Source organism: Sphingobium sp. MP9-4, assembly GCF_005281675.1.
Classification (GTDB): domain Bacteria; phylum Pseudomonadota; class Alphaproteobacteria; order Sphingomonadales; family Sphingomonadaceae; genus Sphingobium; species Sphingobium yanoikuyae.
Window position 1 is genome coordinate 1 of the sequence record NZ_LUFI01000039.1, and the last position, 57,279, is coordinate 57,279.

The 57,279-nt window shown below is 65.8% G+C and carries 46 protein-coding genes, 1 tRNA gene, 1 other RNA gene, 1 pseudogene and 1 other annotated feature (1 of these 50 only partly in view); of the genes and pseudogenes, 26 read left to right on the top strand and 23 right to left on the bottom strand.

What is annotated here, in order from left to right; genetic code table 11:
* The coding region (locus A0U87_RS13545; RefSeq protein ID WP_137405626.1) for an SPOR domain-containing protein at nt 1-640 on the top strand (640 nt) is incomplete at its 5' end.
* Nucleotides 641-797: 157 nt separating this feature from the next.
* On the opposite strand, the gene A0U87_RS13550 is transcribed toward A0U87_RS13545, so the two are convergent.
* From A0U87_RS13550 to moaA, 3 genes are all read right to left on the bottom strand, one after another.
* Nucleotides 798-872, bottom strand: a tRNA-Asn gene (locus A0U87_RS13550).
* Between the two features lie 76 nt (nt 873-948).
* Nucleotides 949-1,725, bottom strand: coding sequence for an NAD kinase (locus tag A0U87_RS13555; protein WP_004207502.1), 777 nt, complete (start codon nt 1,723-1,725; stop codon nt 949-951).
* Nucleotides 1,722-2,735 carry a GTP 3',8-cyclase MoaA gene (gene moaA, locus A0U87_RS13560; protein ID WP_048936912.1) on the bottom strand — a complete coding sequence of 338 codons (1,014 nt, stop codon included), beginning with the start codon at nt 2,733-2,735 and terminating at the stop codon, nt 1,722-1,724. The genes A0U87_RS13555 and moaA overlap by 4 nt, the downstream gene beginning before the upstream one ends.
* Before the next feature lie 121 nt (nt 2,736-2,856).
* Between moaA and A0U87_RS13565 the strand changes: the two genes are divergently transcribed.
* A complete protein-coding gene (locus tag A0U87_RS13565) occupies nt 2,857-4,869 on the top strand; it encodes a bifunctional diguanylate cyclase/phosphodiesterase (protein ID WP_048936911.1) in 2,013 nt (670 codons plus the stop codon).
* Here A0U87_RS13565 and A0U87_RS13570 read toward each other — a convergent pair.
* Together A0U87_RS13570 and A0U87_RS13575 are read right to left on the bottom strand one after the other, a co-directional pair.
* Nucleotides 4,858-5,595: a TorF family putative porin gene (locus A0U87_RS13570; RefSeq protein ID WP_048936910.1), complete on the bottom strand. Its 738-nt coding sequence runs from the start codon at nt 5,593-5,595 to the stop codon at nt 4,858-4,860. The two genes, A0U87_RS13565 and A0U87_RS13570, sit on opposite strands and share 12 nt — an antisense overlap.
* Nucleotides 5,582-5,989 (bottom strand): hypothetical protein, encoded by a 408-nt coding sequence (locus tag A0U87_RS13575; RefSeq protein ID WP_048936909.1) that lies wholly within the window; start codon nt 5,987-5,989, stop codon nt 5,582-5,584. Before A0U87_RS13575 ends, A0U87_RS13570 begins: the two co-directional genes overlap by 14 nt.
* 503 nt (nt 5,990-6,492) lie before the next feature.
* Between A0U87_RS13575 and A0U87_RS13580 the strand changes: the two genes are divergently transcribed.
* The 3 genes from A0U87_RS13580 to A0U87_RS13590 all read left to right on the top strand — a co-directional run bounded on the left by A0U87_RS13580 (nt 6,493) and on the right by A0U87_RS13590 (nt 9,247).
* Nucleotides 6,493-7,629 carry a hypothetical protein gene (locus A0U87_RS13580; protein WP_048936908.1) on the top strand — a complete coding sequence of 379 codons (1,137 nt, stop codon included), beginning with the start codon at nt 6,493-6,495 and terminating at the stop codon, nt 7,627-7,629.
* 62 nt (nt 7,630-7,691) lie between these two features.
* The gene (locus A0U87_RS13585; protein ID WP_048936907.1) at nt 7,692-8,828 is read left to right on the top strand and encodes a hypothetical protein; all 1,137 of its coding nucleotides are present in this window, start codon (nt 7,692-7,694) and stop codon (nt 8,826-8,828) included.
* An 89-nt stretch (nt 8,829-8,917) separates the two neighbouring features.
* Nucleotides 8,918-9,247, top strand: a complete 330-nt coding sequence (locus A0U87_RS13590; RefSeq protein WP_048936906.1) for a DUF2322 family protein — start codon at nt 8,918-8,920, stop codon at nt 9,245-9,247.
* A 400-nt stretch (nt 9,248-9,647) separates the two neighbouring features.
* Here the strand turns inward: A0U87_RS13590 and mfd are convergent, their stop codons facing one another.
* The gene (gene mfd, locus A0U87_RS13595) at nt 9,648-13,124 is read right to left on the bottom strand and encodes a transcription-repair coupling factor (RefSeq protein WP_048936905.1); all 3,477 of its coding nucleotides are present in this window, start codon (nt 13,122-13,124) and stop codon (nt 9,648-9,650) included.
* 134 nt (nt 13,125-13,258) lie between these two features.
* Entirely contained in the window at nt 13,259-13,525 is a 267-nt protein-coding gene (locus A0U87_RS13600; RefSeq protein WP_048936904.1) for a succinate dehydrogenase assembly factor 2, read from the bottom strand.
* Nucleotides 13,526-13,612: 87 nt separating this feature from the next.
* Between A0U87_RS13600 and recG the strand changes: the two genes are divergently transcribed.
* The 3 genes from recG to A0U87_RS13615 all read left to right on the top strand — a co-directional run bounded on the left by recG (nt 13,613) and on the right by A0U87_RS13615 (nt 17,594).
* Entirely contained in the window at nt 13,613-15,676 is a 2,064-nt protein-coding gene (recG, locus tag A0U87_RS13605; RefSeq protein ID WP_048936903.1) for an ATP-dependent DNA helicase RecG, read from the top strand.
* Nucleotides 15,677-15,728: 52 nt separating this feature from the next.
* Nucleotides 15,729-16,427, top strand: a complete 699-nt coding sequence (locus A0U87_RS13610; RefSeq protein ID WP_048936902.1) for a type II CAAX endopeptidase family protein — start codon at nt 15,729-15,731, stop codon at nt 16,425-16,427.
* A 63-nt stretch (nt 16,428-16,490) separates the two neighbouring features.
* Nucleotides 16,491-17,594 (top strand): mechanosensitive ion channel family protein, encoded by a 1,104-nt coding sequence (locus A0U87_RS13615; RefSeq protein ID WP_048936901.1) that lies wholly within the window; start codon nt 16,491-16,493, stop codon nt 17,592-17,594.
* Here A0U87_RS13615 and A0U87_RS13620 read toward each other — a convergent pair.
* On the bottom strand, nt 17,566-17,922 hold the full coding sequence (locus A0U87_RS13620; RefSeq protein WP_037520412.1) for a PilZ domain-containing protein: 357 nt from the start codon (nt 17,920-17,922) through the stop codon (nt 17,566-17,568). The two genes, A0U87_RS13615 and A0U87_RS13620, sit on opposite strands and share 29 nt — an antisense overlap.
* Before the next feature lie 76 nt (nt 17,923-17,998).
* Nucleotides 17,999-19,216, bottom strand: a complete 1,218-nt coding sequence (gene tyrS, locus A0U87_RS13625; RefSeq protein ID WP_048937046.1) for a tyrosine--tRNA ligase — start codon at nt 19,214-19,216, stop codon at nt 17,999-18,001.
* A gap of 55 nt (nt 19,217-19,271) precedes the next feature.
* On the opposite strand from tyrS, the gene A0U87_RS13630 reads away from it, so the two are divergent.
* Nucleotides 19,272-20,357 (top strand): anhydro-N-acetylmuramic acid kinase, encoded by a 1,086-nt coding sequence (locus A0U87_RS13630; protein ID WP_122928088.1) that lies wholly within the window; start codon nt 19,272-19,274, stop codon nt 20,355-20,357.
* Nucleotides 20,358-20,395: 38 nt separating this feature from the next.
* Here A0U87_RS13630 and A0U87_RS13635 read toward each other — a convergent pair whose 3' ends face one another.
* Entirely contained in the window at nt 20,396-23,071 is a 2,676-nt protein-coding gene (locus A0U87_RS13635) for a hypothetical protein (RefSeq protein ID WP_048936899.1), read from the bottom strand.
* Between the two features lie 81 nt (nt 23,072-23,152).
* Between A0U87_RS13635 and A0U87_RS13640 the strand changes: the two genes are divergently transcribed.
* From A0U87_RS13640 to A0U87_RS13660, 5 genes are all read left to right on the top strand, one after another.
* Nucleotides 23,153-23,455 (top strand): Hpt domain-containing protein, encoded by a 303-nt coding sequence (locus A0U87_RS13640; protein WP_048936898.1) that lies wholly within the window; start codon nt 23,153-23,155, stop codon nt 23,453-23,455.
* A gap of 89 nt (nt 23,456-23,544) precedes the next feature.
* On the top strand, nt 23,545-24,717 hold the full coding sequence (locus A0U87_RS13645) for a hypothetical protein (protein WP_048936897.1): 1,173 nt from the start codon (nt 23,545-23,547) through the stop codon (nt 24,715-24,717).
* 77 nt (nt 24,718-24,794) lie between these two features.
* Nucleotides 24,795-25,880: a DUF2336 domain-containing protein gene (locus A0U87_RS13650; protein ID WP_048936896.1), complete on the top strand. Its 1,086-nt coding sequence runs from the start codon at nt 24,795-24,797 to the stop codon at nt 25,878-25,880.
* Nucleotides 25,877-27,268, top strand: coding sequence for a HAMP domain-containing sensor histidine kinase (locus tag A0U87_RS13655; RefSeq protein ID WP_048936895.1), 1,392 nt, complete (start codon nt 25,877-25,879; stop codon nt 27,266-27,268). The genes A0U87_RS13650 and A0U87_RS13655 overlap by 4 nt, the downstream gene beginning before the upstream one ends.
* A gap of 76 nt (nt 27,269-27,344) precedes the next feature.
* Entirely contained in the window at nt 27,345-27,686 is a 342-nt protein-coding gene (locus tag A0U87_RS13660; protein ID WP_048936894.1) for a gamma-glutamylcyclotransferase, read from the top strand.
* Between the two features lie 61 nt (nt 27,687-27,747).
* Here A0U87_RS13660 and A0U87_RS13665 read toward each other — a convergent pair whose 3' ends face one another.
* Nucleotides 27,748-29,034, bottom strand: a complete 1,287-nt coding sequence (locus tag A0U87_RS13665; protein ID WP_010336542.1) for a citrate synthase — start codon at nt 29,032-29,034, stop codon at nt 27,748-27,750.
* Between the two features lie 20 nt (nt 29,035-29,054).
* Complete coding sequence (gene gltX, locus A0U87_RS13670; RefSeq protein WP_029547537.1) at nt 29,055-30,509, bottom strand: glutamate--tRNA ligase; 1,455 nt, start codon at nt 30,507-30,509, stop codon at nt 29,055-29,057.
* A 196-nt stretch (nt 30,510-30,705) separates the two neighbouring features.
* Here gltX and A0U87_RS13675 point away from each other — a divergent pair.
* Nucleotides 30,706-32,667: pseudogene (locus tag A0U87_RS13675) on the top strand (ComEC/Rec2 family competence protein); the annotation flags it as partial.
* A 2-nt stretch (nt 32,668-32,669) separates the two neighbouring features.
* Here A0U87_RS13675 and lexA read toward each other — a convergent pair.
* The 5 genes from lexA to trpD form a co-directional block, all read right to left on the bottom strand.
* A complete protein-coding gene (lexA, locus tag A0U87_RS13680) occupies nt 32,670-33,347 on the bottom strand; it encodes a transcriptional repressor LexA (protein ID WP_048936892.1) in 678 nt (225 codons plus the stop codon).
* A gap of 104 nt (nt 33,348-33,451) precedes the next feature.
* A complete protein-coding gene (gene glp, locus A0U87_RS13685; RefSeq protein WP_048936891.1) occupies nt 33,452-34,636 on the bottom strand; it encodes a gephyrin-like molybdotransferase Glp in 1,185 nt (394 codons plus the stop codon).
* The gene (gene moaC / locus A0U87_RS13690) at nt 34,633-35,118 is read right to left on the bottom strand and encodes a cyclic pyranopterin monophosphate synthase MoaC (RefSeq protein ID WP_137405627.1); all 486 of its coding nucleotides are present in this window, start codon (nt 35,116-35,118) and stop codon (nt 34,633-34,635) included. The genes glp and moaC overlap by 4 nt, the downstream gene beginning before the upstream one ends.
* Nucleotides 35,115-35,906: an indole-3-glycerol phosphate synthase TrpC gene (trpC, locus tag A0U87_RS13695; protein WP_048936889.1), complete on the bottom strand. Its 792-nt coding sequence runs from the start codon at nt 35,904-35,906 to the stop codon at nt 35,115-35,117. Before trpC ends, moaC begins: the two co-directional genes overlap by 4 nt.
* Nucleotides 35,903-36,895, bottom strand: a complete 993-nt coding sequence (gene trpD / locus A0U87_RS13700) for an anthranilate phosphoribosyltransferase (protein WP_048936888.1) — start codon at nt 36,893-36,895, stop codon at nt 35,903-35,905. Before trpD ends, trpC begins: the two co-directional genes overlap by 4 nt.
* Nucleotides 36,896-37,027: 132 nt before the next feature.
* Between trpD and A0U87_RS13705 the strand changes: the two genes are divergently transcribed.
* Nucleotides 37,028-38,791, top strand: coding sequence for a chloride channel protein (locus A0U87_RS13705; RefSeq protein ID WP_048936887.1), 1,764 nt, complete (start codon nt 37,028-37,030; stop codon nt 38,789-38,791).
* A 156-nt stretch (nt 38,792-38,947) separates the two neighbouring features.
* Nucleotides 38,948-39,003, top strand: a sequence feature (sul1 is cis-regulatory element that is thought to sense ions involved in sulfur or methionine metabolism; They are found in Alphaproteobacteria).
* A 63-nt stretch (nt 39,004-39,066) separates the two neighbouring features.
* On the top strand, nt 39,067-40,557 hold the full coding sequence (locus A0U87_RS13710; RefSeq protein WP_080993534.1) for a SulP family inorganic anion transporter: 1,491 nt from the start codon (nt 39,067-39,069) through the stop codon (nt 40,555-40,557).
* Between the two features lie 72 nt (nt 40,558-40,629).
* Here the strand turns inward: A0U87_RS13710 and A0U87_RS13715 are convergent, their stop codons facing one another.
* Nucleotides 40,630-41,220 carry an aminodeoxychorismate/anthranilate synthase component II gene (locus A0U87_RS13715; protein WP_007708936.1) on the bottom strand — a complete coding sequence of 197 codons (591 nt, stop codon included), beginning with the start codon at nt 41,218-41,220 and terminating at the stop codon, nt 40,630-40,632.
* 117 nt (nt 41,221-41,337) lie between these two features.
* Here A0U87_RS13715 and A0U87_RS13720 point away from each other — a divergent pair, with 117 nt between their 5' ends.
* A complete protein-coding gene (locus A0U87_RS13720; protein ID WP_137405628.1) occupies nt 41,338-41,952 on the top strand; it encodes a hypothetical protein in 615 nt (204 codons plus the stop codon).
* A gap of 130 nt (nt 41,953-42,082) precedes the next feature.
* Here A0U87_RS13720 and A0U87_RS13725 read toward each other — a convergent pair whose 3' ends face one another.
* Nucleotides 42,083-44,497 carry an RNB domain-containing ribonuclease gene (locus tag A0U87_RS13725; RefSeq protein WP_048936884.1) on the bottom strand — a complete coding sequence of 805 codons (2,415 nt, stop codon included), beginning with the start codon at nt 44,495-44,497 and terminating at the stop codon, nt 42,083-42,085.
* A gap of 76 nt (nt 44,498-44,573) precedes the next feature.
* Between A0U87_RS13725 and A0U87_RS13730 the strand changes: the two genes are divergently transcribed.
* From A0U87_RS13730 to A0U87_RS13740, 3 genes are all read left to right on the top strand, one after another.
* The gene (locus A0U87_RS13730) at nt 44,574-44,978 is read left to right on the top strand and encodes a cupin domain-containing protein (RefSeq protein ID WP_048936883.1); all 405 of its coding nucleotides are present in this window, start codon (nt 44,574-44,576) and stop codon (nt 44,976-44,978) included.
* A gap of 174 nt (nt 44,979-45,152) precedes the next feature.
* On the top strand, nt 45,153-46,550 hold the full coding sequence (locus tag A0U87_RS13735; RefSeq protein ID WP_048936882.1) for an aldehyde dehydrogenase family protein: 1,398 nt from the start codon (nt 45,153-45,155) through the stop codon (nt 46,548-46,550).
* A gap of 17 nt (nt 46,551-46,567) precedes the next feature.
* Nucleotides 46,568-46,909, top strand: a complete 342-nt coding sequence (locus tag A0U87_RS13740; protein ID WP_048936881.1) for a gamma-glutamylcyclotransferase family protein — start codon at nt 46,568-46,570, stop codon at nt 46,907-46,909.
* A gap of 515 nt (nt 46,910-47,424) precedes the next feature.
* On the opposite strand, the gene A0U87_RS13745 is transcribed toward A0U87_RS13740, so the two are convergent.
* Nucleotides 47,425-48,189 (bottom strand): NRDE family protein, encoded by a 765-nt coding sequence (locus A0U87_RS13745; protein WP_048937045.1) that lies wholly within the window; start codon nt 48,187-48,189, stop codon nt 47,425-47,427.
* A gap of 24 nt (nt 48,190-48,213) precedes the next feature.
* Between A0U87_RS13745 and ssrA the strand changes: the two genes are divergently transcribed.
* Nucleotides 48,214-48,568, top strand: a transfer-messenger RNA (tmRNA) gene (ssrA, locus tag A0U87_RS13750).
* Here ssrA and A0U87_RS26215 read toward each other — a convergent pair.
* Entirely contained in the window at nt 48,519-48,704 is a 186-nt protein-coding gene (locus A0U87_RS26215; RefSeq protein ID WP_159078612.1) for a hypothetical protein, read from the bottom strand. The two genes, ssrA and A0U87_RS26215, sit on opposite strands and share 50 nt — an antisense overlap.
* Nucleotides 48,705-48,867: 163 nt before the next feature.
* Between A0U87_RS26215 and A0U87_RS13755 the strand changes: the two genes are divergently transcribed.
* The 3 genes from A0U87_RS13755 to A0U87_RS13765 all read left to right on the top strand — a co-directional run bounded on the left by A0U87_RS13755 (nt 48,868) and on the right by A0U87_RS13765 (nt 53,948).
* Nucleotides 48,868-49,248 (top strand): hypothetical protein, encoded by a 381-nt coding sequence (locus A0U87_RS13755; RefSeq protein WP_004207460.1) that lies wholly within the window; start codon nt 48,868-48,870, stop codon nt 49,246-49,248.
* 253 nt (nt 49,249-49,501) lie between these two features.
* On the top strand, nt 49,502-51,157 hold the full coding sequence (locus A0U87_RS13760; RefSeq protein ID WP_048936879.1) for a hypothetical protein: 1,656 nt from the start codon (nt 49,502-49,504) through the stop codon (nt 51,155-51,157).
* Between the two features lie 91 nt (nt 51,158-51,248).
* A complete protein-coding gene (locus A0U87_RS13765; protein WP_048936878.1) occupies nt 51,249-53,948 on the top strand; it encodes a TonB-dependent receptor in 2,700 nt (899 codons plus the stop codon).
* A 73-nt stretch (nt 53,949-54,021) separates the two neighbouring features.
* On the opposite strand, the gene A0U87_RS13770 is transcribed toward A0U87_RS13765, so the two are convergent.
* A complete protein-coding gene (locus A0U87_RS13770) occupies nt 54,022-54,531 on the bottom strand; it encodes a hypothetical protein (RefSeq protein ID WP_234415587.1) in 510 nt (169 codons plus the stop codon).
* A 236-nt stretch (nt 54,532-54,767) separates the two neighbouring features.
* On the opposite strand from A0U87_RS13770, the gene A0U87_RS13775 reads away from it, so the two are divergent.
* Entirely contained in the window at nt 54,768-56,312 is a 1,545-nt protein-coding gene (locus tag A0U87_RS13775) for an arylsulfatase (protein WP_038292613.1), read from the top strand.
* A 99-nt stretch (nt 56,313-56,411) separates the two neighbouring features.
* On the opposite strand, the gene A0U87_RS13780 is transcribed toward A0U87_RS13775, so the two are convergent.
* Nucleotides 56,412-57,279, bottom strand: partial view of a bifunctional aconitate hydratase 2/2-methylisocitrate dehydratase gene (locus tag A0U87_RS13780; RefSeq protein WP_048936876.1) — the final stretch only. Its footprint extends 1,898 nt past the window's final position; only the last 868 of its 2,766 coding nucleotides appear in the window; the start codon falls outside the window, past its right edge; its stop codon occupies nt 56,412-56,414.

Consider the following 57,279-nt stretch of genomic DNA (forward strand, 5'->3'; position numbering starts at 1 on the left):
GGTGGCGCTGGCCGCTGCGTCGACTGAGCCGGCCCCGGTGCTGGACCTGCCGAGCGGTTCGCCGATCGAGATGGCGGCGGCCGAGCCCGCCCCTGCCGCGCCCGCGCTCAACACCCGGATCATCGAAACTGCCGTGCCGGCGTCCACGCCCGCACCTGCGGCCAAGGCTGCGCCCAAGCCGGCGCCGGTGCGCGTCGCCGCCAAGCGCGACTTCGTCGTCGAAGGCCCGGCGGCCAAGGCCAAGCCGGCCAAGGGCAAGGCTGCCCCGCTCGCCAGCCCGGCAGCGCGGATGCAGCAGGTCGCCTATATCAAGCCGGTGACCACGGGGGCGAGCGCCTGGGTCGTTCAGCTTGGTGCTTTCGATTCGCCGGCCGTGGCCAAGGAAAAATGGACCAGCATGGCGCGCGTCAATGGACGCATCGCCGCCTTCCCGGTGCTGACCAGCCAGGCGACCGTCAACGGTCGGACCTTCCACCGGATCGCGATCAGCGGCTTTGGCAGTCGTGCCGACGCGCAGACGCTGTGTCAGTCGATCAAGGCACAGCGCGGCCAGTGCTTCGTGCGGGAAGGCGCACCGAACGCGACGCCGCAGCGCTGGGCCGTGGCATCGACGCGCGGTCGCCAATTCGCATCGCGCTGATCGCACGGCGCCTTCGGGCGTGACCATGACTTCATGCGGGCCGGGCCGAAAGGTTCCGGCCCGCAATGCATTTGCGCGCCGCGAGTGCTGCAATCGTGCGATGCGCTGAATTTCGGATTGTCTGGAGCCAGTCCGGCCTTGCCAAGGGCTGAAATAGTGGCTCCCCGAGTAGGATTCGAACCTACGGCCATTCGATTAACAGTCGAATGCTCTACCGCTGAGCTATCGGGGAGCAGCCCTGCTTGCGCCGGGCAGGCCGCGCATATGCAGCGGCTTGTCCCAAATGGCAAGCGTGAAATTGCAGAAAATTACGCGATGAATTGTTCGGCCGCGATCCGGTCGTCCAGCGTATGTTCGGGGTCGAACAACAAAGTCAGCGGCGTGGCGCGGTCGATCTTGACCTCCACCTGGGCGACGTCACGGACTTCGCGCTGGTCGGCGACGGCACTGACCGGACGCTTGACCGGATCGAGCACGGTAAAGCGAATCGCGGTATTTTCCGGCAGGATGGCGCCACGCCAGCGGCGCGGCCGGAACGGGCTGATCGGGGTCAGGGCGACGAGCGCCGACCCCAGTGGCAGGATCGGGCCATGGGCGGACAGATTATAGGCGGTGGACCCGGCGGGCGTTGCGACCAGCACGCCGTCGCACACCAGTTCGGGCAGCACGGGGCGATCGTTGACCTGCACTTCCAGCTTGGCGGTCTGGCGGGTTTCGCGCAGCAGCGAGACTTCGTTGATCGCCGGGATGGAGAAACGCTCGCCATCGACGGTGTCGACTACCATGCGCAGCGGATTGACCTTGAAGCTCTTGGCTTTTTCCAGCCGCTGTTCCAGCCGTTCAAGCCGCCATTCGTTCATCAGGAAGCCGACCGTGCCGAGGTTCATGCCGAAGACCGGCAATATGCGGCGGGATTCCAGCATGGCGTGCAGCGTCTGCAGCATGAAGCCGTCGCCGCCCAGCGCGATGACCGTGTCCGCCTGTTCCAGCGGCACGAAATCATAGGCGGCGCGCAACCGCTCTTCCGCTGCCCGTGCAGCCTGGGTCGGGGACGCGACGAGGGCGCGCCGGGGTTCGCTGTTCATCCGCCGGTGACGCTCATATGTCGCTGGACCGCCGCAGTCGGAGCGCCGGCACCGATCCGGAAATCATGGGCGGCAGGCTTGCGCCGCAGTGCGCGATCGACCAGCGGCTCGACCGCGGCGAGGCCGCCGCTGCGCAGCGCGGCCTTGAAATCGACATGGTCGTCATGGCCCAGGCACATGTAGATCTTGCCCTCGCAGGTCATGCGCATCCGGTTGCAGTCGGCGCAGAAATTGCGGGTGAGCGGGGTGATGAGCCCAAGCCGTATGCCCAGCCCCTCAACATCATGATAGCGCGCCGGGCCACCCGTGCGCGCCGCGATCGGGGTGAGGGCATGATGGGCGTCAATCTCCTGCGCGACATGCGACAGCGGTAGATAATGGTCGGTGCGATCCTCGCCGGTTTCCCCCAGCGGCATGGTCTCGATCAGGGTCAGGTCGAAGCCCTGGCTGTCGCACCAGCGGAGCATCGGCAGGATCTCGTCGGCATTGATATCCTTGAGCGCGACCATGTTGATCTTGACCGCGAGCCCAGCCGCGCGCGCGGCATCCAGTCCGCGCCGCACGGCCGACAGGTCGCCGCCACGGGTGATATGGGCGAAGCGATCGGCCTGCAGGCTGTCGAGGCTGACATTGATACGGCGGACGCCGGCGTCGTGCAGCGCCTCTGCATGATCGGCCAGACGCGTGCCGTTGGTGGTCAGCGTCAGTTCCTGAAGGCCGGCATCCAGATGGCGACCGATTCGACGGATCAGGTCGATGATGTCGCGGCGCACCAGCGGTTCGCCGCCAGTCAGACGGATGCGGCGCACGCCGCGCGCAATGAAGAGATCGGCGAGCAGCGCGATTTCCTCCAGCGTCAGAACCTGATTTTTCGGCAGGAACTGCATTCGCTCCGCCATGCAGTAGCGGCAGCGCAGGTCGCATCGATCCGTAACGGAAATCCGCAGATAATCGATCCGGCGGCCAAGGCCGTCGGTCATGGAAGTTGCGGCAGGATCGACCATGGCCATGTCCCTAGCTAGGCCATGGGCATGGCGGGCGCAAGCTGGCCGGTTGCGGGGCGGTGAAGAGGTCGGTAACCGGTTGCTGTTACAAGAGCGGCATGCGCCTTGTCAGGGAGTCGATAAAAGAGTGAGCGGGCAGGCCGCCCCGGACGGGCAGCGCAGCATCTTCATCCTGTCGCCCGGCGACCGCGACCCCCTGTGCCGTGCCGCGCAGGAGGCGGGCTGGCGCGCGATCGGTGCGCGGCGTGCCACCGATGCGCCGCAACGTTTCCTGCGCAGCGACGCCCAGATCGCGCTGGTCGACATGCGCGGTGGGACGGCGGCCAAGCTGATCGCGCCCTTGGTGCCGGCGGTGGATGCGGGCGGCTGCGCGCTGGTGGTGCTGGTCGATGCGGCGGCGGTCGCGACCCTGCCGCAATTGTTCGATGCCGGCGCGACCCATTTTCTGGTGGCGCCGGTAACGCAACCCCTGTTGCAGGCGACGCTGGCATCGGCGCAGCGACTGGTCGAGCGGCTGGGCGGTGGCGCGATGCAGAGCCAGCGGGCGCAGCGCATCCGCCGGGGCGACGCGCTCTATTGGGAGATGGATCGTGACGGCGCCGGGCTGCGGCTGAGCGAGAGCCTGGCCCGCAATCTGGGGATAGAGGCGTGGCAGCCGACGCCGTCGACCTTGATCCACCGGCTGGCGCGCAATGAACGCAAGGCGGTGCTGAACGCGCTGGAGGGGATGATGCAGTCGGGGCGTCCGGCGGCATTCGCCCATGCCGTGCCGGATCGGCCGGGCAATCGGCTGGTGCATCATCTGCGCTTCGTCGATGGCACGGTGGCGGCGGATGTGGAGTGGCTGTCCGACGCGCAGGACCAGGATGTGGCGAGCCGCGACAATCTGACCGGGCTGCGTTCGCGCCAGGCGGCGCTGGACTGGCTGGATCGCCGGTCGGGGCTGCCGACGACGGTGGTGCTGCTGTCGATCAGCCAGTTTGATCGCATGAATGCGGCCTATGGCCAGGTGGTGGGCGATGCGCTGCTGGGGCGGATTGCGCGGCGGATCGAACAGATTGTCGATAGCGTGGCGGGCCATGCGATGGTCGCGCGTATCGCCGGCACGGAATTTCTGGTCGGCCTGACCGGCGAGCCGGCGGCGGCGGAGCGGGCGACCTATCTGGCGCGGCAGTTGATCGAGGCGATCAGCCGGCCGTTCAGTGCGGGCGACCATCTGATCCGCTTGATTGCGCGATGCGGTATCGCGCAGGCGCGGGCGGAGGATGATGCGACCCAGTTGCTGCGGCGGGCAGGGGCTGCACTGGCCGATGCGCGACAGGGCGGGGGCGAAGGCATTCGCATCTTTTCCGCCGAGAAGCGCAGCCGCCAGCTCGACGCCGACCAACTGGAAACCGACCTGCGGCTGGCGCTGCACCGGGGCGAGATCGGCATCGTGTTCCAGCCGCAATATCCGGTCTATGACCATCGCATCAGCGGGGTCGAGGCTTTGGCGCGGTGGAACCACCCGATCTATGGCCCGCTGGGGGCCGGCATATTGTTCGGCACGGCTGAACGGTCCGACTATATGCTGCCGCTGTCGGCGCATATCCAGGCCGAGGCATTGCGGCAGGCGGCGGCCTGGCCGAGCGCGCTGTCGAATCTGCGCCTGTCGATCAACGTCACGGCGGCGGATATTTCGCAGCCGGGGTTCATGGCCGATTTCCTGGGCCAGGTAGACCGCAGCGGCTTTCCCCGGTCGCGGCTGACGGTGGAGATTACCGAAAGCGGGCTGATCCATGATGTCGACGCGGCGGCGGCGCTGCTGACGGCATTGCGGTCCGAAGGACTGGCGGTGGCGATCGACGATTTCGGCACCGGCTATTCGAGCCTGGCTTATCTCAAGGGCCTGCCGCTCGATTATCTGAAGATCGACTCCAGCCTGGCCCAGGATATCGCCGGGTCGGCGCGCGACCGGATCATCGTGCGCGGGGTGATCCATATGGCGAAGTCGCTGGGCCTCAACGTCATCGCCGAAGGGGTGGAGACGGAGCAGCAGCTCGACCTGCTGGCACGGGAAGGCTGCGATTATTATCAGGGCTTCCTGCGCTCGGCGGGCGTCTCAACGCCCGAACTCATATCGCTGGTGCTACAGGGTTAGGCCGACCTTTCCGATGAGGGCCGAGCCGGCGTGGCGCGCGTCGCGGCTATCGATGTCGGTGTCGCTGTAGCGCAACTCCGCCGACCAGCGGCCGCGATACCAGGCGATCGCCGCGCCATAATCCCAATAATCGCCGCCCGGCCGCAGCCGTTGCGATGCGATCGGATCGCGATCCGACCCGGAACTATGGCCGACCCGCGCCGAGGCGGTGAGCGGCGTCCCCGGAATGGCGAAGGAGGCGGCGGAGGACAGATAGAGATTGTCGCCGCCGATCGCCGACTGGCGCGGCGCATATTGGGCGCCGATGTCGATGCTGGCGGGACCGATCAGAAAGCCGGCGCCGGCGCCAAATTCGCCATAGCCCTGATGATCGGCGCCGGGGAAGAGATGGTAGCGCGCGTCGAGCGACAGGCGCCAGCCGCCCAGTTGATGGACATAGGAAGGGCCAAGGTCGATCACGGCGTCGGCGCCGCCATGGCGATCGCTGCCCCAGAGGCTGGTGGCGGCACCATCGAGCGACAGGCCCTGCGCGACCGGCACGGAGAGGCTGCCGCGCAGCACCGGATCGCCGTCGCTCCAACTGAGGCCCCGGCGACGCTCGTCGCTGGCGACCTCGACCGTGGCGCTCGGGCCGCTGGCATATTGGGCGGCGGCCGGTACGGCATGGAGGGCGAGGCCAAGCCCGCCCAGCCATGCCAGGCCGATGGTCCGATCAGTTCGACGCAAGATTGCGCACCGAGTCCAGTTCGGCCAGCAGCGGCGCGCGATCGGCTTCTGCCACGGCGATCAGATGGGCTTCGATCTTGTCCTGATACTGGGCCATGTTGCGTTCGCCCGACTGACGGCCGGTCGTGCAGGCGCCAGCCTCGCTACCCGAAAAGCGCTTGTCGCTCGACACGGTACGCGCCAGCGCCGGGCCGTGGTCGAGCTTGCGGTCGACGACGATCGTCGCGGTCCACTGGCAGCGCTGGCCGTCCATGCGGTTGGGCGTCTTTGCACCGATGGTCTTTGTGCGGATGTCGGCACGGGCGGTGTAGGTGGCACCGACCTGATTACCATGATGCTCGACCGACACATTGTGGGTCGCGGCGGCGGCAAGCGCCATAAGGATCAAACTCATTTCATTCTCCTGCTGTGACGCCGCGCTTTGTTGCCCGGTCGTCACGAAGGCATGTAGGTTTCGACTGTTGCTGCTTCTTTTCCGGTTGATGATGAATGGCGACATGAGGGTCGGATATGCAGGGTGCTGGGTCATGACAGGGTCATCGTGACGCGTCAGCCGCAAAGTTCACACCGTTCTTGCCCCGTATTTCTGGCCGATTTTGCGAAAAAAAGGTCATGGCAACGCGCCACGCAAGCGACAGTGACGCGTCAATTGGGTGCCGGTGACGCGACGGTCGGGTCATGGGGACGCGTCATCCGGGTCATCAGGACGCGACAGTCGGGGCATGATTTCATGCGGTGGTCGAGGCGCGGAGACAGGCGGCATCATCCGGCAGGATAGAGCAGAGAAAGTTCAAATAGGAAAGAAGTGGTTGCTGAACGTTTCTGCTGGCCATTGCGACTTGCAAGCCTGCGTCGATCCGCCACTATGAACTTGAGGAATGCAGGAGGGATATCATCATGTTCGCCCTTTTTCTTCTGTTGCAGGCAGCCGCGCCCGATATTGTCGTGACGGGCGAGAGGCTGGTCGAAGAGCAGGCGAAATGCGCGCGCGGCGAATGCACGCCACTGCGCGATGCGCAGGCGACGATCGCCCTGGCCGAGCAGCAGTTCCGCAATGGCGAATATGTGCATGCCAAGGGGCTGCTGGCCGCGGCGATCAGCCGCAACAAGGACAGAGGCGCGGAGGCGCCGCGAGCGGTTGCCGCCATCTATGAAGCGATGGCGACGGTGTCGCTGCATGAGGGCGATCAGGATGATTATCGCCACGCGGTGGCGGGGCAGGTGAAGACGCTGCGCGACAATCTGCCAGCGGATGATGTGGCGGTGCAGGCATCGGCCACGGCGCTGGGCGACATGTGGATCAAGCTGGGCCGCTATCGGCAGGCGGAATCGACCTTCCGTGGAATAGAGGAGCAGGCGCTGGCCGAAGGGCGCGCCTATCCGGCGATGATGGCCGGGATGAAGCGGGTGTGGCTGGCTGGCGCGCTGGGCAAGATGCGCGATGCGCGTATGATGCTGGACGCGCTGGAGCGGCGCCCGATCGCGCAGGAGCCAGGCTTTCGCACTGCCCTGCGCGTGGTGCGACTGCGACTGGCGGTGCGGGCCGGCGACGATGCGGAAATCACCCGGCTGGCCGAAACGATCGGCACGGACCAGGGTGGCCCGCCGGTGCTGATCTGGCAACCATCCTATCCCGGTAGTGCGGCGGTCGAGGCGAATAATAGTGCCCGGACCTTTGATCTCGTGGATGCGGTTCCGATCAATTCGTCCGACCTAGCCAGCATCCAGTGGGTGGATGTGGGCTTCTGGATCCGGCCGGATGGGCATACCGAGGAAGCGGAGATATTGCGGGGGTCGCGCGCGCCTGCCTGGGCGCCGGCAATCCTGAAGCAGGTAGCGGGGCGACGCTATGCTGCGAGTGCGAAAGCGGGAGAGGGGGATGCATCCGGCAGCTATCGGATCGAGCGTGTCACGCCCAAATATCAATATGTGGTTCCCAAAGGATCGGTGATCCGGCGTCGGGTTCCGGCAGCCGGCTTCGAGATACTGGACCTGACCGCATCGGAAGCGGCGATGCCGCCGCCCGGCGAATAAGGCCGGGTATGGGCATAGCGGTTCATGTGACAGGGTAGCTGACAGAAAGGAAGGAAATCATCATGTTCGCCCTTTTGCTTCTGGTGCAGGCGGCCTCGCCCGATATCGTCGTGACGGGCCAGCGGCTGGTCGAGGAGCAGGCAAAATGCGTGCGCGGCGAATGCACGCCGCTGCGCGATGCGCAGGCGACGATCGCGCTGGCCGAGCAACGGTTCCGCAATGGCGAATATATGCAGGCTAAGGGGCTGCTGGCCGCAGCGATCAGCCGCAACAAGAACAAGGGGGCGGAGGCGCCGCGAGCGGTTGCCGCCATCTATGAAGCGATGGCGACGGTGTCGCTGCATGAGGGCGATCAGGATGATTATCGCCGCGCGGTGGCAGGGCAGGTCAAGACGCTGCGCGACAATCTGCCGGCGGACGATGTGGCGGTGCAGGCATCGGCCACGGCGTTGGGCGACATGTGGATCAAGCTCGGAAAATTTCGCCAGGCGGACGCCAGCTTTCACGCGATCGAGGATCAGGCGCTGGCCGAAGGGCGCGCCTATCCGGCGATGATGGCCGGGATGAAGCGGGTGTGGTTGGCCGGCGCGCTGGGGAAGGCGCGCGAGGCGAGCATTATGCTGGATGCATTGGAGCAGCGGCCGATTGCGCAGGAACCGGGATTTCGCACCGCCCTGCGCGTGGTGCGCCTGCGCCTGGCGGTGCGGGCCGGCGACGATGCGGAGATCACCCGCCTGGCCGGAACCATCGCAGCGGACCAGGGCGGGCCGCCGGTCCTGGTTTGGCAACCGCCCTATCCGGGGGATGCGATGGCCGAGGCCAGCAATAATGTTCGGGCCTTTGGCGGCGTCGATGTGACGTCGGTCCGATCCACCGATGTGGCCAGCATCCAGTGGGTGGATGTGGGCTTCTGGGTTCGACCAGATGGGCATACCGAGGAAGCGGAAATCTTGCGCGGGTCGCGCGCGCCTGCCTGGGCGCCGGCGATCCTGAAACAGGTTGCGGGACGGCGCTATGCGGCGAACGCCAAGGTTGGCGAGGAAGATGGGCCTGGTAGCTATCGGATCGAGCGGGTGACCCGCAAGAACCTATATGCGACCCCGGTCGGGTCGAATATCCGGCGCCGGGTGGCTGCACCGGGCTTCGAGATATTGGACCTGACCGCATCGGAGGCCGCCATGTCCCCGCCGGGCGAATGAGGCAGGGGCAGCAGCGCAAAGTGCTTTCCACCCCGGAGGGCAGGCTCTAAAGGCCCGCGCTCATCATTTTTCGAGACGGGAAGCCAGCGATGATTCAACCGGGTGCGACGTTCAAGGACAATCTCCAGCTGCTGCCGCCGATCGACGGCATTGCCCGCATCGACCTGAAGGATGCGACCGGCACGGTCGTGGCCAGCATCGAGAACCAGCCGGGCAAGCAGGGATCGTTGGCGGTCTATGCCTATTTGCAGAAGGTGTTCGGCACGCTGGACGCGGCGGCGGCCGAGCATGGGCTGACGGTGTTTGCCGAACATACGGCGGACGCTCGCAATCGGCCGGGCGCGCACCCCAATGTCGATCGGTTGATCGCGATCGTGGACGGCGGCGATGCGCTGGCGATCGGGGTGGTTGCGGGCTGAACGAGCCGGGTAAATTATTGCCTCGACGCGCCATTTCTTTTGCCGCTGTCGGGGCATGACGCAGGGCCTGCCAGGTCGGGCGGGCGAAATCGGATGAGGGCAGGTTGCTTCGAAAGGCCCTCACCCTCCCACGCCTGCGGCGCGGCCGCCTTCCTCTCCCGTTCACGGGAGAGGGGAATTGGCAATGGCCGGGATGGGTGTGAACAAGACATTCCTCCCCGGCACGGGGAGGGGGACCGCTCGCGTAGCGAGTGGTGGAGGGGCACAGGCCGGATAGCTCAGCGCTAAGAGGCTCCTGCCCCTCCGTCAGCGCTTCGCGCTGCCACCTCCCCGTGCCGGGGAGGAATGTCAGCTTCTGGTCGTTTTCTCCCCGCGCGGCGGTGAGGAACAGAGCGCAGGCTTACCCCGCCGCCTTGGCCAGCCCCTTCGACAGTTGCAGCGCGCCGTTGAGGCGGGCGGCGGGGTCGGGCCAGGCGCGGGTGACGACGACCTTGCTGTCCGGGCGGAGGCGGGCGACGCCGTCGAGGCGCTGGACATAGGCGACGAGGCCCGCGGGGTTGGGGAAGCGATCCTCGAAGAAGCTGACCAGCGCGCCTTTTGGCCCGACATCGATCTTGGCGATATTGGCCTTGAGGCAATTCTGCTTGATCTCGATGATCTTGAGCAGGTTCTGGGTCGGGGCGGGCAGCTTGCCGAAGCGGTCGATCAGTTCGGCGGCGAAGGCCTCCAGACCCTGGCGGTCCTCCAGCTCGTTGATGCGGCGATAGAGGCCCATGCGCAGGTCGAGATCCGGCACGAATTCTTCCGGGATCATGATCGGCGCGTCGACGCTGATCTGTGGCGAGAAGCTGTCGCGGCGTGCTTCGAGGCCGGCGCCGCCGGCCTTGGCGTCCATGATCGCGTCCTCCAGCATCGACTGGTACAGCTCGAAGCCGACCTCCTTGATATGACCCGACTGTTCGTCGCCGACGAGATTGCCGGCGCCGCGAATGTCGAGATCGTGGGAAGCAAGCTGGAAGCCGGCGCCGAGCGTATCGAGATCGGACAGCACCTTGAGCCGCTTTTCCGCGGTTTCGGTGATGATGCGGTTGGCGGGCGTGGTGAAATAGGCATAGGCGCGCGTCTTCGACCGGCCGACGCGGCCGCGCAGCTGGTAGAGCTGGGCAAGGCCGAAGCGGTCGGCGCGGTGGATGATGAGCGTGTTGGCGCTGGGGATGTCGAGGCCGGATTCGACGATGGTGGTGGAAAGCAGCACGTCATAGCGCTTGTCGTAGAAGGCGGACATGCGCTCCTCGACATCGGTGGCGCTCATCTGGCCATGGGCGACGATCGGCTTCACCTCGGGCACTTCGGTGCGCAGGAACTCCTCGACCTCGGTCAGGTCGGAGATGCGCGGCACGACGAAGAAGCTCTGGCCGCCGCGATAATGTTCGCGCAGCAGCGCCTCGCGGATGACGACGCCGTCCCAGGGCATGATGTAGGTGCGCACCGCCAGGCGATCGACCGGCGGGGTCTGGATGACCGAGAGTTCGCGCAGGCCCGACATGGCCATCTGCAAGGTGCGGGGGATGGGCGTGGCGGTCAGGGTGAGGACATGGACGTCGGTCTTCAGGGACTTCAAGCGTTCCTTGTGGGTGACGCCGAAGCGCTGTTCCTCATCGACGATGACGAGGCCGAGGCGCTTGAACTCCAGCCCCTTGGCGAGCAGGGCGTGGGTGCCCACGACAATGTCGATCGTGCCGTCGGCGAGGCCCGCCTTGGTCGCCTTTGCCTCCTTGTCGGGGACGAGGCGGGAAAGACGGGCGATTTCCAGCGGGAAGCCGCGGAAGCGCTCGATGAAATTCATGTGATGCTGGCGCGCGAGCAGGGTGGTGGGGCAGATCACCACCACCTGCATCCCGGCCATAGCGGCGACGAAGGCGGCGCGCAGCGCGACCTCGGTCTTGCCGAAGCCGACATCGCCGCAGACGAGCCGGTCCATCGGGCGGCCGGCGCCCAGATCCTCGATGACATCACCGATCGCGCGGTCCTGGTCGTCGGTTTCCTGATAGGGGAAGCGGTCGACGAAGGCGGGATAGCCGGCGGCGTCCGGCTCGGCGATTTCGGCCGGGCGCAGGGCGCGTTCGGCGGCGGTCTTGAGCAGTTCGCCCGCAATCTCGCGGATCCGCTCCTTCATCCGCGCCTTGCGCCGCTGCCAGGCCTCGCCGCCCAGCTTGTCGAGGCTCACGCCCTCGCTGTCGGAGCCGTAGCGCGAGAGGACTTCGAGATTTTCGACCGGCACATAGAGCTTGTCGCCGCCGGCATAGGAGAGGGCGACGCAGTCATGCGCGGTCTTGCTGACCGGGATCTGGGTCAGCCCCTCATAGCGGCCGATGCCATGGTCCATATGGACGACGAGGTCGCCGGGCGAGAGGGTGGCGAGTTCGGCGAGGAAGGCGTCGGCGCTCTTCTTGCGCTTGGCGCGGCGGACGAGGCGATCGCCCAGCATATCCTGTTCGGTGAGGACGGCGACGTCGGGCGCGGTGAAGCCATGGTCGAGGCCGAGCACGGTGAGGACGGCGCTGCCACCGGCCGCTGTGCCAAGCGCCTCCTGCCAGCTGTCGGCGGCGGCGAGGCGGGCGACGCCATGATCGGCGAGCAGGCCCGACAGACGCTCGCGCGCGCCGGCCGAATAGCTGGCGATCACCACCTTCTTCTTGGTGCGGCGCAGGGCGTCGATATGCTTGCCGACCGCCTCATAGACATTGACGTTCTGCGCGCGTTCGGGCGCGAAATCGCGCGGGCCGTCGACGGCGAAGTCGAGGACGGTGGCGCTTTCGGGCTCGTGGAAGGGGGTGGTGGCGTGCATAGGCCAGCTGGCGGCGGCGGCATCCCACTCGGCGGCGTCGAGATAGAGGGCGTGCGGCGCGAGCGGGCGATAGGCGCCTGGATCGGCCGATTTCGCGGCGATGCGGTTGGCATGATAGTCGCGGATCGCCTCGAACCGGGAGTCAGCTGCGCCGACCACGCCATGGTCGCGGACGATGATCGCGTCATCGCCCAGATGCTCGGTCAGCGGAACCAGCTTTTCCTCGAACAAAGGCAGCCAATGTTCCATGCCGGCGAGGCGCCGGCCTTCGCTCACCGCCTGATAGAGCGGGTCGCCGGTCGCGGTCGCGCCGAAGGTTTCGCGATAGCGGCCACGGAAGCGCTTGATCGTGTCTTCGTCGAGCAGCGCTTCGGATGCAGGGAGCAGGGTGAAGCCGTCGACGCTGCCGGTGGTGCGCTGGTCGGTCGGGTCGAAGCGGCGCACCGTCTCGATCTCGTCGCCGAAGAAGTCGAGGCGCAGCGGCTGGTCCTCGCCGCCGGGGAACAGGTCGACGATGCCGCCGCGAATGGCGAACTCGCCGCGATCATGGACGGTGTCGGTGCGGACATAGCCGTTGGATTGCAGCATGTCGGCGAGGCGCGTGATCGCGATCCGCTCCTTGGGCGCGAGGCGCGCGACCAACTGGCGGACGCGGAACGGGGTGAGGGTGCGCTGGGTCAGGGCGTTGAGGGTGGTGAGGACCAGCTGCGGCCCTTTTGGTTTTGCCTGGAGCGCATGAAGGCCGGCAAGACGCGCCGACGCAGTGCGGAGCGAGGGGCTGGCCCGGTCATAGGGCAGGCAGTCCCAGGCGGGAATTTCGATGAGCTCGATCTCTGGCGCGAAATAATGGGCGGTCTCGGCGACCGCGCGCATCAGTTGCTCGTCCGAGGCGACGAAGACGGCACGCGTCGCATCCGAACCATGGGCCGCGCGGGCAATGTCCGCCAGCAGCCAGGGCTGGAAGCCGGCCGGCACGCCGGACAAGGTGAGCGGCGCCTTCGCCTTCAGGATTTTCTGGAGATCGGTCATGTTTCTACTTCCTTCCTCCCCCTTGGGGGGAGGGGGACCGGCGAAGCCGGTGGAGGGGTGTTACGCTCTCGAGAGGTTGACACCCCTCCGTCTGGCCTGCGGCCAGCCACCTCCCCTGCCAGGGGAGGATGGCTTCAGTTCTCGATCTTGACGAAATCGAGCTTCAGGAACTGGTCCATCATCGGGCCCTTCCATTCTTCGGGCACGGGGATGGTGCCGAGCGCCCAGCCGATGATGTCGGCATCCTGTTCGTCCATGAAACGCTCGAACCAGGCGATCTGCTCTTCGTTCCAGGTCGCATGGTAGCGTTCGAAGAAGCCGCCGACCGTGTAATCCGCCTCGCGCGTGCCCCGGTGCCAGGCGCGGAATTTCAGGCGACGCATCAGCGGGTTGTCGTTCACAATTTGTTCCTTTAACGGACGTGCCGAAACAGCCGATCGGATATTTGAATGACCGTCCCGGCTGCGTTAGAGAAGCCTCAGATAGCCATGCGACCCGATATTCTCAATCCGCTCTTTGCCGAAATCTCCGCGCTCAAGGGCATTGGCCCGGCGCTGGCCCGTCCGCTCGAACGGCTGGGGCTGGCGCGGGCAGTCGATGTCGCCTTTCACCTGCCAGTCAATTATGTCGATCGGAAACTGATCGACGAACTGGACATGGCGGACGCCGGCAAGGTGATCGGCATCATGCTGACCCCGGTCGATTATCGCGCCAGTGGCAATGCGCGCGCGCCGTTCCGGGTGCAGGCGCTGGACGCCCATGGCAATGCCGTCTCCCTCGTCTATTTCGGCCGCAACAGCGCCTGGCCGCGCAAGCTGTTGCCGCTCAACGAAGCGAAATTCGTGTCGGGCAAGCTGGAAGCCTATGGCGACAATCTGCAGATGGTCCATCCCGACTATGTGTTGCCGCCCGAGGAGGCCGACACCGTGCCGGCGCGCGAAAGCGTCTATGGCCTGTCGGAAGGGCTGACCAACAACCGGATGCGCGACCTAGTGGGGCAGGCGCTGGCCCGTGCGCCCGAACTGCCCGAATGGATCGAGCCGAGCCTGCTGGCGAGCAAGGGCTGGCCGGCCTGGCGCGCGGCGCTGGAGCGTTTCCATGCCGACCCGACCGACGCGCAGGCGCGCGAGCGGCTGGCCTATGACGAGATCTTTGCCGGGCAGCTGGCGCTGATGCTGGTGCGGCAATCGTCGCGGCGGCGGCGCGGCGTGCCGATCAGCGGCGACGGGCGCCTGCGGGCGATGCTGAAGCTGCCTTTCGCCCCAACCGGTGCCCAGCGCCGCGCGATCGGCGAGATCGAGGGCGACATGGCGCAGGCGACGCCGATGCTGCGGCTGCTGCAGGGCGATGTCGGATCGGGCAAGACGCTGGTGGCGCTGATGGCGCTGCTGAACGCGGTCGAGGCCGGGATGCAGGGCGCGATGCTGGCACCGACCGAAATATTGGCGCGGCAACATCATGAGACGCTGCGCAAGATGGCGTCGGGTCTTCCGATCGAGATCGCGATCCTGACCGGGCGCGAGAAGGGGAAGGTGCGCGAGGCGACGCTGATGGGGCTGGCCGATGGCAGCATCCACATCCTGGTCGGCACCCACGCGATCTTTCAGGAGAAGGTGCAGTATAAGGCGCTGGGCCTGGCCGTGATCGACGAGCAGCATCGCTTCGGCGTGGCGCAGCGGATGATGCTGGCCAGCAAGGCCGAGCGATCGCCGCATCTGCTGGTGATGACGGCGACGCCGATCCCGCGCACGCTGACCCTGACCTATTATGGCGAGATGGACGTGTCGCGGCTGGACGAGATGCCGCCGGGCCGCCAGCCGATCCAGACTTTGGTGATGTCCGCCAACCGGCTGGACGAGGTGGTCGAGGGGCTAGCCCGCCATGTCGAGGGCGGCGGGCAGGCCTATTGGGTGTGCCCGCTGGTCGAGGAGAGCGAGACAAGTGACCAGGCGGCGGCCGAGATGCGCGCCGAGACGCTGCGCCAGCGCTTCGGCGACCGGGTGGGGCTGGTCCATGGCAAGATGAAGGGGCCGGACAAGGATGCGGCGATGGAGGCCTTTGCCGGCAATCGCACCCAGATATTGGTGGCGACCACGGTGATCGAGGTCGGCGTCGACGTGCCCAATTCGAGCCTGATCATCATCGAGGGGGCGGAGCGTTTTGGGCTGGCGCAGCTGCATCAGCTGCGCGGCCGGGTGGGGCGCGGCGACAAGCCGTCGGTCTGCCTGCTGCTGCGCGGCAATGCGCTGGGCGAGACGTCGCGGGCGCGGCTGGCGCTGATGCGCGAGACCAATGACGGCTTCCGGATCGCCGAGGAGGATCTGAAGCTGCGCGGTGCGGGCGAGGTGCTGGGCACGCGCCAGTCGGGTGAGGCGGAGCTGAAGATCGCGACGCCCGAACATGTGTCGGCATTGGTGGACGCCGCGCGCGACGACGCCCATCTGCTGATCGACCGCGACGGTGGGCTGGACAGCGAGCGGGGACAGGCGGCGCGCACCTGTCTCTATCTGTTCGAAAAGGATGCCGCGGTGGGGTTGCTGCGGGGGGGGTGAGCGGCGCGGCCGTTCCCTTGACAGTATTGCTCGCATAGGACACCCCGTGGCGATGACGCCAGAACCGATCCAAAAGCTGAGCCGACGCGGCATTGCGGTCGAGATCGTGGCCTTTGTCGGCTTCGCGCTGCTGGCCAAATATGGGTTGAGCCTGCTCTTCTGGCGCTATGCCGGCCCGGTGTCGCTGCTGCTGACGCTGTATATGCGTTTTTGCGGCCTGAGCTGGTCGGCGATGGGATTGATCCCGCTGCCGGGATGGAGGGCCAAACTGATGGTCCTGCCCAAGGCGGGGTTGACGCTGCTGGCCTTTGCCATCGTCGTTGCACTGGTGACAATCGTCGGGCCGGCGATTGGACTGGCGTTCCTGGCGAAGGAATCCGCTGGCGTAGCCGATCGCTGGGGCGCGGTGGCGGGGAGCCTGCCGCATTTTCTGTTGTGGATCGGCATCGTGTGGAGCGCGGCGGCCTTTGGTGAGGAGATGTTCTTTCGCGGCTATCTGATCACTCGGTTGCAGGCGCTGTTCCCGGCCGGCCGCGTGGGTGCAGCGATGGCCGTACTCCTGTCCGCGCTGATCTTTGGCTATGGCCATTTCTATTATCAGGGGTGGCGCGGGGCGATCATGACTGGTGGGATCGGTCTGGCGTTCGGGGCGATGTTCCTGTTGTTCCGGCGCAATCTGTGGCCGTTGATCCTGTTGCACGGCGTCATCGACACGCTGACCTTCACCGCCATATTCATGCGATGGAAGTAGCGATCGGCCAAGGCTTCATCCTGTAAGGCGTGATCACAATCTCTGCTGCATCTGCGAAACAAAATGCGGGGCGGTCGCGTTGCCCCTGGCATGACCGACATCAGCCTGACCCATATCACGCCGATGGCCGCGCTTTCGATCGCGCTGTCGGTGGTCGTCGCCTTCGCCGTTCACGGCGCGCTTTACTGGATTGCGGTGCGGCTGGTGAAGCGCGCGCGGATCGAGCCGCTGCTGTTGCCGGCCATCTTCCAGCCGACGCGCTGGCTGGTGGTGCTGCTGGCTCTGGGCGCGGGGCTCAAGTCGATCGAGATGGGGCCGCGGATCGAGGATATCTGGTCGATCGGGGCACGGATGATATTCGCGCTGCTGGTCGGCTGGCTGGTGTTTCGCGCCATGCGGGCGGGCAAGGCGATGCTGGAGGCACGCGCCGACATCAGCGTCGAGGATAATCTGAAGGCGCGGCGGCAGCGCACCAAGATCAGCATCCTCTATCGCATCTGTCAGTGCATTGTCGGCTTCTTCGTGATCGCGATGATGCTGATCGCCATTCCGGGCGTGCGCACGATCGGCGTGTCGCTGATGGCGTCGGCGGGCCTTGCTGCGCTGGCGGTGGGCGCAGCGGCGCAACCGGCGCTCAAGAATTTGATCGCGGGCATCCAGATGGCCTTTTCCGAGCCGATCCGGCTGGACGATGTCGTCATCATCGAAGGGGAATGGGGGCGGATCGAGGAGATCAGGCTGACCTATGTGATCGTGCGCATCTGGGACGACCGGCGCATGGTGGTGCCAGTATCCTATTTCCTGGAGAAGCCGTTCCAGAACTGGACCACCAGCACGTCGGACCTGCTGGGCACGGTTTTCCTCTATGTCGATCCGACCGCGGATATCGAGCGGATCCGCGCGCGCTTCGTCGAGGCGGTGAAGGCGAACGGGCGCTGGGACGGGCGGGTGGCGATCTTGCAGGTGACCGACCATCGCGCCGATGCGCTGGAACTGCGTGGGCTGCTGTCGGCGCGCAATGCTGGGATCGCCTTTGACCTGCGCTGCGAGGTGCGCGAGGCGATGCTGACCTTCCTGCGGACCGACATGCCCGAGGCGCTGGTGCGCGGGCGTCAGACGCTGGAGAGGGATGAAGCCTTTACCAGGCGGTCCGGCGTGGCGGGATGAGCGCCATCATGGCGTCATAGCCTGCGGTCGGGATCGGCTCGACAAATTCGAGGCCGATCCGGCCTTCCTCGCTCCAGCGGACGAGAGCGCGACGATCCTTGAGCACCGGTAGCCAGATCAGCACCCGGCCGCTCAGCGCGAGCAACTCTTCCGTGCGGCACATCAGGCCGAGTGGCGAGATGTTGATGATCCGTACGCCATGGGTGCGGCCGTCCGCTGTGATATGGCTGACCATGTCGACCAGGTCGCGCGCCACCCGCCGCTGATCGACGGAAGGGTCGCGCGACCGCATGACATGGCCAAGATTGGCGAAAACCGAGGAGGACATGGGTTTCAGCCTAGCGGGCGGAAAGTGGAGGCTTTCCTACCTGGTAGCGTTAACTCGACTGAAACCCTGTTTGTCCTCAGGCGGTGACCAGGCCGTGCTTCTTGGCGCCGAAGCTCAGCTTGTCGCCGACCTTGAGCGTGACGGCGGGGTCGGTGACGACTTCACCATTCACCTTGATCGCGCCCTCGGCCAGCTTGCGGCGGACTTCCTTGTTGGAGGTCGCAAAGCCAAGGCCGGTGGTCGCCTGGATGACGGTCAGCCCCTCGGCGCCGAGCGCAACGGTCGGCAGATTGGCGTCCGACGCGCCTTCCTCGAAGGTCTTGCGCGCGGTTTCGGCGGCGAGAGCGGCGGCTTCGGCGCCACGGCAGAGCGCGGTTGCCTCGTTCGCCAGGATCTTCTTGGCCTCATTGATCTCCGCGCCCTGCAGCGCGGCGAGACGGTTGACCTCATCCATCGGCAGATCGGTGAACAGGCGCAGCCGGTTGAACACGTCGGCGTCGGCGGTGTTGCGCCAGAACTGCCAATAATCATAGTCGGACAGCTGGTCCTGGTTCAGCCAGACGGCGCCGCCCACGGTCTTGCCCATCTTGGTCCCGTCGGCATTGGTCAGCAGCGGCGTGGTGAGGCCGAACACCTGGGTGCCATCGACGCGGCGGGCCAGTTCGACGCCGTTGACGATATTGCCCCACTGGTCCGATCCGCCCATCTGCAGGCGGCAATCGCTGCGGCGCGACAGCTCCAGGAAGTCATAGGCCTGGAGGATCATGTAGTTGAATTCGAGGAAGCTGAGCGACTGCTCACGGTCGAGGCGCAGCTTGACGCTGTCGAAGCTCAGCATCCGGTTGACCGAGAAATGCTGGCCGATGTCGCGCAGGAACGGGATATATTCGAGCTTGTCGAGCCAGTCGGCATTGTCGACCATGATCGCGTCGGTCGGGCCGTCGCCAAAGGTCAGGAAGCGTTCGAACACGCGCTTGATGCTGGCGACATTTTCCTGGATCAGGTCGACGGTCAGCAGCTTGCGCGCTTCATCCTTGAAGCTGGGATCGCCGATCTTGCCGGTGCCACCGCCCATCAGGACGATCGGCTTGTGACCCGCCTTCTGCAGCTGGCGCAGCATCATGATCGACACGAGATGGCCGACATGGAGCGACGGCGCGGTCGGGTCGAAGCCGATATAGCCCGGCACCACCTGTTTGGCGGCCATGGCATCAAGCCCTTCCGCGTCGGTCAGCTGGTGGATGTAGCCGCGTGCTTCGAGCAGGCGGAGGAGATCGGACTGATAGTTGCTCATGACGCGCGCCTGTAGCATTGGGGCAGCAACTGGAAAAGAGGCGGAGTTTTCGATCATGTTGGCAATCGGTCTGATGTCCGGCACCTCGCGCGACGGGATCGACGCCGCGCTGATCGAGACGGACGGCGAGGGGCAGGCCGAGGCAATCATTTTCCACGCCCAGCCCTACAGCGATGATTTCCGCGAACGGCTGGCCGCTGCCTGCGCGCGGGCAATGGCGATGGACGCGCCGGGCGAGGACCCGCTGATCCGGGCGGTGGAGATGGACCTTACCAATTTCCATATCGATGCGATCGCCGACATGCTGGGCCGCAGCGGGCATGTGGCGGAGGATATCGGGGTGATCGGCTTTCATGGCCATACCGTTGCCCACCGGCCTGAGCGGCGCTGGACCTGGCAGATTGGTGACGGCGCGGTGCTGGCCGGCGCGTTCGGCATTCCCGTGGTCGCCGACCTGCGCAGCGCCGATGTGCGCGCGGGCGGGCAGGGCGCGCCGCTGATGCCGGTCTATCATCGGGCATTGTCCGATGGTCTGGCAAAGCCGGTCGGCATCCTCAATCTGGGCGGGGTGGCGAACATCACCGCGGTTGGATCGGACGGCAGCCTGGTTGCCTTCGACACCGGGATGGCGAGCGGCCTGATCGACAACTGGATGCAGGCGCATGGCGACGCGGCCTATGATGCGGGCGGCGCGACCGCCGCGCGGGGCCAGGTGGACGAGGCGCGGCTGGCGGCGATGATGGCCGATCCCTGGTTCGCCGCGCCGCCGCCCAAGAGCATCGACCGCGAGGCCTTCACCATCGCGCCGGTCGAGGGACTGTCGCTGGCGGATGGGGCGGCGACGCTGACCGCCTTTTCCGCGCAGGCGGTGGCGCGCGGTGTCGACCATCTGCCCGAGCGGCCGGCGCGCATCTATGTGGCGGGCGGCGGGCGTCATAATGCCACGCTGATGGCGATGCTGGCGGCGCGGACCGGCGCCGATGTCCGCTCGGTCGACGAACTGGGCTGGGATGGCGACGCGCTGGAGGCGCAGGGCTTTGCCTATATGGCCGTGCGCCACCTCAATGGCCTGCCGATCAGCTTTCCCGGCACCACCGGCGCGCCTGAACCGATGACCGGCGGCGTGTTGTTCCAGCCCTGAAAAAGGGGGATGGGGCGACCGGGCGCCGCCCCTGATCCTTATTGCCGCAGGCGCTCGATCGCCTGGGCAAGGGCGACATAGAGCTTGCCCATGTCGGACGAGAGGATGGCGACGCCCAGGGCATTGCCGTCGCGCGCCGACAGGATGATCCGCAGCATCGCCTCGAAATCGTGGATGTAGCGGTTCACATGCTCGCGGAAATCGGCGTCATTGTCATAATGGAGCGCGATTTCGCGGGACTCGCCGGCGTCGAGCAGCTTGACCGCCCGGCGGGTGAAGACGCCGCGATCGCCCTTGAGATAGGCCGACCAGTTGGTGTCGGTCACATCGTTGGACAGGATCTTGGCGACGTCGATCGCGGTGCTGTTGAGCGATTCGATCAGCAGGGCGGAGCGGCGGGAGAAATGGTCGCGATCGCGTTCCTCGGCCGCGCGGCCGGCTTCCTCGATCCTCTGTTCCAGCCCGGCGCTGGTATCGGCGATCGTCATCAACTGGCGGGTCAGCCGGTCCGAAGCATTGTGCGCGGCGCGCACGGCCTCTTCCGCGACATCGGCCAGCTTCTCGATCTGGGCCGAAACCTGATCGCCGACGGCCTGCTGCATCGCTTGCTCGCTGGCTTCGGCCAGGTTCTGCACCGCGTCGGGGATGGCGCGGCCGAGCGCCTGACGGGCGCGCTCGGCGGCCTGTTCGGCGGTGTCCTTGACGCGGAGCAGGGCGGTGATGAGCAGCGGGCCGGCACCTTCGGTGATGCGGGTCGTGTCCTCATGCGCGGCGTCGAGCGCGGTGCGCAGCTTTTCCACCAGCTCGCGGTTGGATTCGATGCCGCTTTGCGTGCTCTCCAGCCATTCGGAGAGACGGCGACCCTGGCCGCGCAGCATCTCTTCGGCTTCCTGGGTGCGGCCGACCAGCGCTTCCGAAATGGCTTCGAGCCGTTCCAGTTCGGGCGTTGCGGCGCCCAGCATGGCGCGGCTGGTTTCCAGCCGTGCGTCGAAGCGGGCGAGCGCGCCGGGATAGGTTTCATCCAGTTCGCGAACGCTCGAATCGAGCGCCACCATCAGCGTTTCGGCATTGCCGATCAGCTTTTCGGCGGTGGTGCCGCCGTCATGCAGCGCCGTGTCGATCCGGCGGGTTTCCTCGGTCAGGCGGGTCAGCGCGTCGGTCAGCTTCTGGCTGCGGGCGAGGGCATTATCCTCCAGGGCGGCAAAGCGGGCCTCGGCCTGGTCGATCGTCTGGTTGAGCGTGCCGTGCAGCCCGGCCATCAGGCTGCGCTGTCCTTCGACCAGATCGTTGATCTGGTGCAGGCGGCTTTCGACCTCGCCAATATCGTCGGCAAGGCCGGCGACGGTATCGGTGCCGATCGCGGCGATGCTGTCGCGCGAACGGGTGATTAGGCTGTCCAGTGCGCCGGCCTGATCGCGCAGCCCGGCATCGGTCAGGGCGAGCGTTTCGCGGGCCTGGAGCAGGGTGGCGTCGAGCCGCTGGCGCAGATCGTCCTCGATCGAGCCAAGATCCTGGCCCAGCGCGGCGAGCGCATTCTGGCTGGTGGCGGTGATGCTGGCCTGGGCACGGGCGACCAGCGCTTCCAGCGTGGCACGCTGGGTCGAAAGCCCTTCCTGCGCGCGCTCCATCGTGTCGCGCACCTGATCCATCGAGGTTTCGAGGCGACCGCGCAGCGATGCCTCGACCAGATCGAGATCCTGGGTGAGGGCGCGAACCGCACCATCGCTGGTTTCGCCGAGCGACAGGGCAACGCGATTGACCAGCACGTCCAGTGCGGCCGACTGGGCATCGATGTCCTGCCGGGTCTGGTCCATGGCGGCGCGCGCGCTCTGCGCCGATGTCTCGATCCGCCCGGCGGCGATGTCGGCCAGGCCGTTGACCTCGTCGGTGGCGCTGCGGGTCGTCTCCTGCAACTGGCCTAGCTGGCTCGACAGGCTCTTGGTCGCGGACAGGGTGCGGGTGCGGGTGTCGTCGGACAGTTCGCCCAGCGCGTGGAGGCGCGCTTCGAGCGTGTCGATCCGTTCGGCCAGCGCCTGACCATTGTCCATGATCTGCGCGGCCATGCGCACGGCCCGTTCTTCGAGTTGAGGCATGGCGGCGATCAGCGCGTCCATCCGCGCGACCAGAGCGGTGCCAGCACGCTCGGCGCTTTCGGCGCGATCGGCGGTGGTCTGGGCGCGGCCGGCGATCAGTTCGGCCGATGCCTCCATATTGCTGCTGGCGGCGGCGCCATAGCTGTCGAGCAGTTCGGCCTGATCCTGCATCGTCTGGCGTGCGGATTCGAGCCGGTCGGCGATCCGGCCGAGGCGCAGTTCGAGCAGTTCTGCCTCGGTCCGCAGCGCATGGGCGGTATCGAGATAGCGGCGCGATTCGGCGCGGCTGTTACGCACGATCAGCAGATAGGCGATGCCGAGCAGGCTGATCGGCACCAGCAGCGTGGCGACGAGCGCGGGCCAGGCGGCCGGGCCGGCGCGCCACTGATCCGATACGATCGTTGCCCAGAGCGCGAAGCCGAGCCAGAGCGCGGCCAGCAGGCCGAGCCCGATCCGGGCGTTGCGCACCAGCTTTTCGCCTTCCCCCTGCGCGTCGTCAGGGGCATCATCAATGTCCAGTACGGCCTGCTTCAATAGCAGGATGTCATCCGCGGCCGGCGCGTTGCCGGTCGCGTTTCCCTCGTCTCGCCAGAATTCGACGATTGTGCTGCCCCCATTCATGGGTGTGATCCTATCATCTTTTCCGTCTGCGCAAATGCCTTGTTACCAAAACTTAACGCAATTTCGATAGCTTCCGTCCCCATGTCCTATGATCCTGGCGCTCTTAATGCGGCATTGGCCGCCGCCGTCGGCGAAGACACGGTGCTGATCGCCGATCTGCGCGTGGCTTTCCTTGAAAGCGCGGAGCGCCATCTCGACCTGATGAGCCGGGCGCGCTGCGACGCCAATTGGGAATTGGCGGCCTGGCGCTTGAAAGGCCTGGCGGCGAGTTTCGGCCTGACCAGCCTGATGGCGCTGGCGGACGAGGCGGTCGAGGCCGCGCCGGGCGATCCGCGCGCCTTGCAGCGCTTGCGCAGCACGATCGCGCTGCTTCAGCAGGGCTGAAACCGGTGATTTGAAAGCGCCTGCTTGCGCTGCGTCGTTCGGCTTGCAAGAAGATCGTCGCAATCAAAACGGGTCGGTTTCCAGACAATATGACATTCGCGGCCATTCTCAGTGCCAGCCGGGCTTCAGGTGATTCGCCTGCAGCGCTTCGCGCCACCCTGCATTTCGCCGGCCAGACGCTGGTCGAATATCAGGCGCGACAGGCGGTCCGGGCCGGTGCGGACCGGATCATGATCCTGGTCAGCGTCATCACGCCGGCCATTTCGCAGGCGGTCGACCGGCTGAGCGCGGACGGCATTGCCGTCGCCCTGATCCGCGACATGGTGTCGATGGTGCGCGATGCGCCGCGCGACGCGGATGTGCTGCTGGTGGCTGATGGCGCGGTGGTGGCGCAGGGCCATTATGATGCGCTGGCGGGGCAGGCGGGCAATGCTTTGCTGGTCACTGACGACAGCCGCGCCAGTGCGCCGTTCGAGCGGATCGATGCGGGGCAGCGCTGGGCCGGGCTGGCGCGGATCAATCCGGCGCTGCTGTTCGGCACGCTGGACATGATCGGTGACTGGGATCTGGCGCTGACGCTGGTGCGATCGGCGGTGCAGGGCGGTGCGGTGCGAATCACCGTGCCGCAGGATGATCTGCTGGAAGGCCGAGTCGCGCTGGTCGACGGGCAGGAACAGGCGGACCTCGCCGCGCAGGCGGTGATGTCGACCGGCACGCGATCGGGATCGTCCAGCCGCGGCGGGATCGAACATTATTTGTTCGGGCCGCTCGCCCGGCTGCTCGGCCCTGCATTGATGCGGAGCCAGGTGCCGGCGATGCAGGTGCGGATCGGTTCGATCGCGCTGGCCGGCATTGCGTTGATGCCGCTGGAACTGGGCTGGCCGGGCACCGGGCTCAGCCTGTTGCTGCTGGCGCTGCTGCTGGCGGAACTGGCCGATCGACTGGATGAAATGGCGCTGCGCCGGCCGCCGAGCGGCTGGATCGCCTTTCTAGCGCCGGGGCTGGCGCTGATCGGCGTGATGCTGTCGGGCAGCGGGATGGTGCCCAACTATCTGGCGTTGCTGCTGGGCATCATCACGCTTGCCGATCGCTGGCGCCGGACCGGGGCGGCGCGCGCCTGGATGATCTTCACGCCCGGCACCGCGTTGCTGGTGCTGCTGCTAGCTCTGCTGACGGGGGCGGAGGCGCTTGGTTTCGACGTTGCCATGCTGGCGGCGATCGGATCGATTGGGGCGATCATCCTGTCGCGTCGGGGCGGATGATTTTTGTCGCATCGAGAGCGTTGATTTTGCTGTCAGGGTTTAGTGCATTTTAACGACGTGGGGTTATGCTGCCTTGCATGAGCGCCCACACGTCCCTTGCCGGATCCATCATGGCGGACAGCTGGCCCATGGCACATGTCATGGCCGGCATGTCGGCCGTGCCCGTCGGCCATGCGATTGATCTCGCCTTTTTCTTTCCGGTCGAGGACCGCGCGCGCCATGATGCGCTGATCGCGGAGACGCGCCGTCATCTGGGCGGATGCCTGACTGCGATCGAGACTGCGCTGAGGCTGAGCCTGGCGGGTGATCCTGCAATTGCGGCAGCGCTGGGACGTTGGCCCGATGGGCTATGCTGGCCGACCATCTGTGCGCAGCCGACCCTGCTGGGGCCGGCCTTGCTTGCCCATATGCAGATGCGTGCGGGGGTCAGCCTGTTGCTGCGGCAGATCGGGCGCCCCGATGGCGAGCAGCCGGAACAGCCCGAGGCCGAATCGATCCTGTCGTCGGACGATCCCGAAATTGGTGACGCGATCGTCGCGCTGGCGCTGGCCGAGGGGCAGTGGCAGGCGATGGGGGGCGAGGATCAGCCGATGCGGCCCGATCTGCCGGCCGAACATTTTGCCGAACTGGTATGGACTGCAGCGGCCTGTCTGGCGGCGGTGGTGCAGCGCACCGCGCTGGAGCCGGACAATCAATTGCTGGGCGCGTTCGAGCGGGCGGGCTGGGCGCTGCTTGCCAGCCATGACGAAAGCAATGGCCCGATCGCGGCGGCCGACCAGCTGGTGCGCCGGTTGGGGCCGCAGGCCGATGCGCCCGACCTTCTGGGCGCGGCGCTGGGGCAGCGGCGTTTCCTGCTGTTTGCGGCGCTGGCCGGGCGACGGCTGCGCCTAGGCACCGCGCAGGTGACGGACATATTGATCATGGGGCCGGTGATGCAGGTGGCGACACTGTGCCGGGCGCTGGGCGGAACCGGGGCGGATTATCGCCATCTGCTGCTGGCGCTACGGCCGGTGCGGCCGGGTCTGTCGGACGCGGTGATCGTGGCCGAGGCCGACCAATATCAATTGCTGAGCGACGTGAAGGCGGAAGCCGTGGTGGGCGCCCTGCGCGCGCCGGCCGCCTTCCGCGCGAAGCTCGATCATTTGCGGCGCGTCACCGGATGAACATGACGCTCCACCCCTCCATCGTCCGGGCAACGGCATCGGCGGACGGCACGCTATTGAGTGCCGATGCCCCGCTGCTCGCCTTGCAGCGGGAGGCGGGGAGCGATCTGCTGGGGCCGCTCGCCATTCCGCAACTGGCGGCTGTGGTGCGGTTGGCGGCGCGATTGGGCGTCACGGTGTCGCGGCCGGTGGTCGCGGCGGCGGAGCGCGGCGATATCGACATGTGGGTACGGGCGCGCAGCGACGAAGGGCCGGACGGGCGCATCGTGTCGCTGGCGGTGGTCGACTGGAGCGAGCGGCCGCCGCTTGCCAATACCGGCGATCATAGCCGGCGCGAGGCCGATCTGGCGGCGCTGGCCGATGGCTGGACCTGGCAGATCGACACCCAGTTGCAGTTCCAGATGGCAATTGCCGGGACCGACCGGCAGGGCGCATTGCCGACGCAGCCGCCCATGCCGGGTAGCCGTTTCTCCAGCTATTTCGAGTTGCAGAGCGATGGTGAGGGCGACATGGCGATCCTGCGCGGCTTCACCCAGCGCCGCGCCTTCCGCGATCAGGTCGCGACATTGGTGCATGATCCCGAACAGCATGTGCGGCTGGCGGGCTTTCCGCTGTTCGATCTGGCCGGCCATCTGGTCGGCTATCGCGGCAAGGCCTGTCCGATCGAGCGACCGCCGGCGCTGGCGCGGGCGGATACGACGCAATTGTCGCTCTATCCCGGCGAGTTCGGCAAGCGGCTCGACCGGTCTCTGCGCCAGCCGCTGGGGCGGATCATCGCCAATGCGGACACGATCGGCGCGCAACTGGAAGGGCCGTTGCGGCCCGATTATGCCGATTATGCCAATGATATTGCGACTGCCGGCCGTCACCTGATGGCGCTGGTCGACGATCTGGCGGATCTGCAGGCGATCGACCGGCCCGATTTCGGCGTGATCATCGAGGATGTCGACCTCGCCGACCTGGGCCGGCGAGCCGGCGGCCTGCTGACGGTCAAGGCGCTGGATAGGCACATCAAGATCCATTGCCCGGATGCCGACCAGATATTGATGGCGAGGGGCGAGTTCCGCCGCGTGCTGCAGATACTGGTCAATCTGGTCGGCAATGCGGTGCGCTATTCGCCCGAGGGATCGCAAGTGCGCATCGTCGTGGAGCGGGAGCATCGGCAGGCACGGGTGCTGGTGATCGACCAGGGGGCGGGCGTGGCGCTGGAGGATCGCGAGAAGATTTTCGACAAGTTCGAGCGGCTGGGACGTGACGATCCCGGCGGTAGCGGGCTGGGCCTCTATATCTCGCGCAAGCTGGCGCGGGCGATGGGCGGCGACATCAGCGTTGGCGGCACGCCGGGCGAGGGCGCGCGCTTCATCCTGACGCTGCCGGTGCTCGACTGACGGGCGCGCGATCGCGCTTATATGAGATAAAGAGCGCTTGTTTGTCCGGCCGATGCTGCCCCGATAGGGTGGTGGCATGGACAGATCGCATTGCCTGGCCACCTATGGCACGCTGGCGCCCGGACGGGCCAATCATCATCAACTGGCGGAACTGCAGGGCAGTTGGCAGGCAGGGCATGTGACCGGCCATCTGGTCGCGCATGGCTGGGCCGCGTCGATGGGCTTTCCCGCCTTCATTCCCGACGAGGGCGGTGCGGCGGTGCCGGTTCAGCTGTTCCGGTCGTCCGACCTGCCGGCGCACTGGGCGCGGCTCGATGCGTTCGAGGGGGCGGATTATCGCCGTGTCGCGATCGATGTGGTTACCGATCAGGGGCGCGTGCCGGCCTGGATCTATGTCCATGCAGGGGTAGGCGGCTGAGCCCTAAACGAAAAACGGCGCCCGATGGGGCGCCGTTCCTCTTGTCTCTTGTGACCGCGTCTTAGCGCTTGTCGACGGCGACATAGTCGCGCTGCGTCGGGCCGGTGTAGAGCTGACGCGGACGGCCGATCTTCTGCGCTGGGTCCGAAATCATTTCGTTCCACTGCGCGACCCAGCCGACGGTGCGGGCGAGGGCGAAGAGCACGGTGAACATTTCGGTCGGGAAGCCGATCGCCGAGAGGATCACGCCCGAATAGAAGTCGACATTCGGGTAGAGCTTCTTCTCGATGAAGTAGGGATCGTTGAGGGCGATCTGCTCCAGTTCCTTGGCGACGTCGAAGATCGGGTCGTTGACGCCCAGCTTCTCCAGCACGTCCTTCGCGGTCTTCTGCATCACGGTCGCGCGCGGATCGTAATTCTTGTAGACGCGATGGCCAAAGCCCATCAGGCGGAACGGATCGTCCTTGTTCTTGGCGCGGGCGATATATTCCGGGATGCGATCGACGGTGCCGATTTCGCGCAGCATGTTGAGCGCGGCTTCGTTCGCGCCGCCATGCGCCGGGCCCCACAGGCAAGCGATGCCGGCCGCGATGCAGGCGAACGGGTTGGCGCCCGACGAACCGGCAAGACGCACGGTCGAGGTCGACGCGTTCTGCTCATGGTCGGCATGCAGGGTGAAGATCTTGTCCATCGCGTCGACGACGATCGGATCGATCTTATACTCTTCCGCCGGGACCGAGAAGGTCATGTTCAGGAAGTTGGCGGTGTAGCTGAGGTCGTTGCGCGGATAGACGAAGGGCTGACCCACCGAATATTTGTACGCCATCGCAGCGATCGTCGGCATCTTGGCGATCAGGCGGTGGCTCGCAATGCGGCGCTGTTCCGGATCGTTGATGTCGGTCGAGTCATGATAGAAGGCCGACAGGGCGCCGACGACGCCGACCATGATCGCCATCGGGTGGGCGTCACGACGGAAGCCGCGGAAGAAGGCGGTCAGCTGTTCATGCACCATGGTGTGGCGCGTGATGGTGTTGGTGAACTCGGCCAGTTCCTTGGCCGAAGGCAGTTCGCCGTTCAGCAGCAGATAGCAGACTTCCATGAAGCTGGACTGTTCGGCGAGCTGGCCGATCGGATAGCCACGGTGCAGCAGCACGCCGGCGTCGCCATCGATATAGGTCAGGCCCGACTCGCAGCTGGCGGTCGAGGTGAAGCCCGGATCGTAGGTGAACATGCCGGTGTTGGCGTAGAGCTTGCGAACGTCGATGACCTGGGGACCGACGGTACCATCCATGATGGCATAGTCCTTGGCCTCTCCGCCAACGGTCAAACTGGCATTATTATCCGACATGTTTTTCTCCTTAACTGCCGTCAACCGGCCACCACGTGCCCCGCAGCGGTCAGTCGCTTCAAGCTTTCCTCTTTCCCCAGAAGGAAGAGGACATCAAAAATACCCGGCGAGACCGTGCGCCCGGTGAGCGCCGCACGAAGCGGCTGTGCCACCTTGCCCAGGCCAAGCCCCGCATCCTCTGCCACGCGGCGTATCACTTCATCGATCGCTTCAACCGTCCAGGACTGGACGGGCTGGAGAGCGTCGGCTGTCTTTTTCAGCAGCTCACGCGCGGGTTCATCTAGCAGAGCAGACGCCTTCTCGTCAAAATCGAGCGGGCAAGATTTGAACAGAAACTCCGCGCCTTCTGCAATTTCGTTAAGTGTCTTGGCCCGCGGCTTGAGCGAAACCATCGCCTGGGTCAAAATATCGCGCTGGGCGTCATTCAGTTGCGTATCAAGACGCGACTCAACGCGCGGGGCGACCAGAGCGGCCAGGCGCGCCTCATCGGCCTCGCGCAGATAATGGCCGTTCAGATTTTCCAGCTTCTTGATGTCGAAGCGCGAGGGCGAACGGCCGACGCCGTCGATATCGAACAGTTCGATGGCGCGCTCGATCGAGATGATCTCCTCGTCGCCATGGCCCCAGCCCAGGCGCAGCAGATAGTTGAGTACCGCTTCGGGCAGCATCCCCATCTCGTCGCGATAGGCGTCGACGCCGAGCGCACCGTGGCGCTTCGACAGCTTTGCGCCGTCCGACCCGTGGATCAGCGGGATATGGCCATAGACCGGCTCTTCCCAGCCCATCGCCTTGATAATGGCCAGCTGACGGAAGGCGTTGTTGAGATGGTCGTCGCCGCGGATGACATGGGTGACGCCCATGTCATGGTCGTCGACCACGACGGCCAGCATATAGGTGGGGGTGCCGTCCGACCGGAGCAGGATCATGTCGTCCAGCTCGGCATTCTGCACCACGACGCGGCCCTGGACCGCATCCTCGATGACCGTTTCACCGGTCCGAGGGGCCTTGATACGGATGACGAAGGGGGCGCCTTCGGGCGCTTCCTCCGGCGAACGGTCGCGCCAGCGGCCATCATAGCGCATCGGCTGCTTGGCGGCGCGCTGCTGTTCACGCAGCTCGGCCAGCTCTTCCTGCGTCGCATAGCAGCGATAGGCATGGCCATTGGCGAGCAGCTGGTTGGCGACCTCGGCATGGCGCGGGGTACGCTCGAACTGGAACACGGCCGGCTCATCGCCGCCCAGGTTCAGCCATTCCAGACCGTCGAAGATGGCTGCCACGGCTTCCTCGGTGGAGCGGGCGCGATCGGTATCCTCGATGCGGAGCAGGAACTTGCCGCCATGATGGCGCGCGAACAGCCAGTTGAACAGCGCGGTGCGGGCGCCGCCAATATGCAGGAAGCCCGTTGGCGACGGGGCGAAACGGGTCACCACCTGCTTGTTCAATCCCGTTGCACTTGCCGTCATATTCGCTGACATTCTTCCTGCCTGATCCATGGATGCGACGCCCCCTAGCATGGCTTTTGAGCCACGACAAACGTCCGTTGGGCGCAGGACGGTGCGTATTGCGCACAATGGATTTGCGCGGATCGAACAATGGCTGGAGGTGGAGCGCGAACAGCTCGCCTTGTGGGTGCCGGTGGCGCTGGGCGCGGGCATTGCCGGCTGATTCGTACTGCCGGGACCGGCACACTGGCTGGCCAGTTGCTGCGCGGCGCTGGGGCTGGCCTGTCTGGCGCTGTTGCTGCCGGTGGGCGCGCGATTGCGGCATATGCTGGTGGCGGGCGGCTTGCTGGCTTGTGTTGGTTGCCTGCTGGTCTGGGGCAAGGCGACATGGCTGGGTCAGCCGCCGCTCGCCCGTCCCATATTCGTACAGGTGACGGGGACGGTGACGGCGGTGGCCAAGCTGCCGGCGCAACAGATGGTGCGCGTGGGGCTGCGGCCGATCGAGGCGCCAGCGCTGCCCGCGGCGATCCGAGTGAATATCGCGGAGGCGGATGTGCCCGAAGGACTGGGTAAGGGGGCGGTGCTGCGCTTTCGCGTGCGCCTGATGCCGCCCGCGCCGCCGAGCGTGCCGGGGGCGTTCGATTTCGCGCGGCGTGCTTATTTCCAGGGGATCGGGGCGACCGGGCGGGCGCTGGCGCCGATCGAAATGGTGGAGCAGGCGCGCGAGGGGCCGACGCTGCGGGCGCGACTGTTCGATCATATCGGCGGGCAGGTGGCGGGCGCACCGGCGGGGATTGCGGTGGCGCTGGCGACCGGCGATCAGGGCGCGATTGCCGAAGCGGATGCCGAGGCGATGCGGCGCAGTGGCCTTGCCCATCTTCTGTCGATCAGCGGGCTGCATGTGACGGCGCTGATCGGGGCGGTGATATTCCTGCTGTTGCGCCTGCTGGCGCTGATCCCGCGCGCGGCGCTGGACTGGCCGCTGATGCTGATCGCGGCGGCCGGGGGCGCGCTGGCGGGGATCGGCTATACGCTGCTGACGGGCGCGGAGGTGCCGACGGTGCGATCCTGCATCGCGGCGCTGCTGGTGCTGGGCGGGCTGGCGCTGGGGCGCGAGGCGATCACCTTGCGGCTGGTGGCGACCGGGGCGCTGGTGGTGCTGGTCTTCTGGCCGGAGGCGCTGATCGGGCCGAGCTTCCAGATGAGCTTTGCTGCCGTGGTCGCGCTGGTGGCGCTGGGCGAGCATCGGTGGTTCAAGGCGTTCGCGATGGCGCGGGACGAGCCTTGGTTGCGCAAGGCCGGGCGGACGGTGGCGGCGATGCTGATGACGGGCCTTGCCATCGAACTGGTGCTGGCGCCGATCGCCCTTTTCCATTTTCACAAGGCAGGTTTGCTGGGTGCGGTGGCCAACCTGATCGCGATCCCGCTCACCACCTTCGTCATCATGCCGCTGGAGGCGCTGGCGCTGGGCTTCGATCTGGTCGGGCTGGGCGCGCCCTTCTGGTGGCTCACGACCAAGGCGATCGCGCTGTTGCTGGCGGTGGCGCATGGCGTGGCGGCCAGCCCGATGGCGGTGATGCTGGCGCCGGCGGTGCCGGGCTGGATTTTCGGGATCATTGTCGTTGGTGGTCTGTGGTGCTTGCTGTGGCGCAGTCACTGGCGCTGGCTGGGGTTGGGGCCAATCGCAATCGGCCTGATCGGCATCGCGCTGCTGGCGCCGCCCGACATCGTTGTAACCGGCGACGGACAACATGTCGCGGTGCGAACACCGACGGGGACGATGGCGCTGCTGCGCGAGGGCGTGGGCGATTATGTCCGCGACGTGCTGAGCGAGAGCGCGGGCTATGACGGGACGCTGGAGGCGATCGCGAAGATGCCGCAGGCGCGCTGTTCGACCGATCTGTGCGCGGTGACATTGCCACGGGACGGGCGCGACTGGCATTTGCTGGTGACGCGCAATGCGATGCTGGTCGACCGGCCGATATTGGAGCGGGATTGCGCGGCGGCCGATATCGTCATCAGCGACCGGGGCCTGCCCTGGTGGTGCCGGCCGCGCTGGATGAAGATCGACCGCCGGCTGCTGTCACGCTCCGGCGGCCTGTCGATTGGCCTTGAAAGCGGCAAAGTTCACACCGTCCATCGGCCCGGAGACGCGCATCCGTGGATCGTGCGCCGCCGGCCCCGAACGGCCGGTCAGTTGTAGCGGCGCAGCAGGCCGGCGAGCTTGCCCTGGATGCGGACCTGGCGCGGATCGTAGATTTGCGGTTCATAGGCGGCATTGGCGGGATCGAGCCGGACCCGGCTGCCTTCGCGGCGGAAATATTTGAGCGTCGCTTCGGCGTCGTCGATCAGGGCGACGACGATCTGGCCTTCGCGCGCGACTTCGGTGCGCTGGATCAGCGCGAAGTCGCCGTCGAGAATGCCGGCCTCCATCATCGAGTCCCCCGACACTTCGAGCGCATAATGATCGCCCGAGCCGAGCAAGGCGGCGGGGACGGAGAGCATGGTATGGCTTTCCATCGCCTCGATCGGGACGCCGGCAGCGATGCGGCCGTGCAGCGGGATTTCGATCACGTCATTGGCGGCGGTCGGCAGCAGCACGGCCGGAGCCGACACCTTGGGCGTCGGAATGGCCGGCGCGGGCGCGCGGTGCATCGCGTCGGGCAGCTTGAGCACTTCGAGCGCGCGGGCACGGTTGGGCAGGCGGCGGATGAAGCCGCGTTCCTCCAGCGCATTGATCAGCCGGTGGATGCCGGACTTGGAGCGCAGGTCGAGCGCGTCCTTCATCTCCTCGAACGAAGGGGACACGCCGCCTTCTTCCAGCCGGGTCTGAATGAAGCTCAGCAATTCCTGCTGCTTGGGCGTCAACATCGGCGGTCCTCCATGGAACGAATGAAGAACGCATAGGAAACGGAAAGGGGCAAGTCAAGCGCGTTAAGCCATGCGCCGCTTTTGCCGGTCAGGCGGTCAGATAGTCAGGCGGTCAGGGGGATGATGTCGACCATGTCGCCGGCAATGGCGGGGGCTGAACCGGCCGGGCGGCGGATCAGACAGTCGGCCAGCGCCATGGCGGCTGTAGCGGCGCTGTCCTGCGCGGTGACCGAGACGATGCCGTCGGCGCCGCGATAGGCGCGCAGATAATCGTCGCGTTCCGCCGTCGCGCCGAGTGGGGCGGCAAGGCGGGCCTGCACGACCGGCGGCAGCGGCGCGCGCGATCCGGCGAGATGGCGGACCAGCGGGCAGAGGAAGAGGGTGCCGGTGACGAAAGCGGAGACCGGATTGCCCGGCAGGCCGAGGAAGGTGGCGTTCCCCAGGCGCCCGGCCATCAGCGGTTTGCCCGGCCGCATCGCGATCTTGTAGAAATCGAGCGTGCCGCCGGCGGCCGCAAAGGCGGGGCGGACATAGTCATGGTCGCCGACCGAGGCGCCGCCGGTCGAGACGATGATGTCGGCCTGTGCCGCCTGTTCCAGCGCCTGCGTCATGGCGCCAAGATCGTCAGGCACGATGCCGAGGTCGATCACGTCGCAGGGCAGGGCGGCGAGCAGGGCGGCCAACATCGGCGCGTTGGACGAGGGGAGATATCCCGGCGGCGTCGGCGCGCCGGGGGGGACAAGCTCATTGCCGGTCGAGAGCAGGGCGATGCGCGGCCGAGCACCGACGGGCAGACTGCCATGGCCGCCCAGCACCGCAAGCGCGATCCGGCCCGGCGTGAGGCGGCTGCCGGCGCTGACCAGCGGCGTGCCGGCGCGGAAGTCTGAGCCGAGCAGGCGGACATGCCTGCCGGACGTCAATATGCCGTCATGCGCGGTCAGTGTGTCGCCATCGCGCGTGGCATTTTCCTGGATCAATATGGCGTCGGCGCCGGCCGGCAAGGGCGCGCCGGTGAAGATGCGGCAGGCCTGGCCCGGTTGCAGGGCCGGGATATTGGTGTCGCCCGCGCTGCTGGTGGCGACCAGTTGCCACGGCCCGGCGCCTTCGGATGCGCGCACGGCATAGCCGTCCATCGCGGAAAGATCGGCCCAGGGCTGGTTACGGAGTGCGCTGATGTCGGTGGCGAGCCAGCGACCGGCACAGGCGGCGACGGGCACATATTCGGCTGGCAACGGATCGGCGAGGGCAAGGAGCCGCGCCTGCGCGTCCGCGACCGGCATCAGGCTCATCGGTCGCTGCTCTCCGGCGCGGACCAGTCGCCCGACTTGCCGCCGCGCTTGGCGAGCAGGCGAACATCGCCGATTATCATGCCCTTATCGAGCGCCTTGGCCATGTCATAGACGGTGAGCAAGGCGGCGGTCGCGGCGGTCAGCGCCTCCATCTCCACCCCGGTCTGGCCAGCGGTGCGCGCGGTTGCGGTGACGGTGACGCCGTCATCGTGGAGAGTAAAGTCGATGGTGACGGCGCTCAGCGGGATCGGATGGCAGAGCGGGATCAGTTCGGCGGTGCGCTTGGCCGCCATGATGCCGGCGACGCGGGCCACGGCCAGCACATCCCCCTTCTTGACGAGGCCGGCGGCGATCGCCTGCGCAGCGTCGGCCGCCATGGTGATGCGGCCGGCGGCCACCGCCTCGCGCGCGCTCACGGCCTTGGCCGAGACATCGACCATGCGGGCGGCGCCATCCTCGTCGAGATGGGTGAGGCCGGTCATGCGCCTGTCAGCAGGTTGCGGGTCGCCGCCTCGACATCGGCCTGGCGCATGAGGGTTTCGCCGACCAGGAAGCAGCGCACGCCATGATCGGCCATGGCGGTGAGGTCGGCATGCGAGCCAAGGCCGCTTTCGGCAACGAAGGTGCAGCCATCGGGCGCCTTGCCGACCAGTTCATAAGTGCGCGCGAAATCGACGCTGAAATCGCGCAGGTCGCGGTTGTTGACGCCGATCAGGCGCGAGCGGAGCTTGAGCGCGCGTTCCAGTTCGGCCTCGTCATGCACCTCGATCAGGGCATCCATGCCAAGGCCAAGCGCGGCGTCCTCTATCTCCTGCATCTGGGCGTCGTCCAGCGCGGCAACGATGATCAGGATCGCGTCGGCGCCGAGCGCGCGGCTTTCGAGGATCTGCCAGGGGTCGACGATGAAATCCTTGCGCAGCACCGGCAGCGCGCAGGCCGATCGGGCGGCCATGAGATAATCGTCATGGCCCTGGAAATAGGGCTCGTCGGTCAGCACCGAAAGGCAGGCAGCGCCACCGGCGGCATAGGCCACCGCATGGGCCGGCGGATCGAAATCGGCGCGGATCAGCCCCTTCGACGGGCTGGCCTTCTTCACCTCGGCGATCAGGCCGAAGCCCGAACGGGCGGCATCGTCCAGCGCCCTGCGGAAGCCGCGCGGCGGGGTCTGCTCGCTGGCGCGGGCGTGGAGCGATGCGATCGTGGTCGCGGCTTTGCGGCGGGCGACATCCTCGCGCTTGAAATCGCAGATTTCGATGAGCTTGTTGGTCATTGATAGGCAATCCAGCAATTGAGGAGCGCGTTGGCAAGGCCGTTGTCGATCGCTTCGGCGGCCTGTTCGACGCCTTCCTGGAAATCATGGGCAGCGTCAGCCACCACCAAAGCGGCGGCGGCGTTGAGCAGCACGGCGTCGCGGTAGGCACCGGCCTCGCCCTGGAGCAGGGCGCGGAGCGCCGCGGCATTATGGGCCGGGTCGCCGCCGCGAATGGCGGTGACGGGTTGGGTCGAGAGGCCGAGGTCCGCGGCGGTCAGGCGGCGCATCGCGACCACGCCGTCGGCCGTCACCTCGGCAATGTCATTGCCGCCGGCGAGCGAGAGTTCGTCGAGGCCCTCGTCGCCCGACACGATCATCGCATGGGTCGCGCCAAGCTGGCCGAGCGCATCGGCATAGATGGGGACATAGGCGGGGCGGGCGATGCCGACGAGCTGGCGACGGACATTGGCGGGATTGGCGAGCGGCCCCATCAGGTTGAAGATGGTGCGTTCGCCGATCGACCGGCGGACCGGGCCGAGGCGTTTGAGCGCAGGATGGTAATTTTGTGCGAACAGGAAGCAGATGCCCAGATCCTTGAGCGTCGCTTCCGCCGTGGCGGCGGCGCGATCGAGATCAAGGCCCAGCGCTTCGAGCGTGTCGGCGGCGCCCGCCTTGGACGAGGCGGCGCGATTGCCATGCTTGGCGACCGGCACGCCGGCGGCGGCCACCACCAGGCTGACGGCGGTCGAGACATTGAGCGTATGATGGCCGTCGCCGCCGGTGCCGCAGACGTCGATCGTGCCGTCGGGCGCGTCGACCGGGATCATCCGGGCGCGCATCGCACGGGCGGCGGCGGCGATTTCCGTCGCGGTCTCGCCGCGCCGCGCCATTGTGACGAGGAAGCCGGCGATCGCCTCGTCCGACAGGTCGGCGTCGAACAGCAGGTCGAAGGCGCGGGCGGCTTCGTCGGCGGCCAGGGGCGCGCTGGGATCGGGCAACAGGGTCATGGGCCAAGCCTTTAGTCCCGGCCGCGCGCGAAAGTCGAGGGCGACATGCTATTTGCCCGCCAATTGGAATTTTGTTGCGTGGCCCGGCAATTGGCTTGACGTGCAGGCCAAAGGGGCGTTGTCGGAGAAACCATGCACCGTTCCTGGTCGACCCTGTTCTGGAGCCTTGCCATCCGCCAGCGCCGCCGGTTGCGCGAGAGCGAGGCGGCCTTCATCCTGCTCGCCATATTGGCGGGCGTGGCGGCGGGGCTGATCACCAACCTGTTGCAGCTGATGGCGCACGGCATTCAGGAACTGCTCTATGGCGTCAGCATCAACCGGCTGAGCGCGTTGGGCGAGATCCGCCATCTCTGGCGGCTGCTGGGTCTGCCGCTGGGCGGGCTGGCGCTGGTGCTGCTGGCACGGCTGCTGCGCCGGCGGCAACGGCCGCAACGGCCGCTGATCGACGTGGTGGAGGCCAATGCGCTGCATGGCGGGCGCATCCCGATGGCCGACAATCTGGTGATCGCGGGGCAGACGATCTTGTCGAACGGGGCGGGTGCTTCGGTCGGGCTGGAGGCGGCCTATGCGCAGATGGGCGGCGGCGTCGCGTCGCTGCTGGGGCAATGGCTGAAGCTGCGGCGCAATGATCTGCGCACTTTGGTCGGCGCGGGCGCAGGGGCGGGCGTGGGCGCGGCCTTCGGCGCGCCGCTGGCCGGCGCCTTCTATGCGTTCGAGATCGTGATTGGCCATTATACGCCGGCCGCGATCGCGCCGGTTGTGGCGGCGGCCCTGAGCGCTGCCTTCGTGACGCGCGCGCTCGGCGTCGAACCCTGGCTGATCGCGACCACGGCGGACCGGATATTGGGGACGGCGGACTATCTTCTCTATGCGCTGCTGGGCCTGATCTGCGCGGGGCTGGGCATCCTCATCATGCGGATGGTGACCTTTGCCGAGATGCGGGTGCAGGGCTGGACCTGGCCGGGGCGGTGGAAGCCGGTGATCGGCGGCCTGCTGCTGATGCCGCTCGCCTGGTTGACGCCGCAGACCTTGTCGGCGGGCCATGGCGCGCTGCACCTCAACCTCATCCTGCTGCCCGACTGGACGGTGCTGCTGATGATCCTGTGCCTCAAGATCGCGGCGTCGGTGATTTCCCTGAGCTTCGGCTTTCGCGGCGGGCTGTTCTTTGCGTCGCTGTTCCTGGGATCGCTCGCGGGACAGATTTTCGCGCAGATCGTCGACATTGTCGGGATCGGCTGGTCGCTCGACCCCAATGATGCGGCGCTGGTGGGGATGGCGGCACTGAGCGTCGCGATCGTCGGCGGGCCGATGACGCTGGGCTTGCTGATGCTGGAGACGACCCATGATTTCCAGCTGATGGGCGTGGTGCTGACCGCGTCGCTGCTGTCGAGCGCGGTGACGCGGGAAATGTTCGGCTACTCCTTCTCCACCTGGCGGCTGCATCTGCGCGGATCGACCATCCGCAGCCCGCGCGACATTGGCTGGGTGATGAACCTGACCGCCGGGCGGATGATGCGGCGCGACTGGGTGTCGGTGCCCGATACGATGAGCGTCGGCCAGTTTCGTGCGCTCGTGCCGCTGGGGTCGGCGAGCAAGGCGATCATGATCGACGGTGCGGGCGGCTATCGCGGCATCGTGCCGACGGCGGCGGCCTATCGCCCCGAACTGGCGGAAGATGCGCCGATCGCGCCGCTGGCAACGATGGCCGATATCTCGCTGCGGGCTGACGCGGATATTCGCGCGATCCTGCCTTTGTTCGACAAGGCGGCGGCGGACGAGCTGGCGGTGGTGGACGAAAGCGGGCTGGTGCTGGGCGTGCTGACCGAGAAACATGCGCGGCGGCGCTATTTCGAGGAGATTGAGAGTTCGCAGCGGGCGCTGTTCGGCGAGGGATAGGGCTTTCTTGGAAAATGCGCGGAAGGGCGCATTTTCGGTGCCGCACCGGCCCGCGCCCCCACCCGGCCTCCCACAGTATATCGCCGTAGGGCGTCCGGGCGGGGGCGCGGGCCGGGGTTGCATTGGCGGGGCAGGGCTGTAGAAGGCGGCCATTCGCATGGACCCGGTGAAATTCCGGGTGGCTATTCCGGCCGCCGATCCGCCGGACAACATCACACATGATTATCGAGAACGCGCCCGCGTTGGCGCCATGTGACCTGATGTGGATTTTCGACATGACCCAATTTTTCAGCCGCTATCGCCGCCAATGGTTCAGCGACGCCCGGACGGCGCGCCATGACATCATGGCCGGCATCGTCGTCGCACTCGCCCTGATCCCCGAAGCCATCGGCTTTTCCATCATCGCCGGGGTCGACCCGCGCGTCGGCCTCTATGCCTCGGTCGCGATCGCCATCACCATCGCGCTGATCGGCGGGCGGCCGGGGATGATCTCGGCCGCGACCGCTGCTGTTGCCGTGCTGGTCGGGCCGCTGGTGCGCGAGCATGGCGTGGAATATCTGTTCGCCGCGACGATCCTGATGGGCGTGGTGCAGATCATTGCCGGGCTGCTGCGGCTCGACCTGCTGATGCAGTTCGTGTCGCGATCGGTCATCACCGGCTTCGTCAATGCGCTGGCGATCCTCATCTTCGTGGCGCAACTGCCGCAGCTCACCAACGTTGGCTGGCAGACCTATGCGATGGTGCTGGCTGGCCTCGCCATCATCTATCTTTTTCCCCGGATCACCAAGGCGGTGCCGGCGCCGCTGGTCGCGATTTTGCTGCTGAGCGCGCTGTCGATCGGCCTGGGCCTGCCGGTCCATACGGTCGGCGACATGGGGCGGCTGCCCGAAGGACTGCCGAGCCTTGCCCTGCCGCAGGTGCCGCTGACCTGGGACACGCTGCGCATCATCCTGCCCTATTCGGTGACGATGGCGGCGGTCGGCCTGCTCGAATCGCTGCTGACCGCGCAGATCGTCGACGACATGACCGACACCGATAGCGACAAGCAGCGCGAATGCATGGGGCAGGGCGGGGCGAATATCGTCGCGTCCCTGTTCGGCGGCATGGGCGGCTGCGCGATGATCGGCCAGTCGGTGATCAACGTCACGTCCGGCGGACGCGGGCGGCTGTCGACCTTCGTCGCTGGCGCCTTCCTGCTGTTCCTGCTGGCGGTGCTGGGGCCGTGGGTCGGGCGTATCCCGATGCCGGCGCTGGTCGCGGTGATGGTGATGGTGTCGATCGGCACCTTCAGTTGGGCCTCGATCGCCAATCTGCGGAGGCACCCGCCGACCTCCTCGGCCGTCATGCTGGCGACGGTGGTGGTCGTGGTGGCGACCCGCGACCTGTCGCTGGGCGTGCTGACCGGCGTGCTGCTGTCGGGCATCTTCTTCGCCGCCAAGGTGCAGCGCATGTTCGCGGTGGAGCGCAGCGAGGCCGATGGCCGGGCGACCTATCGCGTCACTGGCCAGATCTTCTTCGCCTCGGTCGATCGCTTCACCCGCGCTTTCACCGGCGAGGAAAGCGCGACCCATGTGCTGATCGACGTGTCGGGCGCGCATTTCTGGGATATTTCGGGCGTCGGCGCGCTCGACAAGATCATCGCCCGGCTGCGGCGCGAAGGGCGCATGGTCGAGGTGGTCGGCTATAACCGGGCGAGCGCCGACATCGTCGACCGCTTGGCCCTGCACGACAAGACCGGGGTGGAGACGGGGGCGGTGCCGCACTGACATGCGGCCTGCCCCGCCGTCATCCTGACAGACGTCGGGATGACGGAGAAGAGTGAAGCGGCGGAGGCGGGCTTACGCCGCCTCGCGCTCGCGGACCGGGATGCCGGCGATCTTCATGAAATTGGCCAGCATGTCATGGCCATGTTCGGTCGCGATGCTTTCCGGGTGGAACTGGACCGAATGGATCGGCAGGGTCGCGTGGCGGAAGCCCATGACCGATCCGTCCTCGCTGGTCGCGTTGACCACCAGGTCGGCCGGAATATCCTCGACGATCAGCGAGTGATAGCGGGTCGCGGTGAAGGGCGAGGGGAGGCCGGCGAACAGGCCGGTGCCGTCATGGCGCACCGGCGAGGTCTTGCCGTGCATCAGCCCGCCGCGCACCACCTTGCCGCCGAAATGCTGGCCGATCGCCTGATGGCCGAGGCACACGCCCAGCAGCGGCGCGCCGGCATCGGCGCAGGCCGCGACCAGATCCAGGCTGACACCCGCCTCATTGGGGGTGCAGGGACCGGGCGACAGCAGAAAGGCCTTGGCCCCGCTCGACAGGGCCTGGCCCGCCGAGATGGCGTCGTTGCGCACGACCTCTACCTTGGCCCCCAGCTCCATCAGATAATGGACCAGGTTCCAGGTGAAGCTGTCATAATTGTCGATGACGAGGATCATGGGACACAGCCTATAGGCGCGGATGACGATGGGGGGAAGGGGATGGTCGAGAGAAGCACTGATTGCTGGCAACAAATTGCTTGAGAGCATCGACGCAAGTTGTAACGACACCGGTCTATGCTATTTCAATCGCTCCATCTCGTCTCTGCGGCATTCCTGGCGGTCGTCCCCGGTGCTGGTTCGAGTGCATTTCCGGAAATGGTGAAGCCAGAGGTGGCGCTCCAGCAAGTCGTCGCATGTGGCTTTGAAACTGCGCAGGTCAAGTCTGACGACATGCTGCAGGAAGATGTCATCGACATTCCCAGCGTAGCGACCATCGGCGACGGGCAATTGGAATGTGTGGCGCGTGCCTCAATCCGCACAAGCTATTACGTTATTTTTCCTGCCCCGTCGAAGGACGCATATCAGGCAATCTACTGGCGGCTGTCGCGCGAACAGGCCAAGGTCGATGCGCGGGCCTGGTTGGCCCAGCGCGGCTTGCTGGATCATTTGCCGGTTTATGATCCGCGGAAATCGGACATCGCGGCATTTGCGCGAACGCTCGAAAATCTGTGCGGAGAGAAAGCTGCACACGCGCTCAAGCCGATGGGCGGAATGGCCACATTTGACGAGGATGTTTTGCTGGCGGGAGGCATGGATCAGGACAGTTTTTGGTGCCTGACGAATGCTGCAACGGTGTCCGGCTATCCTTTGGGTTTCATAGGCCATGAAACCGGTCCAGGCGATAAATGATCGCTTGATGATGTCGTCATCCCAGCGAAGGCTGGGATCTCTCTTCTTCTCTTGGGCCTGAAGAAAAGTGAGATGCCAGCGTTCGCTGGCATGACGATGTAAGTGGCGCCAGCGCTCCGCCGCTCATCCCTTAGCGTTTCTTGTGCTTGCCCCGGCTGCTGCCGATGTGGCGGATGTTGGTGGGGCGGCCGCGGTGGATTTTCGGGCGGGTGCGGTCGCGTTTCAGCGGGCTGCCGCGCGGGGCCGGATTGTCGGGCAGTTCGAAGCGCAGCGCGCCGTTGATCGGGTCGGCTTCGGCAAGGCGCAGTTCCAGCCGCTGGCCGACCGTATAGCGGTCGCCGCTTTCGACGCCCTGCAGCGCCTTGCCCGCTTCGTCGAAGAAGAAATGTTCGGCGCCCAGCGTCGATACGGGCACGAGGCCGTCGCCGCCCAGCCCCTCGACCGTGGCGAAGAAGCCGAAATTCTGGACGCCGGTGATCCGCGCCTTCACCACTTCGCCGACATGGGCCGACAGGAAGGCGGCGACATAGCGGTCGATCGTCTCGCGCTCCGCCTCCATCGCGCGGCGCTCATGGCCCGAGATCATCTCGCCGACCCGGCCCATATTCTCATAATCCTCCTGGCTGAGGGAGGAGCGGTCGGGGATCGCCCTGTCCTTGGGCGCGGGCAGTTCGAGATCATAGGCGCCGACCAGCGCGCGATGGACCAGAAGGTCGGCATAGCGGCGGATGGGTGAGGTGAAATGGGCGTAGCTGCCCAGCGCCAGCCCGAAATGGCCCATATTCTGCGGCGCATAATAGGCCTGGGTCTGGGAGCGCAGGATCTGGGTCATGATCTGCTCCTTCTCCTCCGACTCGCCGACCTTCTTGATCAGCTGGTTGAAGGTGGACGGGCGGATCACCTGGCCAAGTGCGAAGTCGATGTCGAAGGTGGCGAGATATTCCTTGAGCGCGACCAGCTTGTCGCGGCCCGGCGTTTCATGGACGCGGTACATGACCGGCGCCTTCTTCGCCTCCAGCGCCTTGGCGGCGGCGACATTGGCGGCGATCATATAATCCTCGATCAGCATATGGGCGTCGAGCCGTTCGCGCACCGCGACGCTGACGATCTTGCCCCATTCGTCGAGGACGACGCGCCGTTCGGGCAGGTCGAGCGCAAGCGGATCGCGCTTTTCGCGGGCCTTGCGCAGCAGCGCCCAGCAGGCCCAGAGCGGTTTCAGGGCATGTTCCACCAGATCCACTCCGTTCGGGCTGAGCGAAGTCGAAGCCGCTTGCTGAGCCGCAGGCGAAGCAACCTCGCCTTCGGCTCGGCCCTGCCCTTCGACAGGCTCAGGGCGAACGGAAGAAAGAGCATCGATCGCCGCCTGCGCATTTTCATAGGCAAGGACGGCGGCGACGCGGATGATGGCGCGGGAGAAGCGGAAGCTCTTCACCTTGCCCTGCGCATCGATCACCAGATGGCAGGCCATGGCGGCGCGGTCCTGCCCGGCGCGCAGCGAGCACATGTCGGACGAGAGCTGGTGCGGCAGCATTGGCACGACGAGGTCGGGGAAATAGACGCTGTTGCCGCGCTTGCGCGCTTCGCGGTCGAGCGCGCTGCCGGGGCGGACATAGTAGCTGACATCGGCGATCGCGACGATCGCCTTGTAGCCGCCTTCATTGGCGGGGTCTTCGTCCGGCGCGGCCCAGACGGCATCGTCATGGTCGCGGGCATCGACCGGGTCGATCGCGACGATCGGCAGATGGCGCAGATCCTCGCGCTTGTCCTCATGCAGCGGCAGCTTCGATGCGGTGACCGCTTCCTCCTCCACCGCTTCGGGGAAGACATGCGGGATGCCATGCTTGTGGATCGCGATCAGGCTGAAGCTGCGCGGGGCGAAGGGATCGCCCAGAATGTCGGTGACGCGCGCGCTGATCCGCGGCGGGCGGCCGGTCGGCTCGGCCAGGACCAGATCGCCCTTCTTCGCGGTGCCGATGTCGCTGATCGGCGTATCCTTGCGGATGCGCTTGTCGACCGGGCGCAGCCACAGCTTGCCGTCGGCCATTTCCTCGACCACGCCGAGCAGCATCTCGGTCGCCTTGGCGAGCTTCTTCATGGGATGGGCGAGCCAGCCCTTGCCCGCTTCCTCGGTGCGGGCGAGGATGCGGTCGCCGATCGTCAGGGCGCCGCGTTTGCCCCGTTCGACCACGCGGATGCGGGGCGCGGGCTGGCCTTCGGCCTCCCAGCGTTCGGGGGTAGCGATCAGGGTGGTGTCGTCGACATCGACGATGCGCAGCACCGTCACCTTGGGCACGCCGCCCATCTTGTGGAAGGCGCGGGCCGGGCCGATGTCGAGCAGGCCCTCGTCCGCCATGTCCTTGAGCAGCGCCTTGAGCGCGATTTTTTCCTGCCCCTTGAGGCCGAACGCCTTGGCGATTTCGCGCTTGCCGGCCGGGGTGTCGGACTCGGTGATGAAGTCCATCACCTGCTGCCGGGTGGGGAACCCGGCGGGACGGACTTTCGCGCGGGCCGGGGCCGCTTTCTTCTGCTTCTGGGTCGATGCCATGGCTCCGCTATAGGGGGCAGGGGGCAAGGGCGCCAGTGGCATGGCGGGATGGGGGTGGCGGATCGTTGGAACGGGCATGACGATATTGCTTCTCCCCCTGTTGCTGGCTGCCGCGCCTGATGCCCCGATCACGCCGATGGATAAGGCCAATGCCGAACATTATGTCTGGGGCGGCAGCAATGATGGCTGGCATCTGGTGAAGCGCGACGAGATGTCGGTGATCCAGGAACGGATCGTGCCGGGCGGGGCGGAGATGCGCCATTATCATCAGCGCGCGCGGCAATTTTTCTATGTCCTGTCGGGCGAGCTGACTCTGGAGGCGGGCGGGGTGACCCATGTGCTGAAGGCTGGCCAGGGGCTGGAAGTGCCGCCGGGCGTGCCGCACCGGGCGCAGAACAGGAGCGGCGCGCCGGTCGATTTCCTGGTCAATTCGACGCCCAAAAGCCATGGCGACCGGGTCGAGGCACCGACGGAAAAATAGGAAATTCCCCGCTTAACTTCGCATATTTCCTGCACATTCTGATATTTTGGAACAATTGTTGGAAATCTTGTTGCGGGGTCGGGGAGGAGGCTGTTCGTGTCGCGGACGCAGGACATGGCGACATTCTAGCCCGTCGGGCTGGCTGTAGGACAGGCTTGCCGGTAGAGGGGCGGTATGCAGCTTCTTATCGATGGTGAGCTGGTCGATGGCGCGCGCGCGATCGACCTTGTCAATCCGGCGGACGGGCAGGTCTTTGCCGCCGCGCCCTGTGCCGATGCGGCGCAGGTGGAGCGGGCGGTCGCGGCCGGGCAGCGGGCCTTCGCCGGCTGGCGCGCGCTGGACTTCGCCGAACGTGGCGCGCGGATTGCGGCGCTGGCCGATGCGCTGGAGGGCCGGGCCGAGGATTTCGCCGCATGTCTGACGCAGGAACAGGGCAAGCCGCTGGCCGAGGCGCGGGGCGAGATAGAGGGAGCGGTGGCGGCGCTGCGCTATCATGCCGGGCTGCGGCTGGAGCCGGTGGTGCTGAAGGATAGCGCGACCGAGCGCGTGGTCGAGCAGCGCCATCCGCTGGGCGTGGTGGCGGCGATCGTGCCGTGGAACTATCCGTTGCTGCTGCTGGCGCTCAAGCTCGCGCCGGCGCTGATCGCGGGCAATGTCGTGATCGCCAAGCCCGCGCCGACGACTCCGCTGACGACATTGATGCTGGGCGCGCTGGCGGCCGACATTTTCCCCGCCGGGGTGGTGCAGATGCTGGGCGATGCCGGCGATGTCGGGCCGATGCTGACCGCGCATCGGGGAATCGCCCATGTCAGCTTCACCGGATCGACCGCGACCGGGCGGCGGGTGATGGCGGCGGCGGCCAACACGGTGAAGCGCTTCACGCTGGAACTGGGTGGCAATGATCCGGCGATCCTGCTGGACGATGCCGATGTCGCGACGGTGGCGCCGATCCTGTTCGACGGGGCGATGGGCAATGCCGGGCAGGTCTGTCTGGGCGTCAAGCGCATCTATGCGCCGCGCGCGCTGATGCCGGCGCTGGGCGCGGCGCTGGTTGCCTGCGCGCAGCGGGCGGTGATCGGCGACGGTCGGGCGGCCGGCACGACCATCGGCCCGGTGCAGAATGCGGCGCAATATGCGCGGCTGATCGACCTGCTGGCGGAGGTGCGGGCGCAGGGGCGGGTGCTGCATGGCGGTGCTCCCATGGAGGGAGCCGGCTATTATATTGCGCCGACCATCGTTACCGACCTGCCCGACGCGGCGCGGCTGGTGCAGGAGGAGCAGTTCGGGCCGATCATCCCGCTGCTCGCCTATGATGATGAGGAGGAACTGGTCCGCCGGGTGAATGACGGTCCCTATGGGCTGGGCGCGTCGGTATGGACCGCCGATGCGGCGCGCGGGCAGGCGATGGCGGCGCGGATCGACAGCGGGCTGGTCTGGGTCAACCGGCTGTTCGACCTGCCCTTCGACGTGCCGATCGGCGGCGCCAAGCAATCGGGCATCGGCCGGCACCAGGGGCTGGCCGGGGTGGAGGAATTCACCCAGATCCGCATCGTCAACGCGGCTCTGGGCTGAGCGGAAGGAGCGCGCAGATGACCGAGATATTGCTATTTTCCTATGGCACGCTGCGGCTGGCGGAGGTGCAGATGGCGCTGTTCGGTCGGCTGGTGCAAGGGGAGCCGGATGCGATGTCGGGCTATCGCCAGCGCATGATCGAGATCAGCGACCCCGACGTGATTGCCAAGAGCGGCACGCGCTGGCACCCGATGGTCGAGCCGAGCGATAGTCCCGAGGACGCGGTGGAGGGAATACTGTTCCGCCTGACGGAAGCAGATGTCGCCAGCGCCGACGCCTATGAGGTCGACTATGTCCGGCGCGAAGTGCTGCTGCGGTCGGGACGGCGGGCCTTTGTCTATGGGGACAAGGGGGCTTAGGCTGGCAGCGCCAAGGCACATATATGGAATGGCGGGGATGGGTGGTTAGGGGACTGGCGGCTTTGGGCGAGGTCAAGCCGTTAACGGCCCTTCTTTCAATAATATCGCCAACGCTTAAAAGTCTGAAACAGACCGCCCGAAATAAGAAGAATAGCCAATAGTAGGGTGCCGCTGAATGCAGAAGCCACCCCCATCACAACGATGTTTCTGATCGATATATCGGACTCGCTGTTATCAGGCGTCGGTATCAACATCATTGCTATGAATATCAATGGTGCAATACAGAAAAAGGCCACCCCCATCCATATTCGCCGATTTAGCTCAGCCAATCGCATCCGGCTATTAACTAAGGAAATAGCGACGAGTATCGGTATCAAGAATGACAGAAGAGCGTAATCTTTCGGAGCCATGCGATACTCTATCGAGCAGGCTCATCGTCCGCTAGTAGGAAGGTTCGCCCACAGCTAAACGCTCCAAAATGGTCGCTTCTAGGCCGGCAGAACATATCCTCGCTGCTAGGCCGCCGGCCAATGGAACACGATGCGGCTGTTGCCAGTGACCTCGCCCCGCGCGTCAAAGCGGCGTTCCAGCGCCAGGCCGGTGCCGTCCGGGGCGATGGCGACGACGCTGCTGCAGCGTGTGCCATAGACGGGGTTGCGGATGAAGATGGGGGAGAGGGGCGGCTCCAGCGGGGCGTCGGACGGCGTGGCCGGGGCGATGCCGGTGGCGGGCAGGGTCTCGCGGCGCAGGGCGTCGAACAGGCTTTCCGGATCGGTCGCGCCGGCGACCAGCCATTGCAGCATCGCTTCCTTGAGCGCGAGCGTCTTGGGCCAGGGCTGGTCGAGCGGACCGTTGGAAAGGCCGTAGAGGCCGGGTGCGAGCAGGCTGCGCTGGGGTTCGGGGCGATTGGTGAGGAAGAGGAGCCGGTCGCGGTCGGTGAGCAGCAGGTTGAACGGGTTGAAATCGTCGAGTGCCGCAGTGTTAGGATCGGCATAGGTGCCGCTGCCGGTCAGCAGGTCGGTGACCAGTGCGCCGCGTGAGGCGCGGTCGGGCAGGGGATCGCCGAAACCGCGCAAATTGGTGATGACGGCGACGCGGCCATCCTCGTCCGCGCCGAGCCAGGTGCCGCCCGATTGCAGGTCGCGCCCGGCGATCAGCCCCGGCCGATCGTCCCAGCGCGCCATCGCGGCGGCGGGGCGGGCATGATATTCGTCGCGATTGCCGATCAGGACAAGCTGCCAGCGCGGGTGCGCCCGCCAGGCCAGTGCTACGATACACATAATGCCGCCTCCATCCTGCAACACCGGCTTGATAAATCGCGCGGCCGCCGCCATATAGGGGGTGCCGGGCTCGCCCGGCTATGGTGATAAATCGTGTCGTATAATAGACGCAGCGGACCCGGGGGCAGTACCCGGCGGTTCCACCACATGTCCCGGAAGGCCTTTGGTCTGGCGGGGTGTCTGATGGGGCCGAACTAGGATCGACGTGTGTTCAAAGGCGATGCTTTTACCCGGCCCGTGTAAGCCGTTAAACTGTGCAAAACTCACAAGTGCCAACGATAACGAAGCACTCGCCATTGCAGCGTAATTGAGGGCCTCACGGCCTGACATTACTCTAAAATAGCGCGGTTGAACCCACCGGGCAACAGAAGGGAATTCAGCGGCCCCCGGAGGCGCCGGGCAACAGAAGCCTCCGGACCCAATCCATCAGCGATGTTTTTTTCAGGCCACGCCGCTTGCGGCGCATGGCCTTTTTGCGGGTCCATGATGCGATTCGAATCGAACAAAATTTGCATGCCGCATTCGATTTCACTTTTATGACACTGATGTGAAAAACGCATAAGGCAATGAAATTGCGTCTATATAAAATGGAATCGACGCCCATGCCTGATCTTGTGCCGATGTCATCAAGATGAAATAATTCCGGCTATGTTGGAAAGTTTTTTTCGGAGAAAATCGATGTTCAAGGCGGCGGCAGTTGCGGGCTTTCTTCTGGCTTCGGCAGTGCCGGCCATGGCGTCGGCGGCGGATGACGTGATCGTCAGCGTCGTGCCGGATGCGGGTCTGGCCGCGTCGGCGCTGCTCGCCCATGATTTCGACAAGGCCGCCCGCAAGCTGCAGGCGGTCTGGCCCGACACCATCAACGATCCGGCGCGCCTGATCAACCTGGGCAATGCCTATGCGGGGATGGGGCGCACTAGCGATGCGCGTGAGGCCTATGCTGCGGTTGCGCGCGTGCCCGACATGACGCTGGTGCTGGCCGACGGCAGCGAGGAATCCTCGCGCTCGATTGCGCAGCGCGCTTCGGCCCGCCTGAATACGAGCTATGCGATGCGCTGAACGCCCTGTTTCAGTGGCTCGCGCAGGGGCGTCGTCCGGTGGACGGCGCCCCTTTCTGTTGGCTGTGGCGGTTGGGCCACTGTCTTTGAACTGTAATTTTATCGACCCCGATATGTCATAAAAGGAAAATGAGGCTGTCATTTACCGCGCCTACCTGCCGCTTCCGAGGGCGACAGGGGGCGTTGTCCGATTCGCTTTTCCCCCTTGCGCTCCGCATCGCAACAAACCCGGCAGAAGCCGGAGCGGAGACGACATGGCCAAGATCAACCGTATCCATAATATCCTGATGGCGGGCTGCGCCTGCGCGGCGCTGGCTGCCTGCGGCGCGGACGACATCGCTTCGCCCGGCACCGGTGGCGACGTCATCATCAACCCGACGCCGACCCCCACGCCGACGCCGACCCCCACGCCGACCCCGACCGGCGTTACCCCGGCTGCCGGCTGCCCGACGATCGCCGACCCCAAGGGCCTGACCGACGAAGGCACCATCTCCAGCTCGAACGGTGATGCCTGGCGCGTCTGCACGCTGCCTTCGATCATCGCCAAGAGCATCACCCTGCCCAAGATCGCCGGCCTGGTCTATCAGATGAAGGGCCGCGTCGACGTCGGCTGCGACAGCGGCTTTGCTGCGCCCACCGCCTCGGCGCCCGTCACCAGCTCGACCGTGGGCTGCACCACCGCCAACGGCTTCACGCTGGTCGGTGGCCAACTGACCGCCGACACCAACGTCACCCTGACCATCGAGCCGGGCGTCATCGTCTATGGCGGCACCGGCACGAGCTGGCTGGCCGTCAACCGCGGCAACAAGATCAACGCCGTCGGCACCGCCAGCGCGCCGATCATCTTCACCAGCCGCGACAATATCAACGGCAACTCGACTGAAAACTCGATGGGCCAGTGGGGCGGCGTCGTGCTGATGGGCCGTGCGCGCGTCACCGACTGCAACAGCGGCGGTTCCGTTGGCGCAGACACTTGCGAGCGCCAGACCGAAGGTTCGGCCGATCCGGCCGTCTATGGTGGTCGTGACGACACCTATAATGCGGGCACGATGAAATATGTGCAGATCCGCTATTCGGGCTATGTTCTGGGTTCCAACTCGGAGCTGCAGGCGCTGACGACCGAAGGCACCGGCAGCGCCACCACGCTGGACTATATCCAGAGCTTCAACAGCTCGGACGACGGCGCGGAATTCTTCGGCGGCACGGTCCACATGAAGCATTATATCGCCACCGGCGCGGATGACGACAGCCTCGACGCCGACACCGGCATCCAGGGCCGCTTCCAATATGTGCTGATCGTGCAGCGTCCGGGCCAGGGCGACGCGCTGATGGAAGTCGACAGCAATGGTCTGGAAAGCGATACCCCGCGCCAGAACACCATCGTCGCCAACTTCACCGCGATCCAGTCGCAGGTCAGCAGCAACAACGAAGCCAATGACCAGGCATCGATCCTGAACCGCGGCAACAGCGACCTGTCGCTGGTGAACGGCATCGTCGTGTCGCCCAACAACGAGTGCGTCCGCCTGCATGGTACCGGCACTGCCGCGACCCGCGCCACGCTGACCGCCCGTTCGGTGCTGATGCAGTGCAACGCGACCAAATATATCGGTTCGGGTAGCGGTTCGACCGCCTACACCGCCGCCGATGTCGCCGCGATCTTCAGCGGCAACAACAACAATGATGCCTACACGGCCTCGCTGAGCGCGGTGTTCATCAACGGTGCGGCCGAAACCGCCGCCACCGCGATCGACGCCAAGACGCTGGACAGCTTCTTCGACACGACGACCTATGTCGGCGCGGTCAAGGACGCCAACGACACCTGGTTCGCCGGCTGGACCTGCAACTCGGCCTACGCGCCGTTTGACAGCACCAGCACCGCGCGCCGCGCCTGCACCTCGATCCCGCTCTAAGACGGGACGGACCTGATGCGGGGCGGGACGCGGCCATGATCGGCCGCATCCCGCCCCGAAACGTGCAATGACCTTATCTAGGGGATATTCGATGGCGACGCCGCTCAAGTTCGCGGGCCTGCTGCTGCTTTCCACTGCGCTGGTCGCGCCGGCCGCGCTGGCCCAGGAAGTGCCCGCGCCCGCCGATGCCACCACGTCCGACCCGCAGGCGGCCGATCCTGCTGCCGCTGCCGGTCGTTCGACCGCTGAGGATCCGGAGGCGGCGCCCGACATTTCGGTCCCCGGTTCCGACATCATCGTCACCGGCCGCCGCAGTGCCAACGTCCAGAAGAATATTCCGGCGGTGGTTTCGGTCCTGTCTTCCGCCGATATCGCCCGGACGGGCGACGGCAACATTGCCGGCGCGCTGGGCCGCGTCACCGGCCTGTCGGTGGTCGGCAACGGCTATGTCTACGTCCGAGGCCTGGGCGATCGCTATTCGCTCGCGCTGCTGAACGGTTCGCCGCTGCCCAGCCCCGAGCCGCTCAAGCGCGTCGTGCCGCTGGACCTGTTCCCGACGAACATCGTCTCGTCCTCGATGGTGCAGAAGAGCTATTCGGCCAATTATCCCGGCGAATTCGGCGGCGGCGTCATCAACCTGACGACCAATGCGGTGCCGGCGGAAAGCTTCCTGACGATCAGCGGCGGTATTGGTGCCAACACCGAAACCACCTATCAGATGGGCTATAGCTATTATGGCAGCAAGAGCGACTGGACCGGCTTCGACAATGGCAGCCGCGACATTCCGCCGGCGCTCGCCGCCTTCTTCGCCAGCGGCGAACGGATCAGCTCGGGCAATGTCGATACCACCGCGATCGCGGCGGAAATGGTGCGCTTCAGCAAGGGTACCGTCCAGCGCATCAAGGATATCGACCCCAATTATTCGGCGACCATTTCGGGCGGCACCTCGTTCGACCTGGGCGGTTCGACCCTGGGGCTGATCGCCACTGCGGGCTACAGCAACAAGTGGACTACGCGCGACCAGCGCCAGCAAAATTCGATCACGCCCGACCTGTCGGCACTCAATTCGGATTTCCAGCGCGTCACCACCGACAATCGCATCGTCGTGAACGGCCTGCTGGGCCTGGGCCTGGAGTTTGGCGACAACAAGATCCGCTGGACCAACCTCTATATCCGCGACACGCTCAAGCACACCCGCATGGGCCTGGGCAACACCCAGACCCAGCCGACGTCGGACATCATGGAGCAGGATACCGCCTGGTATGAGCGCCAGCTGATCGACACGCAGGTGGTGGGCGAGTTCAAGCTGAGCCCGGCGTTCAGCCTGGATGTGCGCGGCGGCTTCGCCAATTCGCAGCGCGAAGCCCCCTATGAACTGTCGTTCGAATATATCCGCACCAATGCAGCGGCCGACCCCTATGGCAATCTGTTCGTCAACCGTCTGAATGGCAATACCGGCCAGACCGCGACGGTCAGCTTCTCCGACCTCAACGAGGATCTGTGGTCGGGCGGCGCGGACCTGACCTGGAAGCCGTCGGCCGACATGGCGCTGACCGCCGGCTATGCCTATGTCGACACCAACCGCACCAGCTCGCGCCGCGACTTCCAGTTCCGCGCGTCGAGCGACATGCCCGAGGGCGTGGGCGTGCTGCGCCCCGACCTGCTGCTGGCGCCGGGCATCGTCAACGCTTATGACATTGCCCTGATCGAGACCAACGAAGGCAATCCCGCCTTCCGCGCGACGCTCAAGAACCATGCCGGCTATGGCAAGCTGAACTGGCAGATCCTGGACGACCTGTCGCTCGACGCGGGCGTGCGTTATGAAACGGCCAAGCTCAACGTGTCGCCGCTGCAGGTGTTCAGCACGCCGGGCGCCGGCACGGCTTCGACCCAGCTCGACAACAATTACTGGCTGCCCAGCGGCACGCTGACCTGGCAGATGCGCGACGACATGCAGGTGCGCCTGAACGCGTCGAAGACCATTGCCCGGCCGCAGTTCCGCGAGCTGATCTATCAATTCTACTTCGATCCGGACACCAACCGTCGCTATCAGGGCAACCCCTATCTGCAGGACAGCAAGCTGTTCAACGCGGAAGCGCGCTATGAATGGTATTTCGCGCGGGATCAGCGCTTTACGCTGTCGAGCTTCTACAAGACGATCGACAATCCGATCGAAACCTTCATCTCGCTCAACAGCGATGCGTTCATCACCAGCTTCGCCAACGCGCCCAAGGCCGACCTCTATGGCGGCGAAGTCGAGCTGCAGAAATATTTCGACCTGTCGTCCATGTCTGACAGCGCGTTCTTCTCGACCCGCCGTCTGGTGACGATCGCCAACTATACCTACACCAAGTCGAAGCTGAAGGTGAAGGAGGGCGATACGACCGCCGTGTTCGGCGCGTCGTCGACGCTGGCGACCGACTATTTCCGCAACGGTTCGCCGCTGACGGGCCAGTCGGACCATCTGGTCAACTTCCAGTTCGGCCTGGAAGACCAGGACAAGTTGTCGCAGCAGACGCTGATCCTGTCCTATGCCAGCAAACGCGTGACCAGCCGTGGCCTGGCCAACCAGGACCAGCCGGACGTCTATGAACATCCCGGCATCAACCTGGACTTCGTGGCGCGCCAGGGCGTCTATGTCGCGGGGCGCCAGTTTGACGCCAAGTTCGAGGTGCGCAACATCCTGGGCAACGACTATGAGGAAAGCCAGTCGAACGGCACCAACAAGGTCATCTACAACGCCTATAATTATGGCACGACCTTCAACTTCTCGCTGTCGACCACCTTCTGACGTCAGGCACAGCCGAAACGGAAAGGGCGCCCGATCGGGCGCCCTTTTGCGTTGGGGGATCGGCGGTGCGGGCTCATTTCTCCATCAGCAGCTTCACGATCCGGCGCTTGCCGAAGCGCAGCGGGTCGGCGAACCAGGTTATCTCCACTTTCTGCCCCTCGCGCAGATAGGGCGGACCGCCGGCAAAGCCGCAGAAGGTCGCCACCGGACAGCGGCTGCCCTCGTGCCAGGAAAAACTCTCCCCGCCGATGTCGAAGCCATGGGTTATATTGGTCTGATGTTTCTGGAAGGAGAGGGGGTCGGTATTCCGGCTGCGCGTGCGGATGTCCCATAATTTGCTGATCCGGCCCTTGGTCACGCTCATCTGGTCCATGTCCATGGCGCCGACCCTCAACTGGTCGAACAGCGGCAGGACGCCGAACCACAGACCGGCAAGCAGGATCGCGGCCGGCATATAGCGCGGCATCCGTCGCCCGGATCGCTTCCACCAGCGGGCGCCCAGGAACAATAGGGCAAAGAAGATCAGATAGAGGATCGCGGCCCAGTCGAACGGCGCCATGCTCCTGTCATAGGCTGTAATCACGCGAGCCCCCCCCCCAGCGCATTTCTTCCATCATGCCATGACGGGTGCGAAAGGAAAGAGGCTGGCGGTGCGTGCGACCGGGCAGGGGGGGGGGCATGGCCGCGCATTCGGAGCGGGCAGGCATGTTGTCCGTGCATCATCGCGGACGCTTCACAGGGTTTTCCCCGATAGCCGGCTGGTCAGGCAGGATGCAGACAAAGGCGACCCAATTCCTGTTCATGCGAAGGGAAAGCACCATGGCCGACAAGAAACCCAATATCCTCGTCATCTGGGGCGACGATATCGGGATATCGAACCTCAGTTGCTACACCGACGGGGTGATGGGCTATCGCACGCCCAATATTGACCGGATCGCCAGGGAGGGGATGAAGTTCACCGACAGCTATGGCGAGCAGAGCTGCACCGCCGGCCGTTCTTCCTTCATCACCGGACAGAGCGTGCTGCGCACCGGCCTGTCCAAGGTCGGCATTCCCGGCGCGCCGGTGGGCATGAGCGACAAGATCATCACCATCGCCGCGCTGCTGAAGGAGCAGGGCTATGCCACCGGCCAGTTCGGCAAGAACCATCTGGGCGACCTGAACCATATGCTGCCGACCAACCATGGCTTCGACGAATTTTTCGGCAATCTCTATCACCTGAACGCCGAAGAAGAGCCGGAGATGGAAAATTATCCGCTCAACGAACCGGACATGCCGCATTTCAAGGAACGCTTTGGCCCGCGCGGGGTGATCCATTCCTTCGCGACCGATGTCGACGACGCCACCGAAATGCCGCGCTGGGGCAAGGTCGGCAAGCAGAAGATCGAGGATACCGGCCCGCTGACGGCCAAGCGTATGGAAACCTGCGACGATGAATTCGTCGAACGCGCGTCAAAGTTCATCAAGCAGGCGGAGGCCGATGGAAAGCCGTGGTTCGTATGGGTGAACACCACGCATATGCACATGTTCACGCACCCCAAGCCGGGCAGCAAGGGCCAGGCCGGCCGCTGGCAGTCCGACTATCACGACACCATGATCGATCATGACAAGAATGTCGGCCAGCTGCTCGACCTGCTGGACGAACTGGGCATCGCCGAGGACACGCTGGTCCAATATTCGACCGACAATGGCCCGCATCGCAACAGCTGGCCCGATTGCGGCACGACGCCGTTCCGCAGCGAAAAGAACACCAATTGGGAAGGCGCCTTCCGCATTCCGATGATGGTGCGCTGGCCGGGCAAGGTGCCGGCCGGATCGGTCTCCAACGGCATCGTCCAGCATCATGACTGGCTACCGACCTTCCTGGAAATGGCGGGCGAGCCCGACATCGTCGAGAAGGTGAAGAAGGGCTACAAGGCGATCGGCCGGACCTACAAGAACCATATCGACGGCGTCAGCCTGGTCGGACACATCACCGGCAAGGAGGAGAAGAGCCCGCGCAACGCCTTCTTCTACATCAGCGACGATGGCGACATCCTGGCCATGCGCTACGACAATTGGAAATGCGTGTTCCTGGAACAGCGCTGCGCCGGCACGATGAAGGTCTGGGGCGAGCCGTTCACCCGGCTGCGCATTCCCAAGCTCTTCAACCTGCGGATCGATCCCTATGAGTTCGCCGACATCACATCCAACACCTATTATGACTGGGTGTTGAAGAACACCTTCTTGCTCTATGGCGCGCAGGCGGGGGCGGCCCAATTTGCCGACACCTTCAAGGAATTCCCGCCGATCCAGAAGCCCAACACCTTCACCATTGACGACGCGATCAACGCGATGGGCGATGCGGCGGGCGGCGCGAGCTGAACCATGAAAAAAAGCGGCGCGGGATACTGTCCCGCGCCGCTTCTGATCATCGCTGTCCTGATGCCGCCGCCCGATCCTGCGATCGGGCGGCGGTCTTGATCAGGCCGCCTTGGGCGGAGCGAACTTGGTGAGGTCTATGCCGACCACCGCCTTCTTATATTCGTCCATATTGGGCGTGCGGCCCAGGATGGTCGAAAGCACCACCAGCGGGGTCGAGGCGAGGAGGGATTCACCCTTCTTCTCGGCCGTGTCTTCCACCACGCGGCCCTGGAACAGGCGGGTCGAGGTGGCGAGGACGGTGTCGCCCTTCGCGGCCTTTTCCTGGTTGCCCATGCACAGGTTGCAGCCCGGACGCTCCAGATAGAGGGTGTTCTCATATTCGGTGCGGGCGGCGTTCTTGGGGTGGCTGTCGTCGAATTCGAAGCCGGCATACTTCTTGAGCACGTCCCAGTCGCCTTCGGCCTTCAGCTCGTCGACGATGTTGTAGGTCGGCGGGGCGACGACCAGCGGCGCCTTGAATTCGACCTTGCCCTCGGCGGCTTCGATGTTCTTCAGCATCTGGGCCAGGATCTTCATGTCGCCCTTGTGCACCATGCACGATCCGATGAAGCCCAGATCCACCTTCTTGGTGCCGCCATAATAGGAAACCGGGCGGATGGTGTCGTGGGTGTAGCGCTTCGACACGTCGGCATTGTTGACGTCCGGGTCCGCGATCATCGGTTCGTCGATCTGATCGAGGTCGACGACGACTTCGGCATAATATTTGGCGTTGGCGTCGGGCGACAGGGCCGGCTTCTCGCCCGAGCGGATCTCGGCGATGCGCTTGTCGGCCAGAGCGATCAGGCCACGGAGCGTGCCGGCGGCATTTTCCATGCCCTTGTCGATCATGATCTGGATGCGCGACTTGGCGATTTCCAGCGACTCGATCAGCGTTTCGTCCTGCGAGATGCAGATCGACGCCTTCGCC

What these genes read in the sequence shown, in the direction of transcription:
- A0U87_RS13555 (WP_004207502.1), bottom strand. Translation starts at nt 1,725, where the DNA reads ATGAACAGCGAACCCCGGCGCGCCCTCGTCGCGTCCCCGACCCAGGCT.
- moaA (WP_048936912.1), bottom strand. Translation starts at nt 2,735, where the DNA reads ATGGCCATGGTCGATCCTGCCGCAACTTCCATGACCGACGGCCTTGGC.
- A0U87_RS13575 (WP_048936909.1), bottom strand. Translation starts at nt 5,989, where the DNA reads ATGAGTTTGATCCTTATGGCGCTTGCCGCCGCCGCGACCCACAATGTG.
- A0U87_RS13580 (WP_048936908.1), top strand. Translation starts at nt 6,493, where the DNA reads ATGTTCGCCCTTTTTCTTCTGTTGCAGGCAGCCGCGCCCGATATTGTC.
- A0U87_RS13585 (WP_048936907.1), top strand. Translation starts at nt 7,692, where the DNA reads ATGTTCGCCCTTTTGCTTCTGGTGCAGGCGGCCTCGCCCGATATCGTC.
- A0U87_RS13590 (WP_048936906.1), top strand. Translation starts at nt 8,918, where the DNA reads ATGATTCAACCGGGTGCGACGTTCAAGGACAATCTCCAGCTGCTGCCG.
- mfd (WP_048936905.1), bottom strand. Translation starts at nt 13,124, where the DNA reads ATGACCGATCTCCAGAAAATCCTGAAGGCGAAGGCGCCGCTCACCTTG.
- recG (WP_048936903.1), top strand. Translation starts at nt 13,613, where the DNA reads ATGCGACCCGATATTCTCAATCCGCTCTTTGCCGAAATCTCCGCGCTC.
- A0U87_RS13610 (WP_048936902.1), top strand. Translation starts at nt 15,729, where the DNA reads ATGACGCCAGAACCGATCCAAAAGCTGAGCCGACGCGGCATTGCGGTC.
- A0U87_RS13615 (WP_048936901.1), top strand. Translation starts at nt 16,491, where the DNA reads ATGCGGGGCGGTCGCGTTGCCCCTGGCATGACCGACATCAGCCTGACC.
- A0U87_RS13620 (WP_037520412.1), bottom strand. Translation starts at nt 17,922, where the DNA reads ATGTCCTCCTCGGTTTTCGCCAATCTTGGCCATGTCATGCGGTCGCGC.
- tyrS (WP_048937046.1), bottom strand. Translation starts at nt 19,216, where the DNA reads ATGAGCAACTATCAGTCCGATCTCCTCCGCCTGCTCGAAGCACGCGGC.
- A0U87_RS13630 (WP_122928088.1), top strand. Translation starts at nt 19,272, where the DNA reads ATGTTGGCAATCGGTCTGATGTCCGGCACCTCGCGCGACGGGATCGAC.
- A0U87_RS13635 (WP_048936899.1), bottom strand. Translation starts at nt 23,071, where the DNA reads ATGAATGGGGGCAGCACAATCGTCGAATTCTGGCGAGACGAGGGAAAC.
- A0U87_RS13640 (WP_048936898.1), top strand. Translation starts at nt 23,153, where the DNA reads ATGTCCTATGATCCTGGCGCTCTTAATGCGGCATTGGCCGCCGCCGTC.
- A0U87_RS13645 (WP_048936897.1), top strand. Translation starts at nt 23,545, where the DNA reads ATGACATTCGCGGCCATTCTCAGTGCCAGCCGGGCTTCAGGTGATTCG.
- A0U87_RS13650 (WP_048936896.1), top strand. Translation starts at nt 24,795, where the DNA reads ATGAGCGCCCACACGTCCCTTGCCGGATCCATCATGGCGGACAGCTGG.
- A0U87_RS13655 (WP_048936895.1), top strand. Translation starts at nt 25,877, where the DNA reads ATGAACATGACGCTCCACCCCTCCATCGTCCGGGCAACGGCATCGGCG.
- A0U87_RS13660 (WP_048936894.1), top strand. Translation starts at nt 27,345, where the DNA reads ATGGACAGATCGCATTGCCTGGCCACCTATGGCACGCTGGCGCCCGGA.
- A0U87_RS13665 (WP_010336542.1), bottom strand. Translation starts at nt 29,034, where the DNA reads ATGTCGGATAATAATGCCAGTTTGACCGTTGGCGGAGAGGCCAAGGAC.
- gltX (WP_029547537.1), bottom strand. Translation starts at nt 30,509, where the DNA reads ATGTCAGCGAATATGACGGCAAGTGCAACGGGATTGAACAAGCAGGTG.
- lexA (WP_048936892.1), bottom strand. Translation starts at nt 33,347, where the DNA reads ATGTTGACGCCCAAGCAGCAGGAATTGCTGAGCTTCATTCAGACCCGG.
- glp (WP_048936891.1), bottom strand. Translation starts at nt 34,636, where the DNA reads ATGAGCCTGATGCCGGTCGCGGACGCGCAGGCGCGGCTCCTTGCCCTC.
- moaC (WP_137405627.1), bottom strand. Translation starts at nt 35,118, where the DNA reads ATGACCGGCCTCACCCATCTCGACGAGGATGGCGCCGCCCGCATGGTC.
- trpC (WP_048936889.1), bottom strand. Translation starts at nt 35,906, where the DNA reads ATGACCAACAAGCTCATCGAAATCTGCGATTTCAAGCGCGAGGATGTC.
- trpD (WP_048936888.1), bottom strand. Translation starts at nt 36,895, where the DNA reads ATGACCCTGTTGCCCGATCCCAGCGCGCCCCTGGCCGCCGACGAAGCC.
- A0U87_RS13705 (WP_048936887.1), top strand. Translation starts at nt 37,028, where the DNA reads ATGCACCGTTCCTGGTCGACCCTGTTCTGGAGCCTTGCCATCCGCCAG.
- A0U87_RS13710 (WP_080993534.1), top strand. Translation starts at nt 39,067, where the DNA reads ATGACCCAATTTTTCAGCCGCTATCGCCGCCAATGGTTCAGCGACGCC.
- A0U87_RS13715 (WP_007708936.1), bottom strand. Translation starts at nt 41,220, where the DNA reads ATGATCCTCGTCATCGACAATTATGACAGCTTCACCTGGAACCTGGTC.
- A0U87_RS13720 (WP_137405628.1), top strand. Translation starts at nt 41,338, where the DNA reads ATGCTATTTCAATCGCTCCATCTCGTCTCTGCGGCATTCCTGGCGGTC.
- A0U87_RS13725 (WP_048936884.1), bottom strand. Translation starts at nt 44,497, where the DNA reads ATGGCATCGACCCAGAAGCAGAAGAAAGCGGCCCCGGCCCGCGCGAAA.
- A0U87_RS13730 (WP_048936883.1), top strand. Translation starts at nt 44,574, where the DNA reads ATGACGATATTGCTTCTCCCCCTGTTGCTGGCTGCCGCGCCTGATGCC.
- A0U87_RS13735 (WP_048936882.1), top strand. Translation starts at nt 45,153, where the DNA reads ATGCAGCTTCTTATCGATGGTGAGCTGGTCGATGGCGCGCGCGCGATC.
- A0U87_RS13740 (WP_048936881.1), top strand. Translation starts at nt 46,568, where the DNA reads ATGACCGAGATATTGCTATTTTCCTATGGCACGCTGCGGCTGGCGGAG.
- A0U87_RS13745 (WP_048937045.1), bottom strand. Translation starts at nt 48,189, where the DNA reads ATGTGTATCGTAGCACTGGCCTGGCGGGCGCACCCGCGCTGGCAGCTT.
- A0U87_RS26215 (WP_159078612.1), bottom strand. Translation starts at nt 48,704, where the DNA reads ATGCAAATTTTGTTCGATTCGAATCGCATCATGGACCCGCAAAAAGGC.
- A0U87_RS13755 (WP_004207460.1), top strand. Translation starts at nt 48,868, where the DNA reads ATGTTCAAGGCGGCGGCAGTTGCGGGCTTTCTTCTGGCTTCGGCAGTG.
- A0U87_RS13760 (WP_048936879.1), top strand. Translation starts at nt 49,502, where the DNA reads ATGGCCAAGATCAACCGTATCCATAATATCCTGATGGCGGGCTGCGCC.
- A0U87_RS13765 (WP_048936878.1), top strand. Translation starts at nt 51,249, where the DNA reads ATGGCGACGCCGCTCAAGTTCGCGGGCCTGCTGCTGCTTTCCACTGCG.
- A0U87_RS13775 (WP_038292613.1), top strand. Translation starts at nt 54,768, where the DNA reads ATGGCCGACAAGAAACCCAATATCCTCGTCATCTGGGGCGACGATATC.